Genomic DNA, 44284 nt, shown 5'->3' on the forward strand with positions numbered 1-44284 from the left:
CGCTCGCGCGCTGGAGGCGTACCCGATGATCACCAAGCCGGGACTGGAGATCACTTGGGGAGAACTCCACGTCGGCAGCCGCAATGTATTCGCCGACGCGGGGTTCGCCGAGGTGAACAGGCCCACACTCAGGCGGGTCGTCATGCGGATCGGCTTCTGACCGTCACCCTCCCGCCTGCTCCTCCCTCTACTCCTCCGGTGGGAAGACGACCTCCCCCGAGTCGATCAGCGTGATCGTGATCGCCTCGACCGGGCATCCCTCGGCCGCGGCGAGGACTTTCTCGTTGGCGTCGGTCTCCGGGGCTGCCGGGTGGGACTGCCGGGCGGAATCCAGCGCGAATCCGCCCGGGGCGTGGTGCACGCACATCCCGGAGCCGATGCAGACCCCGCGGTCGATCTCCACGGCCCAACGGTCCCCCATCACGCCCCCTCGTATCCGGCCGGCAGATGGATCATCTTGTGCTCGAAGTACTCGGCGTATCCCTCGGGGCCGAACTCCCGCCCCAGACCGGAGTTCTTGTAGCCGCCGAACGGGCCGAGCATGTCGAGGCTGAAGGTGTTCACGCTGTACGTGCCCGTCCTGACCCGGCGGGCGATGTCGATGCCGCGTTCGGTGTCGGCGGTCCAGACGCTGCCGCTGAGGCCGTAGTCGGAGTCGTTGGCGATCCGTACGGCCTCGGCCTCGTCGCCGTACGGCAGGAGGCAGATGACGGGGCCGAAGATCTCCTCGCGGGCGATGCGCATGGAGTTGTCGACGTCGCCGAAGAGGGTCGGCTCGACGTACCAGCCCCGCTCCTGGGACGCCGGACGGCCGCCGCCGGTAAGGATCTTGGCGCCCTCGTCCTGGCCGATCCGGATGTAGTCGAGTGAGCGCCGCTGCTGGCGCTGCGCGACGAGGGGGCCGAGTTCGGTGGCGGGATCGAGCGGGTCGCCGACCTTCAGCGCACCCGCTGCGGCGGCGAACGCCTCGGCCATCTCGTCGTAGCGGGAGCGCGGGAGGAGGATGCGGGTCTGGGCGACGCACGCCTGGCCGTTGATCATCCAGGCGAAGGGGACGATGCCCGCGACGGCCGCGTCCAGATCGGCGTCGGGGAGGATCACGGCGGCGGACTTCCCGCCCAGCTCCAGCGTGACCCGGGTGAGGTTGCGGGAGGCGACCTCCATCACCCGGCGCCCCGCGGCCACGGACCCGGTGAACGACACCTTGTCGACGCCCGGATGCCCGACCAGGTACTCGCTGACCTCACGGTCGGCCGGAAGGATCGACAGCACCCCCTCCGGCAACCCGGCCCCGGCGGCGATCTCGGCCAGGATGTAGGCGTCCAGCGGGGATTCGGGTGAGACCTTGAGCACGGCGGAGCAGCCGGCCAGCAGCGCGGGCGCGAGCTTGGCGGCGGCGGTGAACTGCGGAACGTTCCACGGCACCACGGCCGCGACCACCCCCACCGGCTCCCGGCGCACCAGCAACGGCCCGAGAACCCCGTCCCGCCGCTCTTCGTACGGGAAGGTGCGGGCGACGGTGATCGCCGCGTCCCACACCATCATCGCGGCGAGCGCCTGCACCATGATGCTGGACGTGTACGGGGTGCCGTTCTCCGAGCTGATGACCCGGGCGATCTCCTCGTACCGTACGGCGAACGCGTCCTTGATCCGGCTGATCACCGCGATCCGCTCGTCCACGGCCATCCGCGCCCAGGGCCCCTCGTCGAACGCCCGCCGAGCGGCGGCGACGGCCCGGTCCACATCCCCCTCGCAGGCGTGCGGCACCCGGCCGATGACCTGTTCGGTGTGCGGAGAGATGACCTCGATGACATCCCGGCCCAGCGGATCGACCAACTCCCCGCCGATGAACAGTTTTCCGTGTTCGACAAGCTCGGTCATGGCTGCTGCCTCCCGCGACCCGGCACGATACCTGACTCTGTGTCAGAACTGATACCAGTTCCAGTTCCAGGAGTCCACGGCTGCGACAGCGTCCGCCCGGGTCACCAGCGGATCGGTTCCCCATCGCCTCCAGCACACGCAGGGCAGGGACGCCGCCCAGAGCGGTCGCATCGCGAACAGCCGCCATACCCACGGCAGTCGCCACACCAGATCGAACGGTGCCCCGAGCACAGACCGCAGTACAACGCGATCGGGCGCTCCTGCGACGACCCGAACGCACCGGAGCCCAGCAGCCTGGTCGTGGCCGCTTCCGCCGTGGTGACGGACGAGGCGGGACGGATCCTGTTGCAGCGACGGCGGGACAACGGCCTCCGGGCCCTGCCGGGTGGGGGCATGGACCTGACCGACTCGCTGCCCGGCACTGCCGTTCGGGAGGTCAAGGAGGAGACCGGGCTCGATGTGGAGATCACCGGCCTCGCCGGTACCTGCACGGGCCCGAAACACGTCATCGCCTACAGCGACGGGGAGGTGCGCCGTCAGTTCGCCGTGGTGTTCACGGCGCACATCGTGGGCGGCGAACCGGGCATCTCCGACGAGTCGACGGACCCCCGCTTCGCCGGCCCCGAGGAATTGGACGCGCTGCCCATGCATCACACCCAGCGGCTGAGGCTCGAACACTTCCGGGAGCGCCGGGCGACGCAGTATCCGGGGTGAGCTCCCAACTCCTCAGGCGCACTTGATAGATAGTCGACTGGGGCTACTACTGAAACAAGTTCTCGTTACAGTGGGCGCGGTGCACCGCACAGTCGTACGTCCGGTGCGCCGACCAGGCCGCGGAGAGAGATGGGGAGCCCATGACGCAGGTGACCGACCACGGCGGGGGCGTACACAGCATCAAGGTCCCCATCCCGGACAATCCGCTCGGCCACACCCTTGTGCATGTCCTCGACACCGATCGCGGGCCGGTCCTGATCGACACGGGCTGGGACGATCCGGAGGCGTGGGACACGCTCACCGCCGGGCTCGCCGCCGTCGGTGTGGGTGTCGGCGACATCCACGGTGTGGTCATCACCCACCATCACCCCGATCACCACGGTCTCTCCGGGCAGGTGCGCGAGGCGTCCGGGGCCTGGATCGCCATGCATGCGGCGGACACCGCGATCGTGCGCCGGACCCGTGAGTCCCGGCCGGGCACCTGGCTGACGTATCTCTCGGCGAAGCTCACCGCGGTCGGTGCGCCCGAGGAGCATCTCGCGCCGTTGCGGGCCGCCGCGGCCAAGGGGGGCCGGATGCGCACCCTGCCCGGACTGCGGGCCGCGCTTCCGGACCGGGAGATCGTTCCCGGCGAACTCCTCGGTCTGGCGGGCCGCAGACTGCGGGCCATCTGGACGCCGGGGCACACGCCCGGCCATGTCTGCCTGCATCTGGAGGAGGAGCATCCGGGGAATCTGCCCGGTCGGGGCCGGCTCTTCTCCGGGGATCATCTGCTGCCGGGGATCAGCCCTCACATCGGGCTGTACGAGGACCCGGACGACGCCACGGTCACCGACCCCCTCGGCGACTACCTCGACTCGCTGGAGCGCATCGGCAGGCTCGGGGTCGCGGAAGTGCTGCCCGCCCATCAGTACGCGTTCGCGGATGCCGCCGGGCGCGTACGGGAGCTCCTGGACCATCACGAGGAGCGGCTGACCGGGCTGCTCGGGCTGCTGGCCACCCCGCTGACGCCGTGGGAGCTGGCCGAGCGGATGGAGTGGAACCGGCCCTGGGAGCAGATCCCGCACAGCTCGCGGAACATCGCCGTCTCGGAGGCCGAGGCCCATCTGCGGCGCCTGGTGAAGCTGGGGCGCGCGGAGGCGGTGGCGGGGAGCGAGCCGGTGACGTACGTCGCAGTGTGACGGGGGCTCTCGCCCCGGTGGGCGGGAGAATGGGGGCCGGCGCTCCTCCCCACCCCGGTCCGGGAAAACCGCGTCCCGGTAGAGTGGGCGAGTCGTCATCATGCCCGTTCAGGGGGAAGCCGGTGCAAATCCGGCACTGACCACGCAGCCGTGAACCGTCGGGAGACGGTGAGTCGGAATGCCCTGTCCGCGGTCGTGACCGGCTCGCACCACCGGAACCCCGGTGGTCGGCACCGTCGAGGTATACGGAGCCGGAGCCTGGTGCGTGAGCGTGCCTGTGCCCGGATCCCCCGCAGGAGAGGCCCCGCCCGCCATGACCGTACGCCGCAGCGCAGCAACGCTCGCCGCCACCGCCACCATGCTCTGTGCGGCCGCTGCCCCGGTCGCGGTCGCAGCGCCGTCCCCGTCGCCCTCACCGTCCGTCGCACTGCCTTCCGGGCTGTACGGCACGAAGGACCCCACGTACGACGGTGTCTGGCGGCAGTCGCTGGCCTTCCTCGCCCAGCGGCTCGAGGGTGTCACGCCCGCCACGAAGTCGGTGGACTGGCTGATCGCCCAGCAGTGCGCCAACGGCGCCTACGCTTTGTACCGGCCCGACGTCTCCCAGCCGTGCACCGGGAAGACCATGCTGGACACCAACGCCACCGCGGCCGCCGCCCAGGCACTCGTCGAGGTGGGCGGGCACCGGGACATCGTGAACAACTCGGTGCGCTGGCTGAAGTCCGTGCAGAACGAGGACGGCGGCTGGGGCTACACCGCGGGCGGGGCCAGTGACGCCAACTCCACCTCGCTGGTGATCGGCGCCCTCGCCCGGCAGGGCCAGCGGATGGCGGACATCACGACCCCGGGCGGCAAGACCCCCTACGACGCGCTGCTGGGGCTCGCGATCCCGTGCGGCGGCAAGGACGGCGGCGCCTTCGCCTACCAGCCCGACAAGGCCGGCAAGCTCGCCGCCAACGCGGACGCCACCGCGGCCGCCGTGCTCGGCACGATGGGCAAGGCCCTGGCCGTCGGGGACAACGCCGCGGTCAAGGCGCCCAGCTGCCACCCGGGGTCCGGGCTCACGCCCGAGCAGACCGCACAGAACGGCGCCCACTTCCTCGCGGACACCCTCGCGACCAGCGGTCATCTCGACCTGGCGCCGATGCCCGGCGCCACCGACTCCACCCCGCAGCCCGACTTCGGCAACACCGCGGACGCGGCCGTCGCGCTGTCCGCCGCGGGCCACCAGGACAAGGCTGCCAAGGCCGTGGCCTGGCTGAAGAAGAATTCCGGGGCCTGGGCCGAGCAGAACGGTCCCGCCGCCTACGCGCAGCTGGTCCTGGCCGCGCACGCGGCCGGCGCCGACGCCCGCGACTTCGGCGGCGTCAACCTGGTCGACAAACTGAACGCGACCGGTCCCGCCCCCGCGGCCATCATGACGCCCGACCCGTCCGCCGACACCGGGTACGTGGCCACGGAGAAGGACCAGGTCCACAGCGGGGACGACGTGATCGGCGGCGTGTGGTGGTACGTCGGCATCGGCCTCGTCGTCGGTGCGGGCGCCGGCTTCCTGATCAGCGGCCGCCGGAAGAACCAGCAGCTGTGAGGCGGGCCAAAAGGGCCGCCGCTCTGCTGGTGGTCCTGGGCGCCGTCCTGGCCGTGCTCGGCGCGGGGACGGCCCAGGCGGCCGGGTACCGGTACTGGTCGTTCTGGGAGGGCTCCGCCACCGGCTGGACGTACGCCACCCAGGGCCCGTCCCTGGTCCGGCCGGACGACGGCGCGGTGCAGGGCTTCCGGTTCTCGGTGAGCGAGGACTCCCAGGACTCGGCGCAGCCACGCCGCTCCCCCGGCTTCGCGAAGATCTGCGCGGACACCCCGGCCGAGGCCGGCACCAAGCGGGTCGCGCTGGTCATCGACCCGGGCACGGCCGGGGACGCCCCGGCCGGTGAGACTCCGCCCACGCTGCGCACCGCGTGCGCGCAGGTCGCCCCGGACGCGAGCGCCGCGGAGGCGCTCGCCTCGGTGGCCAAGCCGCTGCGCTACAGCAGTGACGCGCTGCTCTGTGCCATATCCGGCTATCCGGGCTCGGGCTGCGGCGAACAGGTTTCGGGCAACGGGCACAAGGCGCCCGAGCCGTCCGCGTCCCCGGCCGCCTCCGACGGCTCGGGCGGCTCCGTCGGCGGACCGTCCGCCGGGGTGCTGGTCGGGGTCGGTGCCGTTCTCCTCCTCGGCATCGCCGCAGTCGTGCAGGCCCGCCGCCGCCGCGGATGACCGCCCCGACCACCGCCTCGGCCACCGGCCCGGTCCGGCCGCGCCGCCCGCTGCGCGCCCCCGAGGCGACCCGGAGCAACGCCCTGCCCGCCGGGGCCTGGTGGCTGTGGGCGCTCGGCCTCGCCACCGCCGCGTCCCGGAGCACCAATCCGCTGCTGCTCGGGCTGCTGGTGGGGGTGGCGGGCTATGTGGTCGCGGCGCGCCGGACGGATGCGCCGTGGGCCCGTTCGTACGGGGCGTTCATCAAGATCGGGCTGTTCGTCGTCGGTGTGCGGCTGGTCTTCTCCGTCTTTCTCGGTTCGCCGATCCCCGGTACGCATCCGGTGTTCACACTCCCCGAGGTGCCGCTGCCCGACTGGGCGAAGGGCGTCAGGATCGGTGGCCGGGTCACCGCCGAGCAGCTGCTCTTCGCGCTGTACGACGGGGCGAAGCTGGCCACCCTGCTGATCTGCCTCGGTGCGGCGAACTCGCTCGCCAACCCGGCCCGGCTGCTGAAGTCGCTGCCGGGTGCGCTGTACGAGGCGGGGGTCGCCGTCGTCGTCGCGATGACGTTCGCGCCGAACATGGTCGCCGATGTGGTGCGGCTGCGCACCGCACGACGGCTGCGGGGCCGTCCGACCGGCGGCATCAAGGCGGTCCTCCAGATCGGACTGCCGGTCCTGGAGGGCGCGTTGGAGCGGTCGGTCGCCGTGGCGGCCTCGATGGACGCGCGCGGATACGGGCGCACCGCCCAGGTCCCGCGCGCCGTCCGGCACACCACGAACGTCCTCACGCTCGGCGGGCTGCTCGGGGTGTGCGCGGGTACGTACGGTCTGCTGGCCGCGCAGGGTGCGGTGTACGGGTTGCCGCTGCTGATCGCCGGGCTCGTCGCCGCGATGGCCGGGCTGCGGCTCGGCGGGGCCCGCTCGGTCCGTACCCGCTACCGGCCCGACCGGTGGGGTGTGCGGGCCTGGCTGGTGGCGGGTTCGGGGGTCGCGGTGGCGGTCGCGATGATCTGGGCGGGCGGCGCCGATGCGGAGGCGCTGCACCCCGGAGTCGTGCCGCTTGCCGCACCGGTGCTTCCGCTGTGGCCCGCGGCGGCGGTGCTGATCGGGCTGCTGCCCGCGGTGGTGGCGCCCGTGCCGCCCCCGGTGGGCGCCCCGAATTCCAAGGAGAGCCAGTGATCCGGTTCGAGCATGTCTCGGTGCAGTACGAGGGGACGGAGCGCCCCACCCTCTCCGGGGTCGATCTGACCGTCCCCGAGGGCGAGTTGGTGCTGCTCGTCGGCCCGTCCGGGGTCGGCAAGTCGACGCTGCTGGGCGCCGTTTCCGGTCTCGTACCGCACTTCACCGGCGGCACGCTGAGCGGCCGGGTCACGGTCGACGGGCGCGACACCCGTACCCACAAACCACGCGAACTCGCCGATCTGGTCGGCACGGTGGGCCAGGACCCGCTCTCCCACTTCGTCACCGACACGGTCGAGGACGAGCTGGCGTACGGGATGGAGTCACTGGGCCTCGCCCCCGATGTGATGCGGCGGCGGGTCGAGGAGACCCTCGATCTGCTGGGTCTGGCCGGGCTGCGCGACCGGCCGATCGCCACGCTCTCCGGCGGCCAGCAGCAGCGGGTCGCGATCGGCTCGGTCCTCACCCCGCACCCGAAGGTCCTGGTCCTCGACGAGCCGACGTCCGCGCTGGACCCGGCGGCGGCCGAGGAGGTACTCGCCGTGCTGCAGCGGCTGGTGCACGACCTGGGTACGACGGTCCTGATGGCGGAGCACCGCCTCGAAAGGGTGGTCCAGTACGCGGACCAGGTCGTCCTGCTGCCGTCGCCGGGCGCCGCTGCGGTCATGGGCGCGCCCGCGGACATCATGGCCGTCTCCCCGGTCCACCCGCCGGTCGTCGCGCTCGGCCGGCTGGCCGGGTGGGAGCCGCTGCCGCTCTCGGTCCGCGATGCCCGGCGCCGGGCGGCGGGCCTGCGCGCGCGGCTGGCGCAGGCCCAGCCACCCGCTCCGTCGCCCGTGCCGGCCGGGGCGGCCGTGGCCGCGCTGCCCACCGCCCCCGCCCCGGCGCGGCGCGGCGCCCTCGCCCGGCTGCTGGGCCGCGGCGCGCCGACCACCGCCAACGCTCCCGGGCCCGTCGACGATGCCACGGCCCGGGTCGAGCGTCTCGGCGTACGGCGCGGGCGCGTCGAGGCGCTGTGCCGGGTGACGCTCACCGTCTCCCCCGGCGAGACCGTCGCTCTGATGGGCCGCAACGGGGCGGGCAAGTCGACCCTGCTGGCCGCGCTCGTCGGCATGGTCGAGCCCACCACGGGCACCGTCCTCGTCGGCGGCCGGACCCCGCACCGTACGCAGCCGCGCGAGATGGTGCGCCGGGTCGGGCTCGTACCGCAGGAACCACGCGATCTGCTGTACGCGGACACGGTCGCCGCCGAGTGCGCCGCGGCCGACGCCGATGCGGGCGCCGCCGCGGGCAGCTGCCGGGCCCTGGTCTCCGAGCTGTTGCCCGGCGTGCCGGACGACACCCACCCCCGCGATCTCTCCGAGGGCCAGCGCCTGGCGCTCGCCCTGGCCGTCGTGCTCACCGCGAGGCCCCCGCTGCTGCTCCTGGACGAGCCGACCCGTGGCCTGGACTACGCGGCGAAGGCCCGGCTGGTCGGGGTGCTGCGCGGCCTCGCGGCCGAGGGCCATGCGATCGTCCTGGCCACGCACGATGTGGAACTCGCCGCCGAGCTGGCGCACCGGGTGGTGATCCTCGCCGACGGGGAGATCGTCGCGGACGGGGAGACCCGGCAGGTGGTGGTCTCCTCCCCGGCGTTCGCCCCGCAGACCGCGAAGATCCTCGCCCCGCAGGAATGGCTGACCGTGACGCAGGTGCGCGGCGCGCTGGGAGCCACGTCATGAGTGGGCGCCGGACCCGGCCGGTACGTCTCGGGCCGCGCGCGATCGCCGCGCTCGTCCTCATCAGTGCGATCGGTGTGGTCGCGTTCGGCTGGCCGCTGCTGGCCGGTGCGGACTCCGGTCTGGCGCACTCCCAGGACGCGCCGTGGCTGTTCGCCGCGCTGCTGCCGCTGCTGGTCGGCGTGGTCGTCGCGATGATCGCGGACTGTGGCCTCGACGCGAAGGCGGTGGCGATGCTGGGGGTGCTGGCCGCGGTCGGCGCCGCGCTGCGCCCGCTGGGCGCAGGCACGGCGGGGCTGGAACCGATGTTCTTCCTGATGGTGCTGAGCGGCCGGGTGCTCGGGCCCGGCTTCGGCTTCGTGCTCGGCTCGGTGACGATGTTCGCGTCGGCGCTGCTCACCGGTGGAGTGGGGCCGTGGATGCCGTTCCAGATGCTGTCGATGGGCTGGTTCACGATGGGCGCGGGCCTGCTGCCGGGCCCGGACCGGCTGCGCGGGCGGGCCGAGCTGCTGATGCTGGCGGTGTACGGGTTCGTGGCGGCGTTCGCGTACGGCACGGTGATGAACCTGTACGGCTGGACGATCGTGCCCGGGCTCGGCTCGGGGATCTCCTTCCACCCGGGTGACCCCCTGTCGGAGAACCTGGTCCGCTTCCTCGCGTACTGCACGGCCACGTCGCTCGGCTGGGATCTGGGCCGGGCCGTGCTCACCCTGGTGCTGACCCTGACCATCGGCGCGACGCTGCTGAAGGCGCTGCGCCGGGCCACGCGCCGCGCCGCCTTCGAGGCCCAGGTCACATTCGACGTCCCCGGCGAGTGAGGACTCCCACAGGGCCTTGGTCCTCCACGGCCCGGGGTAGTAGCCGCCCCGGCCCCGTACAGACCACCCCATATCCCCTCCGACCTGCTGTGACGCCTTTGGGGTGATTCGACTGGTTCGGGACCTTCGACTCCGGGTGCGATGCGGGGTCGTATCAGGGGTCATTGCCACGGCTGAACGTCGCCGCTAACACTGGAGCACGTCGCCGAGCACCGCTTGGTCCACCGAAACGGACCGCGGTCGGACGAGACCGATCCACCCGCACCACCGCACCATCCGGATCGGCCCGCGACTCCCCCGTACCCGACGTCAGGACTCCCGTGTCGTTCGCCCGTAACATCCTCGCCCTGCCCCGCACCGCCCGCCGCAAGTCCACCGTCGCCGGCACCGCCGTACTCCTCGGCGCCACCGGCCTGGGCCTCGGCGTCACCCCGGCCATGGCCGCACCGGCCTCCGCGCCGACCGGCGTCGCGGCGAGCGCACAGGACACGGCGAAGTCGATGATCGGCAGCGCCGCGCAGTTCCAGTGCTTCAGCAACATCGTCCAGCACGAGAGCGGTTGGAACCCCAGCGCGACCAACGCCTCGTCCGGCGCCTACGGCCTCGTCCAGGCCCTGCCCGGCTCGAAGATGGCCTCCGCCGGCTCCGACTGGAAGACCAACCCCACGACCCAGATCAAGTGGGGCATGGACTACATGAACTCCCGCTACGGCAGCCCGTGCGCCGCCTGGTCGTTCTGGCAGACCAACCACTGGTACTGAGCCGACACACCTTGAGCTCACACGAAGGCCCCGACCACCGGTCGGGGCCTTCGCCACACCCTGGCACGGTCAACAACTAATTCATGGCCTACTTCATATAACTTGGCCAGCTTAATAACCCGTTGGTCCATTTAGGTGCATTTTGGTTAGGCATCCGTTCCCGTGAGCCGCCGGAGCGTTGTCACGTACGTGGAACCTCGAGATTTCTGGGATCGGAACGCCATACTGGCGGAAGCATTCTGCGCCAGCGACGAACGCATGCGTCACGCACAGGCGTTGCTGGACGAGGCGCAGGCGGAGCGGAGCAGAACGCTTGCGGCGTTCGCCGTCACGGTCGGCGACGACGGCTCGATCGCGGACATGATGGGCCTGAACGAACGCGAAGTGCGACTGGCGCGACGCACGGTGGGCCGCAGTGACGCACGGTCCCTCGCCGAGGAACTCCTGAGCCGGCCCCCGCAATCGGCGCGGGAAACGCCGGCCGAACCCCCTTCAGCACCCGAGATCCCCTTGCCGCACCCGCGCGAAGAGATGATCGCTCCGCCACTGGACACGCCACCGCCGGCCCCCGCCCCGCCCCCGCCTCCGATGCCGCCCGTCGAGGTGGAGAACACGGCCATCTGGTCACCCAGCATGGACTCCGTACTGCTGTGGAGCTGGGAGTCCGGCCTCGACGTACAGACGGTCGCCGCCGAACTCGGTCTGGATGTGAGGGCGCTGCTGATGCGCGTGCAGGAACTCGCCAACGACGGACTGCTCACGCTCGCGACCCCGATCACCGAGGTGAGCCGGTCCGGGCGGCACCGCCGCCAGCACGAGGAGGGGTACGCCGCGCTGTTCAGCCCCACCGCCACCTTCCCCACCCACGTGCCGTACTGAGCGGGCACGTCCGTCCGTCGCCCGGGCGGCATGGATCCGGCCGGGAGACCGGCCGGATCCACCCCCGGTGGTACCGGGTTCAGCGCCGCGCGGCGACCGTGTCGAACCAGTGCACGATCTGCGGTCCCGACTTCATGTACGTGGCGTTGTGGCCGGTCGAACCCTGGTCGATCACCGGGGCCCCGACGCCGTGTGCGGCCAGATCGGCGGCGCAGTTGCGGGCGTTGGCGATCGGTACGTCGGTGTCGCCGGACGAGGAGTAGAGGCGCACGGGAACGTCCGGCTTCCAGGCGCAGCTGCCGTCCTGGGCGCGCACCGCGGCCAGCAGGGCGCCGGTGGGGTGCTGGACCTGCCGGTAGTAGTCGTCGGTGAGCGGCTCCTTCAGCGTCGCGGGCAGCGCCGGGATGATCTGCTCCTCGGTGTGGTTGCTGTCGAAGAGGTCGTCGACGATTCCCGCGTACGGCTTCCGGAACGCTTCGGAGGCGTCCCTGTAGAGCGGGTGGAGCCTGTTCTGCGCGGTGAGGAAGTACGTCATGTAGAAGATGCCGCTGGTGTCGTTGACGCTGCCGTCGAACAGGCCGGGTGTCTCGACGTGCTCGATGTCGTACGGCCCCGAGACGGGGGCGAGGGCCCGGAGCCTGAAGTGCCGGTCGACGCCGTTGCCGATGGCCCTGCCCAGGGCCATCGCGACCTGGCCGCCCTGGGAGAAGCCGCTTGCGTACACATCGCCGGTGAGCGGGCGGTCCAGGCGCAGCGCTGCGGTGCGGGAGGCCCGCAGCATGTCGGCGGAGGCCGTGACGGAGGACTTGGTGTCCATGTACGGGTGGCGGCCCGGGCCCTTGCCGAGGCCCAGGTAGTCGGGGGCGGCGACGGCGCGGCCCGCCGAAGCGTGGAGGTAGGGGGCGAAGCGGCCGAAGTCCTCGCCGACGGAGGGCGCGTAGTCGCGGTGGGCCATCGTGCCGTGAGTGTCGGAGACCAGGTCCAGGCGGTGCGGGCCGCCCCCGGGGAGGGCAAGGAGGCCGGTGGCGGTGGTGGGTGTGCCCTGCGGGGTGAGGGTGCGGTAGGTGAGGCGGTAGGCCCGCAGGCCGTGGCGGACGGTGCCGGTGTCCATCCCTCCGGAGGCGAGGAAGCGGGCGACGTCGGCACGGCTGAGGTCGGCCACGGGAGTGATGTCCAGGAGGGCCCCTCTGCCGTGCGCCGCGGCCGAGTGGGGTGACCCGGGCACGCCGGTGGGCTGTCGGGCCGCGGCCGGTGCGGTGCCGAGTGCGGCGAGGACCACCACGGTGGCGGCCGCAAGACCGCGGCGGGCGGCGCGGCGTCGCGTGTTCCAACTCGTTTGGGCCGTAGGGATGTTGTCGTCCATGACCACGACGCCATGCAGCCGCGCGCGGCGCCGGTATCGGCGTGGCCCCCGGCCGGAGGTACATCTGACAACACCCCCGGCCGGGGGTCTTCCTCCACGGCGCCGCGTTACAGCCGCTGGATGATCGTGCCCGTCGCCAGCGCGCCGCCCGCGCACATCGTGATCAGCGCGAACTCCTTGTCCCGGCGCTCCAGTTCGTGCAGGGCCGTGGTGATCAGCCGGGCCCCGGTGGCACCCACCGGGTGGCCGAGCGCGATGGCTCCGCCGTTGACGTTGACCTTTTCGAGGTCCTGCCCGAAGACCTGGGCCCAGCTCAACACCACTGATGCGAAAGCCTCGTTGAGCTCGACGATGTCGATGTCCTTGAGCGACATCCCGGCCTTGCCGAGCACCGCGCGGGTGGCGTCGATCGGTCCGTCGAGGTGGAAGTGCGGGTCGGCGCCGACCAGCGCCTGCGCGACGATCCGGGCGCGCGGCTTGAGCTTGAGCGCGCGCGCCATCCGCTTGGACGCCCACATGATCGCGCAGGCGCCGTCGGATATCTGCGAGGAGTTGCCCGCGGTGTGGATCGCGGTGGGCATGACCGGCTTGAGCCGGCCGAGCCCCTCCATCGTGGTGTCCCGCAGCCCTTCGTCCCGGTCGACCAGACGCCACATGCCCTGCCCGGCCGCCTGCTCCTCCTCGGTGGTCGGCACCTGGACCGCGTACGTCTCCCGTTTGAACCGTTCCTCGGCCCAGGCGACGGCGGCCCGCTCCTGCGAGATGAGGCCGAGCGAGTCGACGTTCTCCCGGGTGAGGCCCCGGTTGCGGGCGATGCGCTCGGCGGCCTCGAACTGGTTGGGCAGGTCGACGTTCCACTCGTCGGGCCAGGGCTTGCCCGGTCCGTGCTTGGAGCCGCTGCCCAGCGGCACCCGCGACATGGCCTCGACACCGCAGCTGATGCCGATGTCGATCACTCCGGCCGCGACCATGTTGGCGACCATGTGGGAGGCCTGCTGCGAGGAGCCGCACTGACAGTCCACGGTGGTGGCGGCGGTCTCGTACGGAAGTCCCACGGTGAGCCAGGCGTTGCGGGCCGGGTTCATGGACTGTTCGCCGGCGTGGGTGACCGTACCGCCGACGATCTGTTCTACGCAGTCGGCGTGGATGCCGGTGCGGCCGAGGAGTTCTCGGTAGGTCTCGCCCAGCAGATAGGCGGGATGCAGATTGGCGAGCGCGCCTCCGCGCTTGCCGATGGGGGTGCGTACGGCTTCGACGATGACGGGTTCCGCGGCCATGAGCTCGTCCTCTCCTCGCACTCCGCAGGGGCGTCCCGGCGCCCGCGGAGGGAACTAGTACGCGTTCTAGTTCTGCAAGCAGTCTTATGAGGCTTACCCCCGGTACGCAAGGGTCTTGCACGCACCTTGCGCCCGCTTCATACCTGCCTCACCCAGTCTTCACGCAACAGATCGGGCCACCCCTCTTGCCAGTTGTAGAACTCGTTACTACCTTTCGGGCAACTTCTGATGGGTCGTCAGACATCGTTCGGGCGACTCTCGGCCCGACCTGGAGTTGCCGATGCCCTGCCCCCATCTGCCCGAAGGGTTCGACTTCACCGACCCCGATCTGCTCCAAGCCCGCATTCCGCACCCGGAGTTCACACAGATGCGGCAGACCGCACCGGTCTGGTGGTGCACCCAACCGGCCGGTATCTCCGGTTTCGACGACGAGGGCTACTGGGTCGTCACCCGGCACGCGGACGTCAAGCACGTCTCCACCCACCCCGAACTGTTCTCCTCGAACACCAACACCGCGGTCATCCGGTTCAACGAGTCGATCAGCCGCGACCAGATCGAGGTCCAGAAGCTGATCATGCTGAACATGGACCCGCCCGAGCACACCCGGGTCCGCCAGATCGTCCAGCGGGGCTTCACGCCCCGGGCCGTACGCTCCCTGGAGCAGGCCCTTCGCAGCCGCGCCCGCTCGATCGTCGAGACCGCTCTCGCCGGTGCGGACGACGACGGTTCGTTCGACTTCGTCACCAATGTCGCCGTCGAACTGCCGCTCCAGGCCATCGCCGAACTCATCGGCGTACCGCAGGAGGACCGGTCCAGGATCTTCGACTGGTCCAACAAGATGGCCGCGTACGACGATCCCGAGTACGCGATCACCGAGGAGGTCGGCACCGAGGCTGCCATGGAGATCGTCTCGTACTCGATGAATCTCGCGGCCGCCCGCAAGGAGTGCCCGGCCAAGGACATCGTCTCCCAGCTGGTCGCCGCGGAGGGCGAAGGGAACCTCTCCTCCGACGAGTTCGGATTCTTCGTGATCCTGCTCGCCGTCGCCGGGAACGAGACCACCCGTAACGCCATCAGCCACGGCATGCACGCCTTCCTCACCCACCCCGGTCAGTGGGAGCTCTACAAGCGCGAGCGGCCGGATACGACCGCCGAGGAGATCGTCCGCTGGGCCACCCCCGTGGTCTCCTTCCAGCGGACCGCCACCCAGGACCTCGAACTGGGCGGGCAGCAGATCAAGAAGGGCGACAGGGTCGGGCTGTTCTACTCCTCGGCCAATAACGACCCCGAGGTCTTCGAGAACCCGGAGACCTTCGACATCTCCCGCGATCCCAACCCCCACCTCGGCTTCGGCGGGGGCGGTCCGCACTTCTGCCTCGGCAAGTCCCTTGCCGTGATGGAGATCAACCTGATCTTCAACGCGATCGCGGATGTGCTGCCGGACCTGCGGCTGGTCGGCGACCCGCGGCGGCTGCGCTCGGCATGGCTCAACGGGATCAAGCAGCTTCAGGTCAGTACCACCGCAAGCACCGCGAGCGCCGCGGGTGTCGGTACCGCCGGGAGCTGACCGCTTCCGGAAGTTCCGGACGGCGGGGGCCACCCCCTCACGCCCCGGCCCCCGCCGTCCGTACCGGCAGAACCCCGCATCCCCGTCCGCCGCGTCCGAACCCCCGCGCGGGACACACACAGCAGCGCGAGGATCATGGCGGTCATGCACGCCCTGCTCTCCGCCTTCGCCCCCATCTGGACGCTCACCGCCATCGGTTACGCGGTCGGCCGCAGCGGTCTCCTCGGCGAACAGGCGGAAGCCGTGCTCGGCCGGTTCGTCTTCCATGTGGCCATGCCCGCCGCCCTGTTCACCATGGTCTCCGGGGCCCGGTTGGACGCCTTCGCCAACTCCTCGATGGTGGCGTTCGCGGCGGGTACGGCGCTGGTCTGCGGGCTCGGCTTCGTGGCGGCCGGACGGCTCTTCGGCCGGGGCACCGCCGACCGGGCGATCGGCAGCATGGCGTCCGGCTACGTCAACTCCGCCAATCTCGGTATTCCGGTGGCGGTCCAGGTGCTCGGTGACGCGTCGTTCGTCGCCCAGATCATCCTGTTCCAGGTGCTGTTGGTCTCCCCGGTGATCCTGACGCTGCTGGACACGGGGACGGGGACGGGTTCCGGAAAGGGCGTCGTGGTCCGGCGGATGCTGACCATGCCGGTCCGCAACCCCATCATCATGGCCTCGTTGCTGGGTGTCGTCGTCTCCGCGCTCGGACTGCGGCTGCCGCACGCCCTCGCCCACTCCTGCGACCTGCTCGGGGCCGCCGCCGTGCCGACGGCCCTGATCACGCTGGGCCTTTCCCTGAACGGCCGCCCGGCGGCCGACAGTCCGACGACGAAGCATGCGCAGGGCAGTGAACGCGCGGGGCGGGCGGAGGTCGTTGTGGCCGTCGCTCTCAAGACGTTGGTCCAGCCCCTGATCGCCTTCGTCGTCGGCGGCCCGCTGCTGCATCTGCCGGACCACCAGTTGCTGGCCGTCGTGCTCTGTTCCGCGCTGCCGACCGCTCAGAACGCCTTCATCTACGCCCAGCAGTACGGCCTGGACACCCGCGTGGCCCGCAACTCCGTGGTGGCCTCGACAGTGGTGTCCATGGCCACGCTGTCCCTCGCCACCTGGGTCCTCGGGACGACCGGCCCCTGAGCCGTTCGAGTGGCGGACCCGGGCCGATGGGCGGATGCTGGTCAGGCGGCGATCCACGCCGAAGGGGTGCCGGGACGATGTGCTCGTCCCGGCACCCCTTCGGCCCCTCACGGGCTCCGCGCGACGGACTGACCCTAGTGCTGCTTGCTGCCCACCGCATCGTCGGCAGGCCTCGGGACCGGCACCGGCACCGCGATCCCGTCCTTCGGCTTCGCCGCCGCGGGCACGGCCGGCAGCTGCAGCCTCCGCGGCCCCGACAGTACGTACGTCAGCCCGAAGCCCAGCGCGACGACGGCCGCGCCGCCCACCGCGTCCAGCACCCAGTGATTGGCCGTGGCCACGATCGCGGAGACCGTGAACAGCGGGTGCAGCAGCCCCAGCGCCTTCATCCACATCTTCGGGGCCAGCATGACGATGACCACACCGCACCAGAGCGACCAGCCGAAGTGCAACGAGGGCATCGCCGCGTACTGATTGGTCATCGAGGTCAGCGTTCCGTAGTCCGGCTTCGCGAAGTCCTGGACGCCATGGACCGTGTCGATGAAGCCGAGCCCCGGCATCAAACGCGGCGGGGCCAGCGGGTAGAGCCAGAACCCGACCAGCGCGAGGAGCGTGGCGAAGCCGATGGAGCTGCGGACCCAGCGGTAGTCCGCGGGGCGTCGTACGTACAGCACACCGAGGATCGTCAGCGGCACGATGAAGTGGAACGTCGAGTAGTAGTAGTCGAAGAAGTCCCTCAGCCAGGCGACCTCGACAACCGCGTGATTGGCCCAGTGCTCGATGTCGATGTGCAGCCACTGTTCGAGGGAGTGGACCTGGCGGCCGTGGTGTTCGGCGGTGGCACGGCCGGCCGTCGCCGCGAGCCTGACATGTGCGTACGCGGAGTACACGACCCTGATCAGGAGCAGTTCCAGCAGCAGATTGGGACGGCTGAGCACCCGCCGCCAGAACGGCAGCAGGGGGATGCGGCTCCAGCGGGCCGCGACCGGTGCCGCGCGGTCCGTGGGGATCGGCTGTTGCCAGTACGGCGAGGTGCGCGGCAGGAACGGTGCGACGCAGGCCGCGCCGAGCGCCGCGATCAGCAGCACGTTGTCGCGTACGGGGAAGACCACCGCCATGTTCGGCAGCAGCGTCTTCCCCGGCAGCGTGAGCACGAGCACCACGACCGCCGGCCACACCAGCCGGTCGGAGGCCCGCTTGCCGACCCGGCCGACCACGGCGAGCAGCACCCACAGCAGTTGGTGCTGCCAGGCGGTCGGTGAGACCGCGACGGCGACGCAGCCGGTCACGGCGACGGCGAGCAGCAGCTGCCCGTCGCGCGCGTACCGTACGGCGCGGCGCAGTCCGAGATAGCAGACGGCGGCCGCCAGGACCACGAACAGCGCGATCTCGAGCGGGCCCTCCAGGCCGAATCGGAGCAGCGCGCCGTGCAGGGACTGGTTGGCCAGGCTGTCCGCGTTGTCGCCGAGCCCGGAGCCCGCGACATGGTGCACCCAGTAGGTCCACGAGTCGTGCGGCATCGCGGCCCAGGCCAGTGCGGTGCAGGCGGCGAACGCGGCACCGCCGGTCACCGCCGCCTGCCGGCGGCCGGTGAGCCAGAGCAGGACCGCGAAGAGCAGCACCGTCGGCTGGAGCGCGGCCGCGAGCCCGATCAGGAGGCCCGAGACGCGTTCCCCGCGGACCGCGAAACAGGCCAGCAGCACCAGCAGGACCGGAAGGATGCTGGTCTGTCCCAGGTGGAGTGCGTTACGGACCGGCAGGGAGAGCATCAGCAGGCTGATCGCGACGGGGGCGGCCAGCAGTGAGGTGCGGCGGGTGACCGGGCTCGGCAGCGCGCGGGCGGCGACGATGCCGAGGGCGGCGACGAGCAGCAGCGAGCCGAAGGTCCAGGCGACGCCCAGGCTCTGTTCCGCGGTCCGGGTCAGTGGCTTCAGCACCAGGCCGGCGAACGGGGTGCCGGTGAACCGGTCGCTGTCGTACAGCGAGCCCGTCACATGCAGGACACCGTTCTCACCGATCCAGGTCTCCAGATCGGTGAGCCGTTCGCCCGGCGGCTGCCGCAGCACCACCGCCATCTGCCGTACGGCCAGTGCGGCCACAACCAGCCAGAGCAGAGCCCGGGCAGCCTCGGTCCTCGCCCCCGTCGCCGCATTTCCGCGCACACTGTGCTCCGCATTCGCCACGCTGCGCCGACCCTCCCGCCGTTTCTGTGCCCGTCCCTCGACCTGGGCGTGCTGTGAAACCTTCGCATTGCGCTATGAGATAGACACAATCAACCCCTTCTTCACCTGACTGTCAGCCGCCTTTTTTCCGAAAGGATGACCGAAGGACCGATCGGACCGGGCCACGGAACCGGAACCGGACCGGTGGTTCCCACGTCCTCTCCCGTGTTCATCGATCGCGGGGAAGGAAGACGGGACATGCGGTGCGCAGGGGGGAAGCCGAGTGTGCGAGCTGAGGGGCGTGCGTGGGTGGTGCGTGCGCTGTCACTGCTGCTGATGCTGGTGTCGCTGCAGCTGGGATCGCTGATCAGCCCGGCGTACGCCTGTGGCTGCGGGGCGATGGTCCCGAGCAGGGCGACCCAGGTCTCGGTCGACCGGGAGACGTCGGTGGTGGACTGGGACGGCCGTACCGAGCAGATCGTCATGCGGCTCACGGTCCGCGGGAACGCCCCCGAGGCGGCCTGGATCATGCCGGTGCCGCACCGGGCGACGGTGGAGCTCGGTGATCCGTCGCTCTTCTCCGAGCTCGCCACCCTCACCGCGCCGGTGCAGGCGACCAGGCACTACTTCTGGCCGCGCTCCGACGACTGGCCGTTCGCCGGTTCGGGCGACGGCGCGGGCCGGGTCGGCGATCCTTTGCCCGGTGCCCCGCCGGTCCAGGTGGTCGGCCGGGAGCGGCTCGGCCCGTTCGATGTGGCGCGACTGGCCGCGACCGACCCCGAGGCGCTGCAGAAATGGCTGCGGGACAACGGCTTCGAGCTGCCCGGCCGGCTGGCGACGGCGCTGAAGCCCTATGTCGACCAGAAGTGGGAGTACGTCGCGATCCGCCTCGCTCCCCGGGACAGGAACAGTCCGCTCGGCGGCGACCTCGATCCGCTGCGACTGCGCTTCGCCAGCGACCGGCTGGTCTACCCGATGCGGCTGTCGAAGCTCGCCTCGACGCCGCAGCAACTGGGCCTGTACGTCCTGGCGGCGCACCGGATGGAGCCGCGCGACGCGATCGGCGGCAATGCTCCGCACGTGACGTACGCGGGCAGGGTCGACCCCCGGTCGGCAGGGGACGACACCGGGGCGCTGGAGGCGGTGACGGGCGGGAAGCCGGTGTTCGTCACCGCGATCGAGCAGTCGTTCCCGCACCCGGAGCAGATCGACGGCGATCATGAACTGCGCGCGGCCGGGGCCGACACCCCGTACCGGACCATGGTGTACACGGACCGGCTGCTGACCGTGGGCGGCGTCCCCGCCTGGGTGCTGTCGCTGCTCGGGGCCGTGCTGTTGGCGGCTGCGGTGGTGCTGCTGGTGCTGCGGGCCCGACGGCGCCGGCCGGTGGTGCCTCCGCCGCCGGTCACGGTTCCGCCACCGCTGAGGTGAGCGCCGGGGCGCTTGCCATAATCCGAACGCTTGCATGTGGAGTGAAGCGCCGTCTCCACCGATCCGTTCGTTCCTCCTGACCGAGCCGGCCAATCCGTTTGCTCCTGCGATCATGACCAAGTCAAAATGACCGCCATGACCTGGACCATGGCCCCCGAACCCGTCGACTCCCCCGACGCCGCGCTGCTGCGTCGCAACTATTACGACGAGGTCGCCAGCCGCTACTGGGGACGGCCCGCGACCGCCGGGGAGATCGACGAGGGGCTCACCGACGACGGCGCCGACCGCCTCCTCCCGCCCACCGGTGAGTTCGTCGTCGGCCGGTTCGAGGGGAAGCCGGCGGCCTGCGCCGGGCTGATGGTGGTGGACGCGGACATCGCGGAGCTGACCCGGGTGTACGTACGCCCCGAATACCGCGGTACGGGCGGCGGCGGGCTGCTCCTGGCGGCCGTCGAGAGCGCGGCGCGCGCCTTCGGTATACGCACGGTCAGGCTCGACACCCGCAATGACCTGGTCGAGGCACGGGGGCTGTACGCCAAGTACGGCTATCGGGAGGTTCCGGCATTCCACCGGCGGCAGTACGCGGAGCACTGGTTCGCCAAGGAGCTCTAGCATTCACCAAGGAGCTCCGGGAGGTGTCCGCGAGGCGGCTCCCCCGGGTCCGGCCGCGTGGTCCCGCCTCGGCTCGGGGCTGTGCGGCCGTTCCTTGCTCGAACCGTTCGTCTCGGCGGTCAGCTCCGCCACGAGTCTGACCAGGTCCGTCGGCCGTTCCGGCCCCCACCAGTCGCCCAGCAGCTCGGCCATCGACTCCTCACGGGCCCGCGCGAGCTTCACCACCACTTCCGAACCGGCCTCGGTGAGCACCAGCTGTACGCCCTCGCGCCGGACGAGTCCGCGCTCCTCCAGCTGCCGCGCCGCCTCGCTGACCACCCGCAGCGGCACCGGGGCGGCCTCGGCGAGCATGGCCGGTTCGACCGTGCCGTGCCGTGCTATGCGCAGCACCATCCAGCTCGCCGCGGGCAGCAGGTCGTACCCCGCCCTCTTGGTGATCTTCTCGTAGACCTCGCGGCGCCCCGCGCGGGTGGCGAGCACCGAGAGGGCCCGGGCGCATTCGTCGTACGACGACCGCTCGACCGGGTTCGACGCCAGGGTCTCGCTGGGCTCCGGGGCGGTCACCGAGCCGCGCAGCCTGTCCTCCTTGAGGAACCAGGCGAAGACGAAGGCGACCAGGACGACGGGTGCCGCGTACAGGAACACATCGGTGATCGAGGTCGAGTACGCGTGGAGCACCGAGGGCCGCAGCGCGGGCGGCAGCTGGCCGATGGCACGCGGGTCGGCGGCCAGCCCCTCGGCACTGACCCCGGGGGGCATGGGGCGGCCGGTGAGTGCCGCGGCCAGCTTGTCGGTGAGCCGGTTCGTGAAGATCGTGCCGAAGACCGCGACACCGAACGAGGCGCCGATGGAGCGGAAGAAGGTGGCTCCGGACGTGGCGACACCGAGATCCTCGTACGTGACGGCGTTCTGCACGACCAGCACCAGGACCTGCATCACCAGGCCGAGCCCGGCACCGAAGACGAAGAAGTAGATGCTCATCTCCCAGGTGCTGCTGGTCTCCGTGAGCCGGTGCAGGAGCTGCAGTCCGATCGCGGTGATGCCGGTGCCCGCGATCGGGAAGACCTTCCAGCGGCCGGTGCGGCTGACGATCTGCCCGGACACGGTCGAGGTGATGAGCAGACCGAGCACCATCGGGAGCATGTGCACACCGGACATCGTCGGCGTGATGTTGTGCACCACCTGCAGGAAGGTCGGCAGATAGGTCATCGCGCCGAACATCGCGAAACCGACGACAAAGCTGATGACGGCGACGAGGGTGAACGTCCTGATCCGGAACAGCTTCAGCGGAATGACGGGCTCCGCGGCCCGGCTCTCCACGTGCACGAAGGCGATCAGCAGCAGCACGCTCAGGACGGCGAGACCGATGATCTGTGCCGAGTCCCAGGCCCAGGTGGTGCCGCCGAGCGAGGCGACGAGGACCAGACAGGTGGCGACGGAGGCGATGAGGAAGGTGCCGAGGTAGTCGATGGCGTGCTGCGTCCGGCGGACCGGGATGTGCAGCACGGCGGCGATCACGAGGAGAGCGACGACGCCGATCGGCAGGTTGATGTAGAAGACCCAGCGCCAGCTGAGGTGCTCGGTGAAGAGACCGCCGAGGAGCGGCCCGAGGACGCTCGTCGCACCGAAGACCGCACCGAACAGGCCCTGGTACTTGCCTCGTTCGCGCGGCGCGACGAGATCGCCGACGATCGCCATCGAGAGCACGATGAGGCCGCCGCCGCCGAGACCCTGAAGGGCCCGGAAGCCGATGAGCTGCGGCATGTTCTGGGCGAAGCCGCAGAGCGCCGAGCCGATGAGGAAGATGACGATGGCGGCCTGGAAGAGCTTCTTGCGTCCGTACTGGTCGCCGAGCTTGCCCCAGAGCGGGGTCGCGGCGGTCGACGCCAGCAGATAGGCCGTGACCACCCAGGAGAGATGTTCCAGACCGCCGAGGTCGCTGACGATGGTCGGCAGCGCCGTGGAGACGATGGTCTGGTCGAGTGCGGCCAGAAGCATGCCGAGAAGCAGCGCACCGATGGCCACCATGACCGACCGCGTGGAGCGGTACTCACCGGGGGCCGGGGCCGGGGCCGGGGGGCTCAGGTGCTGGGCCATAGAACATCTCCTCGGGTCCGCTACATCCCCATCCTGGCCGTTCCGCACGGTTATGGCCTGCCGAGCGGGACCGGCCGGCACCTGCGGGGACGGGCGCCGCACGCGAGCCGCCCCGCGTCGGCCGCACCGCCCGCCTCGCTGACCGGTCCCACGCTGCGCCGCGGCGACCAGGGGCCCGCGGTGGCCGAGCCGCAACGCCGACTGGAGGAGATCTGGCTGTTCCACGGGCGGGACGACGGCGACTTCACGGGCCAGGTCGAGCACGCCGTAAGCGTCTACCAGTCGTACAAGTCCATCGAGGGCGACCCATCGGGGGTGTACGGACCCAACACGCGCCGCGCGCTGGAGGCGGAGACGACGGGCCGGGAACGCTCCTGACCACCCGGCCCGACAGCCCCGCCCGGGACGGGATTGGCTTTCCCGGACATGTTTTTGTATCGTGATGGAACAAAGTAGCCTCCGCCCGCCACCCCCTGACCGGCGGGCGAGGCTGCTTGTTCTCTTTCCTGCGTCATCGCCTCTTCCCGCGCTCTGGAGCCCGCCCATGCCGGCCACCGTCCTCACAGCCCGCGCCCTCCTCCTGGACATGGACGGCACCCTCGTGAACTCCGACGCCGTCGTGGAGCGCTGCTGGCGGCGCTGGGCACTGCGGGAGGGACTCGACCCGGAGGCCGCGCTCAAGGTGGTTCACGGACGGCAGGGGTACGCCACCATGGCGGTGCTCCTCCCGGACCGTCCGATGGAGCAGAACTACGCGGACAACCGGGTGATGCTCGCCGAGGAGACCGCCGACACCGACGGCGTCGTCCCGATCGCCGGTGCACCCGCCTTCATGGACGCGATCGCCGGGCTCCCGCACGCCCTGGTCACCTCGGCCGACGAGGCGCTGGCCCGGACCCGGATGACCGCGTCCGGCCTGCGGATGCCGGTCACCCGCGTCACCGCCGAGAGCGTCGGCGCCAGCAAGCCGGACCCCGAGGGCTTCCTCAAGGGAGCGGCCGAGCTGGGCTTCGCCCCGGCGGACTGTGTCGTCTTCGAGGACTCGGAGGCTGGCATCGCGGCGGGCCGGGCGGCGGGCATGCGCGTGGTGGGCATCGGCCCGCGGGCCGCAGCGCTCTCCCCCGACGCGCACGTCGAGGACCTGACGCAGCTCCGGGTGGAGGCGGCGGCCGACGGTTCGATCCGGCTGCACATCAGCGCGCGATAGCCGGCTCCCGACGGGCCTCGGTCCCCACGCGATCGCGCCTGCACCGCGCCCCGGCGGGCCTCAGTCCCGGTGCAGCCGCCCCCGTGCCACCAGTTCGAGCACGGTCGTGACGGCCACCGCCTGTACGGCCATCAGCGCCACCAGTACGAACAGCTGCACGGCCCCCGCCTGGACCGGTGAGGCGCCGCCCAGCAGCATGCCCACAAAGGCACCCGGCAGCGTGACGAGCCCCACCGTCCGCGTCTGATCCAGCCCCGGCAGCAGCGCGTCCGCCGCCGCGGGCCGGGCGATCTCCAGCCTCGCGTCACGGTCGAGCAGCCCGAGCGCCATACCCGCCTCCACCTCCCCGCGCCGGGTCGTCAACTCGTCCAGGGCCCGCCGCCCACCGAGCACGGTCGCGGTCAGCGCACCCCCGATGAGGATGCCGGTCACCGGGATCAGCGCGATGCCCCGGACCGGGACGAGTCCGGTGAGCAGCAGCAGGGCGACCACCGGAGCAACCCCCGCCCCGATCGGCAGAGCCGTCCACCACCAGGTGCGATTGCGGGTGATCCGGCGGCCCGCGGTCCGTACCGCCACGGCGTACATCAGCGCCAGGAACGCGAGCAGCGGCGGCAGCGAACGGACCACCCAGCCGATGAGCAGGGAAACGGCGGCGAGTTGGACCGCGGCCCGCAGCCCGGCCAGCAGGATCTCGCGCGACCGGCCGAGCGAGGCCAGGGCGGCGACGGTGGCCGCCGCCGCGAGCAGCAGGGCGAGGACGACCCCGAGCGTGATGTTGACCGGTAGCAGCACGCCGTAACCCTACGACCGGCCCGGATCGGACCACCTGCGCGAATCGGCCCACGGTGCTGTCTGATTGCCGGTGCGTCAGCACGTACGCCCGCGCAGATGCGGACGTACGCCCCACACTCCAGGCCTGTTCGTCAGAACTCTTGATGTGACGTGCCCATGTCGCCACTCTGTTACCTGGCGCCCACCCCACGGAAACCTGGCGCCGCCACGATGGCCGGGCCCCACGGGTCACCCGTCCAAGGTCCCCCCACATCAAGGGAGTTCGCATGTCAGGTGTCTACGCGCGTCGCATCGCTGTCGTCGCCGCATCCGCCGCCCTCGCCGCAACCACCGGACTGCTCACCGCCCCCACCGCCCAGGCGGCCATGCCCACCCCGGTCTCGGCATCGACCGCCCGTACCTATCTGAGCGAGCTGACCGTTTCCGCGGAGGGCTCGTCGACCGGCTACAGCCGCGACAAGTTCCCGCACTGGATCACCCAGTCGGGCGCCTGCAACACCCGCGAGGTCGTCCTCGAGCGGGACGGCACCAATGTGACGCAGGACTCCAGCTGCGCTGCCGTCAGCGGCAGTTGGTACTCGGAGTACGACGGCGCCACCTGGACCGCCGCATCCGATCTGGACATCGACCACATGGTCCCGCTCGCCGAGGCCTGGCGCTCGGGCGCCAGCAGCTGGACGACCGCCCAACGGCAGGCGTACGCCAACGATCTGACGCGCCCGCAGCTCATCGCGGTCACCGACAATGTCAACCAGTCCAAGGGCGACCAGGACCCGGCCACTTGGCTGCCCTCGCGCACCGCGTACCAGTGCACGTACGTGCGCGCCTGGGTGCATGTGAAGCACTACTACAACCTGAGCGTCGACTCGGCCGAGAAGAGCGCCCTGCAGTCCGTCCTGAACGGCTGCTGAATGACTGCCGAATGACTGCTGGACGACACGGCGAAGACCGCGCCGGACACCGCGTCCCGGCCCCTCGCCGAAGAGCCGGGGGCCGCTGAGCGGAACCGCCCCGCCCTCCCCCGTCGTTCCGTACCGTACGGAGCCGTGCACGCCGCACGGCTCCGTACCCGTACACCGGGACGACGCGAGGAGGCACACCATGGCCGGGCTCCGGCTGGGACCACTGCTGCGGTACGTCGACTGGGAGGCCGCCTCGACCGCGACCGTCTGGGTCGAGGCCGACCGTCCGTGCACGGCCGAAGTCCGGTGCGCGGACGGCGCGTCGGGCTCCTCCCGTACGTTCGCGGTCGCCGGTCACCACTACGCGCTGGTCGTGGTGACGGGCCTGACGCCGGGCTCGACGACGGCGTACGAGGTGCTGCTCGACGAGCGACAGGTGTGGCCGCCCGAGAACTCCCGCTTCCCTCCGAGCACCATCGCCACCCCGCCCCTGGCCGAGAAGACGGACCACCGGACCGTACGGGCCACCTTCGGCTCCTGCCGCTGGGCGGCTCCCCCCGGCGGCGATCGGCACCTCTCCCCCACCCCCGGACACCACACGCACAGACCTGACCCGGCCGGCCCGGACGCCCTCGACACCCTTGCCGCCCATCTCGCCGGCGACCCCGACGCGGAACGCCCCGACGTACTGCTGCTCCTGGGCGACCAGGTCTACGCGGACGAGACATCGCAGGCGACCCGCCGCCGCCTCGCCGCACGCCGCGATCTGCGCGAGCCGCCCGGCCCTCAGGTGGCGGACTACGAGGACTACACCTGCCTCTACGACGAGTCGTGGCGCGACCCCGAGGTGCGCTGGCTGCTCTCCACCGTCCCCAGCTGCATGATCTTCGACGACCACGACGTGATAGATGACTGGAACACCAGTGAGGCCTGGCTCACCGCCATCCGGGCCACCCCCTGGTGGCACGAGCGGATCGTCAGCGGACTGATGTCGTACTGGGTCTATCAGCATCTCGGCAATCTCTCCCCCGCCGAACTGGCCGCCGACCCGCTCTACGCCGCGATCCGCGCCACCCCGGACGGCACCGAGACGCTGCGCCGCTTCGCCGCCGAATCGGACGCCGAACCGACCCGTACGCGCTGGAGCTACCGGCGTGTTTTCGGCCGAGTACGGCTGCTGATGGTGGACACCCGCGCGGCCCGCGAGCTCGACGAGCGGCAGCGGTCGATGCTCGACGCCGATGAGGCTCGCTGGGTGCGCGAGGAGGCCCTTGCCGACCCCGGTTCGTACGACCATCTCCTGATCGGCACCTCACTGCCGTGGCTCCTGCCGCCGCTCGTCCACGACGCGGAGCAGTGGAACGCCGCACTGTGCCGCGGCGAGCGCGGCGGGCCCGAGGGGCGCTGGGCGCGCTTCGGCGAGAAGCTGCGCCAACGCTCCGACCTGGAACATTGGGCGGCCTTCCCCGAATCCTTCCGGGAGCTGACCGAGCTGATCCGGCAGGCGGGCCGGGGTCCGGACGCCCCGGCGACGGTATGCGTACTGTCGGGCGATGTGCACCATGCGTACATCGCGGAGCCCGCATGGCCCGCCGGGGTGCCCGGCGGCGCCCCCGAGGCACGCGTCCTTCAGCTGACCTGCTCCCCTGTGCACAACTCGATACCCGGCCCGCTCAGGGCCGGCTTCCGCTTCGGCTGGAGCCGGGCGGGGCGGCGGCTCGGCCGGCTGCTGGCGCGGCACGGGCGGACGGGCACACCTCCGGTCGACTGGCGCAGGACCGGCGGACCGTGGTTCGGCAATCAGCTCATGACACTCACCCTGAGTGGCCGGAAAGCTGCGCTGACATTGGTTCAGGCCAAGGCGACGAAGAAAGGTGCGCAGCTGGAGACGGTGCTGGACCGCCCCCTGACCGACAACCGCAGGACGGCTTTCAGCCAGTCGACCAAATGTTGAACTTGCAAGCATTGGTGAGGTTTCCCTAATCTGGGCCACTCAATCGGTTCACGTCCCCACCAGACCGAAGGAGCCCTCCCCCCCATGCATACACGTCTGAACCAGGCTCAGCCCTATGCCCTCGCCCTGTTCCGGGTCGTCGTAGGCCTGCTCTTCGCCTGCCACGGCGCCGCCTCTCTCTTCGGCGTCCTCGGCGGCGCGATGGGCGGCGGTTCCATACCCGCCGGAACCTGGCCCGGGTGGTACGCGGCGGTCATACAGCTCGTCGGCGGCACCCTGGTGGCGCTCGGCCTGGGCACCCGTATCGCCGCCCTGATCTCCTCCGGCTCCATGGCGTACGCGTACTTCAAGGTTCACCAGCCCGAGGCGCTCTTCCCGCTGCAGAACGGCGGCGAGCCGTCGGCCGTCTTCTGCTGGGTGTTCCTCCTGCTGGTCTTCACCGGCCCCGGCGCACTGGCCCTGGACCGGCTGTTCAGCCGGGGCGGCGCGGAGAGCAGCGAGGACCGCGCACGCGAGCAGGCACCGGCCGTAGCGGTCTGACGGCCGCACTGACGGCTGCAGTGACAGCCGCAGCGATGGCCATAACGGCCTGATCCGCACGGGAACGGCCCTTCCGCTCGCGGGCCGTTCCTCACGTACACCCGGAACCTGGGCTTCCCATTTCCGGGTGTACGTGAGCTTCCCAACATCGCTCGCAATTTGTCGATCACCGGATGAACGTCAGGCGTACGCTGTACAGCTGGCCCTGCCGCTCCTGCCGCTCCCCTGCGACGTCGCGGCGTTGTTCCGAATCGGGGAGTAGTAGGTGCTTGAGAGTGTGGGTGCACTGACCGGCAGCCCATGGATCTACGCCGTGGTCGCCCTCTCGGTGCTCCTGGACGTCTTTCTGCCCGTGCTGCCCAGCGGAGTCCTGGTGATCGCCGCTGCCACGGCAGCCGCCGCCGGTTCGACGACCGTCGCAGGTGCGGCCTCCGCCACGGGCGCCGCCGAGCGGGTGCCCCAGGTCCCGTCCCTCCTCGCCCTGATCCTGTGCGCGGCCACCGCCTCGGTGCTCGGCGACCTCGTCGCGTACCGGCTGGCCTGGCGCGGCGGCGAGCGCCTGGACCGGGCCATCGCCCGCTCCCGCCGCCTCACCTCCGCGCAGGAACGCCTCGGCGCCGCCCTCGCCCGGGGCGGCGGCATCCTCGTCGTCATTGCCCGCTTCGCCCCGGCCGGCCGCTCGGTCGTCTCCCTGGGCGCGGGCGCCGCGCATCGCGAGGCGAAGGAATTCCTGCCCTGGTCGGCCCTGGCGGGCGTGGCCTGGGCCGGTTACAGCGTCGGCCTCGGCTACTTCGGCGCCCAGTGGCTCGGCGCGACCTGGGTGGGCACGGCCGTCTCGGTCCTCGCCCTGTTCGTGGCCGGCGCCCTGGCCGCATACGTCATGCGCCGCCCGGCGGCGGTGGCGGCCGCCCAGGCACCGGCGACCGCGACGGCCACTACGGCGTCCTGACGGCGCCCCGTATCTCCAGACCGTCCAGCAGCCTGGCGGTCGCCTCGGCGATCTCGTCGACGGCCCGGTCGAACACCTCCTGATTGTGCGCGGCCGGAGCCCGGAAGCCGGACACCTTGCGTACGAACTGCAGGGCGGCGGCCCGGATCTCCTCCTCGGTGGCCTCTTCGGGGAGGGCGGGCGGGCGAAGGGTCTTGATGCTGCGGCACATGCCTCCAGTGTGGCCCGGGCCACTGACAACGGCCGGGGCGAGCATCTGCCCGCCTCACCTCACCGCTCACCGCTGCGTTCGACTGCGGGGATCTCGTACGTACCGTCGAGGATCTCGGGCCCCGGCTCATAAAGCCTGAGCACCGGCCGGAAGTCCCCGCCGGGCGCGGGCAGCCAGTTCGCCGCCGCGGCCGGGCCGGCCGGCCGCTCCTTCTGGATGTGGATCGTCAGCGAACCGTCCTCGCCGTATACGAGACCAGGCGTACGGTCACCGACCGAGTACCGCGCGGCCGGGTTCTCGACGAGGCGGTGGTCCGGCGTGTCGTACATGGTCACGGACCAGAACGCCCCGACCGGCGGCTGCCGCTCGAAGCGCAGCACATAGGAACGGGCGCCGTTCAGCTGCTCACCGTCGGCATCGCGGAAGGTGTAGGCATACACCGCCTCGTAGCCGTGGTTCCCCCACAGCCCGCTCCGTGCCGCCACCGCCCTGGCCGGATAGGAGGCCTCCCGGTCCGCGATCCGCCACTCCGGGGAGTCGATGGTCCCGACGCCGTGCCAGTCGAGGTTGTAGTCGAAGAGGTGCGGATCCATCTCCCAGCCCCCGCCCGCCTCCACGGGCCGGCTCGCCTCCTCCACCCGCGCCCTGCCCCGCGCCAGGCCCTCGGTCAGTGCGTGTACGAGGGCGGGGCCGGCGGACACGTACGGCGACGGCCCCTCCTCCAGCAGCCCCAGTGGCTGGAACCGGTCCTGATACGCCTGGTCGGCCGCGGACGGCGGAAAATCGGCCATCCAGACCCTGAGCTGCTCGAAGAACCGCAGCGACTCCGGTACGTCGGGGTCGGGCGCGGGCAGCCCCGTCCGATGGGTACCCGGTTCGAGATGCGTGAGGGCAAGCTGTGCCTGAAGCTCGCGGACCCGCCCCATGTCGTCCGGGCCGTTGAAGGCGTTGCGGCCGATGACGGAGACGACGGGGGTCGGTGCGTCGATCACCCCGCGCACCCCGTCGGGCACGCTGCCCGACCAGCCGGGCGGCGCAACGAGCCAGTCCCCGGCCTCCGTACCGGTGGCGCGGCGGCCGACGTACGCGAAGTTGTTGGTCCAGACGTCCACGAACTGCAGCACGTAGTACGCGCCGTCCGTGTCGGGGACATGGAGCAGGACCGGCCCGCCCGAGAGGTCGAGTTGGGCGATCGAGTAGACCGTGTCGTCGCCGACGGACACGAAGTGCATTTCGGGGGACGCCGGTTGACCGGCGTGCGCGAAGTGGTTGAAGGGGGCGGGCGGCAGCGAGCCGAAGCCCGTGTGCATGAAGTTCTCGACCATCGACAGGTCGTGGACCAGCGGATAGCCATAGACATACGCCTCGGTGGCAAGAGCGACGAGCTCTTCCGTGTTCTCCTCCGGCACCGCAGTCCTTTCGCTCGCTCGCTCACTCACTCACGGCAAGGGCCGGCATGGCCGTACGCACCCTGGCGGCTCAGATGACCGCCTTCGAGCTCTCCGTGCACAGGGCCCAGATCACGAATGCGTCGATGGCGATGGAGATGATCGCCCAGACCGGCTGGTACGGCAGCCAGATGAAGTTGACGATCAGGTTGATGGCGGCAAGCAGCACACCCGTGGCACGGGCCCAGCCGGCGCCCTTGAGAATGCCCCAGCCGACACATACGAGCACGACGCCGAGAACGAGGTGGATCCATCCCCATGCGCTCACGTCGAACTTGAACGTGTAGTTCCTGACGCGCCTGTAGACCTCGTCGGAGGCGATACCGGTGATGCCCTTGATCACTCCGAGGACGCCGTCGATGAGAAGCAGCACGCCGGCGAACGTGATCCCACCGGCCGCCCAGGGGTTGATGCCCCCGGGTTCGGCGGAACGGGCCGGGCCGGGCGTGGGCGCTGTGTGTGCCATGAAAACTCCTTGGCCGGAGCGGGACTGCACGACAGAACCGACCCTGCGCGGGACGCTCCCGGGCGACCACCCGGACGCGCCCATACGGGTGGCGCCCCGAGAAGCGCACCCCTCCCCCTTCCACGACAATATGGAGACAATGAGGCTGCCCGTTCTGATTCACCGCCCCCGGCTGGGCCCCGATGAGTTCAGGGTCATCCGGCCGTCCCGGCCCTTGCCGCGCGCCGTACTCATCGACTTCGACAGGTACTTGGGCTTCTACCTGGACCAGCACGCCGCGCGAACGATCGGCGGACTCTGGGCACTGGCCGCCCGCTCGCCCCGTTCCCTGATCCACGTGCCGATACGGACGAGCCCCTCACCGAACCTGGAGATGCCGATCCACGAGGGCACCCGGCTCGATCTCGTGCTCCTGCACCACTCGCTCCAGTTCGCCCCCTCCCGCTGGAAGCGGATACGCGGACACCTGGGCCCCGGCCGCCCGCAGACGACGGACCTGCCCGGGCCGGGACACTCCGATGTTCCTGCGAGCGACCACGAAGCGCGCCACTACAAAGAGAACCGGGACCTGTTCCGCCAACACCTGCATGCCGACACCCTGTTCATGACCGGCAGCGCCAAGGTGTTCGAGGAGACCGCCCACCGCTTCCTCGACATCGCGAACCAGGGACCCGGCTACGCCCCCATCAACCGGGACCACCAGCATTTCTGCACGGAGTTCCACTGGAACGAGGGGGTCCTCGGCAAGGCACGTGAGATCCACATCGAGTACTGCGACCGGTGGGCCGCGTCGGCCGTGCGTCAGACGGATACCCAGTCTGCGAAATCCCGGTCCGCGAAAGGTCGGAGCTGAACGGCCCGGGCTAGGACGCCGGGAAGCGAGACACCTCCGCGACCCTGCACGTGAGCTTGCCCGTAAATTTCCCCAGCCCCTGGGCCTTCCCCACGGACTTCTGCCCGGCATCCAGGTTGGCCGACGACGCCAGCCCCTCACCATGGCGCGTGCCGTCCCCGTCCACGAACTCCACGTTCACGATGTAGGAGGCCCGTGCCCCGGAGTGGTTCACGATCTCCACATCCGCCGCGGGCCACTGCGTCACCGAGTCCACCTCACAACCGGTGATCCTCACATCGTCCTCGGCGCCCGCGTCCTCCACGGGAGGCGGCTCGGTCTCGGTGGGCGCGTCGGACGCACCACCCTCCACAGGAGCACCGCCCTCCGTGGCCTCCGCCGACGGCGGCTTCGACTTGCTCGACGACGAGTTGCTGCCGACCGAGGTGGCGATCAGCACGCCGAGGGCAAGCAGGACGGCCACCCCACCCACCACGGACAGCGTGACGATCAGCCCGGTACGGGACTTCTTCGGCGGCTGCGGAAAACCACCGGCTCCCGGGCCCGGCTGCGGGTAGCCGTACGACATGGATTCCCCCCATGAATGGTGCAGATGATGAAGAGGACACGTTACGACGTGCCGGGACTTGAGTCTCCCGTAGGGGGAGGCGTGAGAGTGGGGGCATGGACGGCGACGCGCTCCACTCGATCGGTGATCTGGCCAGGCGGACCGGGCTGACGGTCAAGACCATCCGGTTCTACTCCGACCGCGGGATCGTGCCACCGACCGACCGCAGCCCGGCCGGCTACCGCCTCTACGACATCGACGCCGTCGCACGCCTCGACCTGGTGCGTACGCTGCGCGACCTGGGACTGGACCTTCCCACGATCCGGAAGGTCGTGGACCGGGAGCTCTCGCTCCCCGAGGTCGCCGCAGCGCACGCCGAGGCCCTGGCGGTGCAGATCCGCACTCTGCGCATGCGGCGCGCGGTGCTGACGACGGTGGCCAGGCGCCGGTCCACGCCTGAGGAGATGGATCTCATGCACAAGCTGGCCAAGCTCTCGGAAGACGAACGCCGATGCCTGATCGACGATTTCCTCGACACCGCATTCGGCGGCCTGGACACCGCCACCGGGTCCACCGGGTCCACCGGGTCCACCGGGTCCACCGGGTCCACCGGGTCCACCGGGTCCACCGGGTCCACCGGGTCCACCGGGTTCACCGGGTTCACCGGAATCATGCGCTCAATGACCCCGGAGCTGCCCGACTCCCCCGACGCCGAACAGATCGAGGCATGGGTCGAGTTGGCCGAACTGTCCCAGGACCCGGATTTCCGCGCCGCCGTACGCAGCATGGCCGAGCACCACGCGGCCGAGCGCGCCCGGGGCGATACGGCCGGCCTGCGCCGCGACCCCGCAGCAACAGTCCGCGACCACGTCACCCCGGCCCTGACAGCGGGCATCACCCCGACCTCGCCACGGGCAGATCCGACCGTCGAAGCGGTCATGACCGAGTACGCACACGACATCGGCCACCCCGACGACGTCGCCCTCCGCCACCGCCTGCTGACCCTGCTGGAGACGGCGAACGACCCTCGCAGGCAGCGGTACCTGGAGCTGCTCGCGGTAATCAACGCCTGGCCGCCCCCGGACAACCCGGCACCAACCTTCATGTGGTTCACCGAGGCGCTGCGCACCCGGCTGCGCGGCACCTCTGATGCGGCTGCAACGGGTCGAACCTAGACTGACGAAGGTCCGAAAAGTCCCGAATGAGGGAGGTGTGCACCATGGCCAAGCGAGGAAACAAGCGACGCGCCCGCAAGAAGAAGAACGCCAATCACGGCAAGCGTCCCAACGCCTGAGCCGACCGAACAGGCAGCCGGGGGGACGCCGTCTCCACGCTCAAGAGGCGTCCCACCCACACAACTGACCGTCATCGACGTGATGGTGACAGGCGGTACGGTCCACGAGCTCATGACCCACCGGAGCCGGGGTGACAGGGGCACCGCTCGCGCAGGGGTGACTTTCGGCAGTGCCGGGACGCCCCTCGGCTGCGTACCGTCGTCCGGGTGTACAGAGCAATGACCAGCGGTGCGGCCGCCCGGCGGGCCGTCGAACCGGGGAGCCTTCTGACCGTTGCCGCGGCGGTCTGCGTCGGGCTGAGCGCCATCAGTTTGTGGTGGGCCCTGCCCGCGGCCGCGGCGGCCTTCTTCGCCGGCCGGGAGCCGGGTAGGACCGGACCCACGGTTCTCGTGCTCGTCGCCGTCGTCGCGGGCGGAGTCGTGGCGGTGGCCCTGGTGCCCTCCTGGCTGCTGATGGCGGGGCGGTTCGTCGCCGTCGTGGCGGTGGCCGCGATGCTGCCCTGGTTCGCCGGGCGCTTCTGGCGCCAGTACCAGGAGCTCGTGCGGGCGTGCTGGGAGCGGGCCGGCCGGCTGGAGCGCGAACAGCAGCTCGTCGCCGAGCAGGCGCGGTCCCGGGAGCGGGCCCGGATCGCCCAGGACATGCATGACGTCCTCGGGCACGACCTCAGTCTCATCGCCCTGTCGGCGGGCGCCCTCAAGCTCGCCTCCGGTCTCGACGAGGCCCAGCGGACCGCGGCCGGGGAGATCCGGGCCCGGGCGGCCGCGTCGGTGGAGCGGCTCGGCGAGGTGATCGGCATCCTGCGCGAGGAGGCGGACGACGAGCCGCCGCGGCCGCCCGGCACCGGCATTCCCCGGCTGGTCGAGGAGGCCGTGGCCGCCGGTCTCGCGGTCGGCCTGTGGATCGACGGCGACGCCGACGGGGTGCCACCACCGGCCGCGCGGGCCGCCCACCGGGTCGTCCAGGAGTCCCTGACCAATGCGGCCAAGCACGCGCCGCACGCACGGGTGAGCGTGCGGGTGACGCACACGGCCGAGGAGACGACGGTCCGGGTGCAGAACGGACCTTCGCCCGCGCGGAGCGGCCCGGAGTGCGTACCGGGCACGGGGCGAGGTCTGATCGGGCTCGATGAACGGGTGCGGCTGGCGGGCGGAACGTTCGAACACGGTCCGTACGAGGGCGGTTTCGCGGTCACCGCGCGAATACCCCACATCCCGCCCGCCCACCGCCCGGCTGCGGCACCCCGGGCGTCGGCCCCGGCACTGCCCCCGGAACACCGGCACGCCCGCAGCCGTGCCCGCCGGGCGCTGGCCACCGCGGTCGTGCTGCCCCTGGTGGCGTGGGCGGTGCTGAGTGCCGTCCTCATGGGCTGGGACATCCGCTCGGCCCGGCAGTCCGTGCTGGACCCGGGCGACTACGCCCGGCTGCGGATGGGACAGGATCGGGACGCGGTGCAACGGCTGCTGCCCGAGCGCCAGACCACCCAGCGGCCGGTGGCCGGGGAACCGAAGGGAGAAGGCACCACGTGCGAGTACTACGCGATGACGGCGGACCGCTTCGACGACCGGTCCGGGGACGCCTACCGGCTCTGCTTCCGCAGCGGCAGGCTGATGTCCAAGGAGTCCCTGACCCCATGAGTGCGCCGTACAGGGCAGGGACGGTGAGCGACCGATGATCCGGGTGCTGATCGCCGATGACGAGCCGATGATCCGCAAGGGGGTGGGCGCCGTTCTGTCGACCGATCCGGAGATCGACGTCGTCGCCGAGGCCGCCGACGGGCACGACGCCGTGGAGCTGGTCCGCCGCCACCGCCCGTCCGTCGCCGTGCTCGACATCCGGATGCCCGGGATGAGCGGCATCGAGGCGGCGGCCGAGATCCGGCGCACCGTGCCGGAGACGGGGGTCGTGATGCTCACGACCTTCGGTGAGGACGACTACATCCTCCAGGCGCTCGGAGGCGGCGCCGCGGGCTTCCTGATCAAGTCGGGCGAGCCCGAGGAGCTCATCGCGGGGGTCCGCGCGGTGGCCGACGGCGCCGCCTATCTGTCACCGAAGGTCGCGGCGCGGGTCGTCGCCCATCTCTCGGCGACGGGCGCGGGCGCTCTGGCCGGCCGCCGCGCCGCCGCCCGGGAACGGGTCCACGCGCTGACCGGCCGGGAACGCGACGTGCTGGCCTTCCTCGGCAGCGGGCTGTCCAACGGACAGATCGCCCGGCGGCTCCATGTGGTGGAAGGGACGGTCAAGGCCCATGTGAGCTCCATCCTGGCCAGGCTGGGTGTGGACAACCGTGCCGCCGCGGCGGTCGTCGCCCACGAGGCCGGGATCGTCGCGCCTGCGGAGCCGCCTCCCGAGCGCTGATGCCGCGGTCCGGGCGAGCGGCAGGAAGGTGAGCAGCACGGCCGCCGCCACCGAGCCCCCGAGGACCGCACCGGCCAGCACGTCGTGCGGATAGTGCACCCCCACCAGGACCCGCAGCAGCGCCGCCGCCCCGGCCAGCGGCAGGGTGATGGCGGCGAGTCGCGGCCGCATCATGGCCAGGCCCACCGCGAGGCCGGCGGCCAGGGTGGCGTGGTTGCTCGGGAAGGACCAGTCTCCAGGGGGCGGGCATTCGGCAACGGCCTCCGCGCCACTGTGCAGGACCCGGCAGGGGCGCGCCTCGTCCACCACCTGCTTCACGGCCTCGCTCACCGCGTAGGCCAGTACGGTGCCGATGCCGGTGAGCACGGTACTGGCGGACATCCGGGTGTCCCCACGCCGTACGGCACCCCACCAGGCCCACACCAACAGCAGCCCGAGAGCCACCAGGGTGCCCTCGGTGGCCGTCTCCAGCAACGGCCCCGTCCATGAGGGGCCATCAGCCACCACCCCGGTCACCGACCGGTACGCGGACGCGGATGCGCCACCCGTCACCTCCACGGCTCCGGCCCTGCCCAACCCGCCCGGAGCAAGCCCCACGACAGCGGCCGCCCCCGCCCCAGAACGACACAGGCAGCCAACGGCCGCCCGTTCCGGGTCCTGTTTCTTCCGGTCTCTCGCTTCATGGGAAATGAACCTAGAAGCGGGGAGGGCGGAAAACCCGGGCCGAAGGGCAAGGGCCTCCCCCTGACGATCGTCAGGGGTGCCCGTGCCTGCGGGGCGGGTTCAGCGGCCCTGCTGTGTGCGATCGAGGTCGCGGGCGTAAATGCGGCCGGGGGAAGGAAATCCGTCGCGTCGGGCGAGCACGGCCGTCAACACGGAGGCCGCCAGCAGAGCGGAGGCCGTCCACGGCAGTGCCCCCGTCCCTGCGCCGTCCAGGACGACGCCGCCGAGCAGGGAGCCGCCGGCCATGCCGATGTTCCAGCCGGTGACCCAGAGGGAGTTGGCCGTGTCGGGATCGAGCGGGGCCGCCTTCACCCCCGCGGTCTGCGTCAGCGTCGGAATGCCGCCGTGCGTCACACCCCAGAACACCGCACCGAGCACTACGGCCACGGTGCTGTGCCCGACCGCGCCGAATGCCGCCAGGCACACGGTCGCCAACGCCAGCAGGCCGATCGTGGCGGCGCGCAGCCGGCGGTCGGCGGTGGCTCCGGCGATCCAGACACCGCCCATGGAGCCCAGGCCGAACAGGAACAGCACGGTGCCGGTGCCGACACCCAGCCCCGCCTGTTCCACGAAGGGGGCGATGTAGGTGTAGAGCACATAGAAACCGAGGACCATCAGGAGCGACGCGATGTTGATGGCGGGGATTCCGGGCGTACGGATGGTGCGCATCAGTCCCGCACCGCGGCTCGCCGTCTCGCCGGGCAGTTGCGGAAGATGCCACAGCGCGGTGGCGGCCAGGGCCACGGCCAGCGCGGTGAGCAGCCCGAAAGTGGCGCGCCAGCCGATGAGTCCGCCGAGCGCGGTGCCTGCCGGGATGCCGAGCGACAGCCCGACCGTCATGCCGGCCAGCGCGGTGGCGATCGCCTTGCCGCTGCGCTGCGGGGCCAGCCGCGCGGCGTAGGCCGGGACCATGGCCCACAGCAGGCCGGCGAACACCCCGGAGACGACCCGGGCGGCAAGTGTCAGGGCGAAGCCGGTGGACACCGCCGTCACCACGTTGGTGGCGGCGAAGCCGAGGAGCAGCGCCAGCAGCAGGGTGCGGCGGGGCAGGATCAGGGTCCAGGCGGTCATCGGGATCGCGGTGAGGGCCGCGGCGAGTGCGTAGACGGTGATCAGCAGCCCCGCACGCGCCTCGCTCACGCCCAGGTCGGCGCTCATCGCGGGCAGCACTCCGGCCGGCAGAGCCTCGGTGAGGATGGTGACGAACGCGGATCCGGCCAGCACCAGGAGCCCGCCGAGCGGCCAACTCGCGGCGGTGGACGGTGGATTCACAGAACGCGGAGAGTGAGTGGCAGAGGTCATGCCCGGAGGCTAAAACCCTCACGTCTACGTGAGGGTCAAACCCGGGACCCACCGCCCCGGCCTCACACCTCCACGGTCACACGGGCGGCCTTCCGGGCGGCCCGCAGATAGGCGTCGACGGCGTCGCGATTGCGGGTCAGGCACCGGATACGGCTGTCGAGGTGCTCCCGCTCGGCGGCCACCTGGTCGAGCATCTGCGCGCAGGGGACCTCCGGCAGCAGATCCGACGGGCCGTCGAGATACGGCAGGATGTCGCGGATGATCCGGGTGGGCAGCCCGCACTCGATCAGCCCGCGGATCTGCCGGACCACCTCGTCGGCGCCGTCACAGAAGTCGCGATAGCCGTTGCTGCTCCGGGCGGGCCGGATCAGCCCCTCCTCCTCGTAATAACGCAGCGCACGCACGCTGACACCGGTCATCCGCGAGAGCTCGCCGATCTTCATGTAACCCACCTCACAACGCCTCGGATTGACCCTCACGTCCACGTGAGGGTTTTACGTTACTGCACCTCAGCCCCGGCCACGAAGGAAAGGCGCACGCACATGTCCGACCCGAGCATGACCGACCGCATCGACCCCCAGGTCCACCAGGGCCTGCAGGGCCTCCACGCACTGACCGGGCCCGGCGGTCTCATCAATTTCGACATCCCGCGCCAGCGCGAGCTGTACGAGGAGATGAACCGGGCGGCCCTCGCGGCACTGCCGCCCAATGACCGAGTGCAGTACGAAGACCGCACCGTGCCCGGCCCGGCCGACGGCCCGGAGGTGAACGTACGGATCTACCGCCCCACAACCAGCACGGACACCGGCACCGGCACCAACGCTCTCCCGGGCATCCTGTACATCCACGGCGGCGGCATGATCACCGGCAGCATCCGGACCGACCACCGGCAGGTGCTGCCCCTCGTCGAAGCGGTCAACGCGGTCGTCGTCTCCGTCGAATACCGCCTGGCACCCGAACACCCCGACCCCGCCCCCGTCGAGGACTGCTACGCCGCACTGCTGTGGATGTCCCGCAACGCCTCCGAACTAGGCGTCGACCCCGGCAGGCTGGCCCTCTACGGCGGCAGCGCGGGCGGCGGCCTGGCCGCCGGCGTCGCCCTGCTCGCCCGCGACCGCGGCGGCCCTCACCTGGCCTTCCAGATGCTGCCCTACCCGATGCTCGACGACCGCAACACAACACCCTCCAGCCACGAGATCACCGACATCGGCATCTGGGACCGCGCCGCCAACCTCCAGGGCTGGCAGTCCCTCCTGGGCAACAGGCTCGGCACCGACCACGTCAGCCCGTACGCCGCGCCCGCCCGAGCCGAGGACCTCAGCGGACTGCCGCCCACATACCTGGACGTCGGCGACCTCGACCTCTTCCGCGACGAAGACATCACCTACGCCAACCGGCTCATGCAGTCAGGCGTCCCCGTAGAGCTCCACGTCTACCCAGGGGGCATCCACGCGAGCGAACTACTCGCCCCCGACGCCGAACTCAGCACCCGCATCACCCACTACCGCACAACCGCACTCAACCGGGCCCTGAACCGTTCCTAGCCAGTGCGCATGAGTGAGTCCTGGACCCACCGATGTGTACTGAACGCATCCCGAACGGTTTTGGATGCGCTGGGTTCCCGCTTTCTCGTCCCGTTCGGCGGCACGCCTCCAGGGGCGTGATCCGTTGCGGGTGGGCGGGTTCCCTCACGCCCCCGGTCACCTGGCCCGGCCTGGACGGTCCGATGCCCCGCACGATCACTCCGGTCGTGTGGGGGCGGTGCCGTCCTTCCCCAAGCTCTCAACTCCGTTCGAGCAGGGGATACCCCATCCCGGACCGGGTGCCCGAGGGCGCGTCGTCCGATCGCGATACCGGCGGCATCATGACGGGACATCCTTCGCTTGGGGGTGGCCAGCGGCTTCTGCCAGTGCTGGGCACCCCCCAGGGAGGTGTAGGCGGGGTCGACCGCGAACATGCTCAGGCCTGATGGGGATCTCTGGAATCGGCCAGGGCTGCTCGTCGCCCCGCTCGCTCCATTCCTGAACCGAGTGGGGAGCGGAAGTGAGCGCCTTGCAGGTGGCGAGCCGGGGCCGCCACCTTGGCCGACCCGTCGTCTGCGCATGTGGACCGGCCACACCGAGCTCAGCGAGCTCGGTGTCAGTCGTCGGTGGCCTGGTAGAGCGTGGTCCAGAAGTCGTGGATAAGCCGCGCCGAGTCCGGGGTGGACATCCCGACCTGGGTGAGCAGGATTCCGGTGAGCTGGTTGTCCGGGTCGGCGTAGGCCGTGGTGCCGGTACCGCCGTCCCAGCCGAACTGGCCGATGGGCGCGTGGTCGCCACGATAGGTGCGCACTGCCATCCCGAAGCCCCAGCCGCCCTGCTGCCCTTGGCCGACCGCGATGTGGGCGATGTTCCTGTACATGGTGTCCCGGGCAGCTTGTTGCTCGGGCGTGAGGCGATTGGTGGTCATCAGCTCGACGGCGGGCCGGGACAAGATCCGTTCGCTGCCGTGCATGCCGTGGTTCAGCAGCATCTGGAAGTAGGCGTGGTAGTCGTCGGCGGTGGAGACCAGCCCGCCGCCGGCGCCCTGGAACGCCGGAGGCCGGCTGGTCCTTCCGCCTTCCGCCTCGTCCCACACGAGGAATTCTCCGGTCTGCGGGTCGGGCCCGTAAAGGGGCGGCAGCCGGTCGATCTTGCCGACGGGCACGTGGAAACCGGTGTCCTTCATCCCCAGCGGATCGAGGATGCGTTCGCGCAGGAACGTCTCCAACAGCTGGCCCGTGACCCTGGCGACAAGCACGCCAAGTACTTCGTTGCTGAGGTCGTACTGCCACCGCTCTCCAGGCTGGTACGACAGCGGCAGCTCGCCAAGGCGGCGCATCCACTCGTCCGGCTCGGGCGCCGGCCCGGACGCCACGCTGTAGTCGGTCCGCTCGAACGTCGCGGCCCTGATCGGGGAGTCCAGCAGATCGAAATCCACTCCGAGCCCGAACGTGGAGGTCATCAGGTCCCGAACGGTGATCGGCCGCTGGGCCGGCACGGTGTCCTCCAGCGGGCCGTCGGGCCGCTTCAGCACCCGGCGGTCGGCGAGTTCGGGCAGCCACGGGTCCACCGGCTCGTCCAGCCGCAGCCTGCACTCGTCGAGCAGGACCATCGCCGCCGCCATCGTGACCGGCTTGGAAGTGGACGCCATCCGGAAGATCGTGTCCCGGCGCATCGGCGCGCCACCGTCATGACGCATCGTCCCGATCGCTTCGACGTGCGTCCGGCCGCCGCGGCCGACCAGGGCGACCAGCCCGGGAATCCTCTTGGACTCGACATGCCGCGCCAGCACCTCGCGCAGTCTGCGGAGCCCTGCTTCGGAGAAGTCGCTGTTGCTTTCACTCATCATGAATGTCCTTGTCTACGTGCATTCGATCCCCTGGAACCCTCCGCCGGGAGGAGGGGACCGATCCCCCTTCGAGGCGGCCATGCGATGAGCGTGCACCCTGACCCAAGGTCAAGGTCAACCTCTATCGCGGCCATGGGCTGACCGGCACCGATCGCAGGCTTTCCCGGCCTGGAACCGGAGTTGGCCGCCGGTCCGCGCCGGTCGGCACGCCGAGATCGCCACCGAGTCCCACGCACTCCACGCCGCCCTCGGCCCGGTCCTCGACACGTTGACCGTCCCGGTGCCGTACCTGGTCGCTCGGGTGCCAGCCTCGGCGACAAGGGTGATGAGCGGGAACAGATACGCGCTAACCTCACCCCTGTGATCGCCCGCAGCCCCTACCTCAAAGTGAGCGCGAAGGTCGCCTGCGGCCACCGCTCGATCCTGCCCAAGGACTTCTGTGCCACCGCCGACGCGGTTCGCGAGACTGCAGCCGCCCACGATCTGGAGGTGCGTTGAGCCGATGGCAGACGGGCTCACGATCGGTCAGGCAGCGGCGTTCGTCGGCGTCACGATCAAGACCGTGCGGCACTATCACCGGCTCGGCCTGGTCGCCGAGCCGGGACGTGATGGTTCCGGCTACCGGCGTTACGGGTCGGCCGACCTCCTCCGGCTGGTTCAGGTCCGGACCTTGGCCGGAGCCGGCGTGCCGCTGGCCGAGATCGGTGACCTGCTCGACGCCGATCCCGAGCGGTTCGCCGCCGCCCTGGACGACGTCCATCGTCGGCTCACCGAACAGGTCGAGGACCTGATCGCGCGACGCGACACGCTGCACCGGCTCGCCCATGGCGACCGGGCCCTGCTGCCCGACCGGGCCTGCGCGGTCTTGGACCGACTCACCGATCTCGGCTTCAGCCCCGACTACGTGGCCACTCAACGGGAGGCCCTGGTGCTGGCCCGGGCGCTGGTCCCGGAGGTCTTCGACACCTTCCTGACCAGGCTTGAACACGGGCTTGACGATCCCGAGTTCGTCGAGCTGACCAAGCGCGGCTTGGATGCGACGTCATGGGATCCCGACGACCCGCGGATCGAGGAGCTGGCGTCCACGCTGGCCGACAAGCTGCTGGCCAACCGCGCGCTGCTGGCGATGCCGACCGGGTCTCAGAACCAGTCCGACGCCTCCGCCCGGTACGGACTGGTCAACCACCACCGGGAAGACCAGGAGCCGTCCATCGCCCGGTTGAACACGCTGGTCGAGGCGAACCTGCGCGCAGCCGGCATCGGCATCCCGCATCAGTGACGGCCGCCCAGCAGAACCGATGCTGCGGCGGGACGCCCGCCTTACCCCGCCGCGTCCGGACCGGGCCGGCTATCGGGCGACCCCTGCGCTGTGGCGCCCGACCGCAAGTCAGCGCGCCGTCGATGGGGAGCCAAGGTGAGCAGGTCTGGAGAGACCCTGAGCACGAGGTGGGGAGATTCAAAGAGCGCCATCAGGCCCTGTTCGGCGGCCATGGAGACCAGCCGGGCCTTGAGCCTGCCGTCGGTATGCCGGAGATCAGCTGCCGGAACCGCTTCCTGCGGCCGTGCTTCTCCCGGGTCTTCTCAGTGGTGAAGTCGAGGTCCTCGATGCCGATCACGGTGACGCCGGCCTGCTTGGCCCAGTTGATCAGCCGGGTCAGTGCGTGGCGGATCTGGGCGTCGCGGTGTGTGGTGGTGCCCGACAGGTCGCAGGGGAAGCGGTGCGGGTCGAGTCGGTAGGCGGCGAAGTGGTCGGCGTTGGTGCGATCGAGTGCCCGGCCCGCATAACCGCACGCCGCTTCCGGTTTTCCGGCCGCCGCCTCCACCAGGGGCATTGCGTGATTGGGATTGGTCCGGTTCGCCGGTCTCGTGAGTGACGTGGCGTCATGTCCGTTGTGCGGTAAGGGGCCTGGGAGAGCAGAGCAGGCACGGTGCTGGTGATCATGTGGTTGTCGAGACCCATGAGAACCGAGCGAGACCGTGCCTGCCCGAACATCATCGCCCATCCCTTCCGCACTGGAGCAACTGGGCTCCCCGACTGATCCCCTCACCTCAAGCGATGTCGCTGACCTGCGGCGTTTCCTGGTCCTGGTTGCCGATCCCCGCGATGCGCGAGGGCTGCGGTATCCGGCCCTCGCGTTGCTGTGCGCAGCCGTCTCGGCGGTGCTGACCGGGGCTCGCTCGCTCATCGCGATCAGCGAGTGGATCACGGATGCCCCGCAGCATGTGCTGGGTGTCCTCGGCTTCGCTGCCGATCCACTTACCGGTCTGCGGCCGGTGCCGCACGCCGCAACCGTGCGCCGCCTGCTGCAGCGCGTGGACGGTGACGCGCTGGACGCGGCGATCAGCGCGTATCTGCAGGGCAGAACGCC

The 44284-nt window shown here is 70.9% G+C and carries 43 protein-coding genes, 2 pseudogenes and 1 riboswitch (1 of these 46 only partly in view); of the genes and pseudogenes, 29 read left to right on the forward strand and 16 right to left on the reverse strand.

From position 1 onward, the window contains the following. Nucleotides 1-160, forward strand: the end of a protein-coding gene (locus ACGFU7_RS03130) for a GNAT family N-acetyltransferase (RefSeq protein ID WP_393691716.1). It extends 467 nt beyond the left edge of the window; the window shows 160 of its 627 coding nt (coding positions 468-627); the start codon falls outside the window, past its left edge; it ends in the stop codon at nucleotides 158-160. A gap of 27 nt (nucleotides 161-187) precedes the next feature. Here the strand turns inward: ACGFU7_RS03130 and ACGFU7_RS03135 are convergent, their stop codons facing one another. Next, nucleotides 188-421, reverse strand: coding sequence for a ferredoxin (locus tag ACGFU7_RS03135; RefSeq protein ID WP_393691718.1), 234 nt, complete (start codon nucleotides 419-421; stop codon nucleotides 188-190). After that, nucleotides 421-1881: an aldehyde dehydrogenase gene (locus tag ACGFU7_RS03140; protein WP_393691720.1), complete on the reverse strand. Its 1461-nt coding sequence runs from the start codon at nucleotides 1879-1881 to the stop codon at nucleotides 421-423. Before ACGFU7_RS03140 ends, ACGFU7_RS03135 begins: the two co-directional genes overlap by 1 nt. A 249-nt stretch (nucleotides 1882-2130) precedes the next feature. Between ACGFU7_RS03140 and ACGFU7_RS03145 the strand changes: the two genes are divergently transcribed. The 9 genes from ACGFU7_RS03145 (at nucleotide 2131) to ACGFU7_RS03185 (ending at nucleotide 11368) form a co-directional block, all read left to right on the forward strand. After that, nucleotides 2131-2595, forward strand: coding sequence for an NUDIX domain-containing protein (locus ACGFU7_RS03145; protein ID WP_393691858.1), 465 nt, complete (start codon nucleotides 2131-2133; stop codon nucleotides 2593-2595). Between the two features lie 140 nt (nucleotides 2596-2735). Beyond that, on the forward strand, nucleotides 2736-3776 hold the full coding sequence (locus ACGFU7_RS03150; RefSeq protein WP_393691722.1) for an MBL fold metallo-hydrolase: 1041 nt from the start codon (nucleotides 2736-2738) through the stop codon (nucleotides 3774-3776). 72 nt (nucleotides 3777-3848) lie between these two features. Beyond that, nucleotides 3849-3982, forward strand: a riboswitch (cobalamin riboswitch). Nucleotides 3983-4089: 107 nt separating this feature from the next. Beyond that, on the forward strand, nucleotides 4090-5364 hold the full coding sequence (locus tag ACGFU7_RS03155) for a prenyltransferase/squalene oxidase repeat-containing protein (protein WP_393691724.1): 1275 nt from the start codon (nucleotides 4090-4092) through the stop codon (nucleotides 5362-5364). After that, on the forward strand, nucleotides 5361-6029 hold the full coding sequence (locus tag ACGFU7_RS03160; protein ID WP_393691726.1) for an SCO2322 family protein: 669 nt from the start codon (nucleotides 5361-5363) through the stop codon (nucleotides 6027-6029). Before ACGFU7_RS03155 ends, ACGFU7_RS03160 begins: the two co-directional genes overlap by 4 nt. Beyond that, on the forward strand, nucleotides 6026-7192 hold the full coding sequence (locus ACGFU7_RS03165; RefSeq protein ID WP_393691728.1) for an energy-coupling factor transporter transmembrane protein EcfT: 1167 nt from the start codon (nucleotides 6026-6028) through the stop codon (nucleotides 7190-7192). Before ACGFU7_RS03160 ends, ACGFU7_RS03165 begins: the two co-directional genes overlap by 4 nt. Beyond that, complete coding sequence (locus ACGFU7_RS03170) at nucleotides 7189-8913, forward strand: ABC transporter ATP-binding protein (RefSeq protein WP_393691730.1); 1725 nt, start codon at nucleotides 7189-7191, stop codon at nucleotides 8911-8913. Before ACGFU7_RS03165 ends, ACGFU7_RS03170 begins: the two co-directional genes overlap by 4 nt. Continuing rightward, nucleotides 8910-9728: an ECF transporter S component gene (locus tag ACGFU7_RS03175; protein ID WP_393691732.1), complete on the forward strand. Its 819-nt coding sequence runs from the start codon at nucleotides 8910-8912 to the stop codon at nucleotides 9726-9728. The genes ACGFU7_RS03170 and ACGFU7_RS03175 overlap by 4 nt, the downstream gene beginning before the upstream one ends. A 320-nt stretch (nucleotides 9729-10048) precedes the next feature. Beyond that, nucleotides 10049-10489: a transglycosylase SLT domain-containing protein gene (locus ACGFU7_RS03180; protein WP_393691734.1), complete on the forward strand. Its 441-nt coding sequence runs from the start codon at nucleotides 10049-10051 to the stop codon at nucleotides 10487-10489. Between the two features lie 258 nt (nucleotides 10490-10747). Continuing rightward, a complete protein-coding gene (locus ACGFU7_RS03185; RefSeq protein WP_393691736.1) occupies nucleotides 10748-11368 on the forward strand; it encodes a hypothetical protein in 621 nt (206 codons plus the stop codon). Nucleotides 11369-11447: 79 nt separating this feature from the next. Here the strand turns inward: ACGFU7_RS03185 and ACGFU7_RS03190 are convergent, their stop codons facing one another. Continuing rightward, the gene (locus ACGFU7_RS03190) at nucleotides 11448-12731 is read right to left on the reverse strand and encodes an alpha/beta hydrolase (RefSeq protein WP_393691738.1); all 1284 of its coding nucleotides are present in this window, start codon (nucleotides 12729-12731) and stop codon (nucleotides 11448-11450) included. Nucleotides 12732-12838: 107 nt separating this feature from the next. Continuing rightward, the gene (locus tag ACGFU7_RS03195) at nucleotides 12839-14008 is read right to left on the reverse strand and encodes a steroid 3-ketoacyl-CoA thiolase (protein WP_393691739.1); all 1170 of its coding nucleotides are present in this window, start codon (nucleotides 14006-14008) and stop codon (nucleotides 12839-12841) included. Nucleotides 14009-14288: 280 nt separating this feature from the next. On the opposite strand from ACGFU7_RS03195, the gene ACGFU7_RS03200 reads away from it, so the two are divergent. After that, nucleotides 14289-15575, forward strand: a complete 1287-nt coding sequence (locus ACGFU7_RS03200; protein ID WP_393691741.1) for a cytochrome P450 — start codon at nucleotides 14289-14291, stop codon at nucleotides 15573-15575. Between the two features lie 144 nt (nucleotides 15576-15719). Beyond that, nucleotides 15720-16694: an AEC family transporter gene (locus tag ACGFU7_RS03205; protein WP_393691743.1), complete on the forward strand. Its 975-nt coding sequence runs from the start codon at nucleotides 15720-15722 to the stop codon at nucleotides 16692-16694. Between the two features lie 134 nt (nucleotides 16695-16828). Here ACGFU7_RS03205 and ACGFU7_RS03210 read toward each other — a convergent pair whose 3' ends face one another. Next, nucleotides 16829-18856 carry a bifunctional glycosyltransferase 87/phosphatase PAP2 family protein gene (locus tag ACGFU7_RS03210; RefSeq protein ID WP_393691744.1) on the reverse strand — a complete coding sequence of 676 codons (2028 nt, stop codon included), beginning with the start codon at nucleotides 18854-18856 and terminating at the stop codon, nucleotides 16829-16831. Between the two features lie 336 nt (nucleotides 18857-19192). Here ACGFU7_RS03210 and ACGFU7_RS03215 point away from each other — a divergent pair, with 336 nt between their 5' ends. Together ACGFU7_RS03215 and ACGFU7_RS03220 are read left to right on the forward strand one after the other, a co-directional pair. Continuing rightward, nucleotides 19193-20287 (forward strand): DUF2330 domain-containing protein, encoded by a 1095-nt coding sequence (locus ACGFU7_RS03215; protein WP_393691860.1) that lies wholly within the window; start codon nucleotides 19193-19195, stop codon nucleotides 20285-20287. A 135-nt stretch (nucleotides 20288-20422) separates the two neighbouring features. After that, the gene (locus ACGFU7_RS03220; protein ID WP_393691746.1) at nucleotides 20423-20899 is read left to right on the forward strand and encodes a GNAT family N-acetyltransferase; all 477 of its coding nucleotides are present in this window, start codon (nucleotides 20423-20425) and stop codon (nucleotides 20897-20899) included. Nucleotides 20900-20902: 3 nt separating this feature from the next. Here the strand turns inward: ACGFU7_RS03220 and ACGFU7_RS03225 are convergent, their stop codons facing one another. Then, a complete protein-coding gene (locus ACGFU7_RS03225; protein ID WP_393691748.1) occupies nucleotides 20903-22996 on the reverse strand; it encodes an MFS transporter in 2094 nt (697 codons plus the stop codon). Here ACGFU7_RS03225 and ACGFU7_RS03230 point away from each other — a divergent pair. Beyond that, on the forward strand, nucleotides 22985-23374 hold the full coding sequence (locus ACGFU7_RS03230; RefSeq protein ID WP_393691750.1) for a peptidoglycan-binding protein: 390 nt from the start codon (nucleotides 22985-22987) through the stop codon (nucleotides 23372-23374). The two genes, ACGFU7_RS03225 and ACGFU7_RS03230, sit on opposite strands and share 12 nt — an antisense overlap. A gap of 166 nt (nucleotides 23375-23540) precedes the next feature. Continuing rightward, nucleotides 23541-24203, forward strand: a complete 663-nt coding sequence (locus tag ACGFU7_RS03235; RefSeq protein ID WP_393691752.1) for an HAD-IA family hydrolase — start codon at nucleotides 23541-23543, stop codon at nucleotides 24201-24203. Nucleotides 24204-24263: 60 nt separating this feature from the next. On the opposite strand, the gene ACGFU7_RS03240 is transcribed toward ACGFU7_RS03235, so the two are convergent. After that, entirely contained in the window at nucleotides 24264-24998 is a 735-nt protein-coding gene (locus ACGFU7_RS03240) for an ABC transporter permease (RefSeq protein ID WP_393691754.1), read from the reverse strand. Between the two features lie 266 nt (nucleotides 24999-25264). On the opposite strand from ACGFU7_RS03240, the gene ACGFU7_RS03245 reads away from it, so the two are divergent. The 4 genes from ACGFU7_RS03245 (at nucleotide 25265) to ACGFU7_RS03260 (ending at nucleotide 29343) form a co-directional block, all read left to right on the forward strand. Continuing rightward, nucleotides 25265-25909 carry an HNH endonuclease family protein gene (locus ACGFU7_RS03245; RefSeq protein WP_393691756.1) on the forward strand — a complete coding sequence of 215 codons (645 nt, stop codon included), beginning with the start codon at nucleotides 25265-25267 and terminating at the stop codon, nucleotides 25907-25909. A 190-nt stretch (nucleotides 25910-26099) separates the two neighbouring features. Continuing rightward, a complete protein-coding gene (locus tag ACGFU7_RS03250; RefSeq protein WP_393691758.1) occupies nucleotides 26100-27854 on the forward strand; it encodes an alkaline phosphatase D family protein in 1755 nt (584 codons plus the stop codon). Nucleotides 27855-27938: 84 nt separating this feature from the next. Beyond that, the gene (locus tag ACGFU7_RS03255) at nucleotides 27939-28394 is read left to right on the forward strand and encodes a DoxX family protein (RefSeq protein WP_393691760.1); all 456 of its coding nucleotides are present in this window, start codon (nucleotides 27939-27941) and stop codon (nucleotides 28392-28394) included. 265 nt (nucleotides 28395-28659) lie between these two features. Continuing rightward, the gene (locus ACGFU7_RS03260) at nucleotides 28660-29343 is read left to right on the forward strand and encodes a DedA family protein (protein WP_393691762.1); all 684 of its coding nucleotides are present in this window, start codon (nucleotides 28660-28662) and stop codon (nucleotides 29341-29343) included. On the opposite strand, the gene ACGFU7_RS03265 is transcribed toward ACGFU7_RS03260, so the two are convergent. From ACGFU7_RS03265 to ACGFU7_RS03275, 3 genes are all read right to left on the reverse strand, one after another. Further along, entirely contained in the window at nucleotides 29330-29554 is a 225-nt protein-coding gene (locus tag ACGFU7_RS03265; protein ID WP_384446434.1) for a DUF2277 domain-containing protein, read from the reverse strand. The two genes, ACGFU7_RS03260 and ACGFU7_RS03265, sit on opposite strands and share 14 nt — an antisense overlap. A gap of 59 nt (nucleotides 29555-29613) precedes the next feature. After that, nucleotides 29614-30963 (reverse strand): DUF1254 domain-containing protein, encoded by a 1350-nt coding sequence (locus tag ACGFU7_RS03270; RefSeq protein ID WP_393691764.1) that lies wholly within the window; start codon nucleotides 30961-30963, stop codon nucleotides 29614-29616. Between the two features lie 70 nt (nucleotides 30964-31033). Further along, complete coding sequence (locus ACGFU7_RS03275; RefSeq protein ID WP_393691766.1) at nucleotides 31034-31468, reverse strand: hypothetical protein; 435 nt, start codon at nucleotides 31466-31468, stop codon at nucleotides 31034-31036. A 139-nt stretch (nucleotides 31469-31607) separates the two neighbouring features. On the opposite strand from ACGFU7_RS03275, the gene ACGFU7_RS03280 reads away from it, so the two are divergent. Beyond that, nucleotides 31608-32321: a hypothetical protein gene (locus tag ACGFU7_RS03280; RefSeq protein WP_393691768.1), complete on the forward strand. Its 714-nt coding sequence runs from the start codon at nucleotides 31608-31610 to the stop codon at nucleotides 32319-32321. 10 nt (nucleotides 32322-32331) lie between these two features. Here the strand turns inward: ACGFU7_RS03280 and ACGFU7_RS03285 are convergent, their stop codons facing one another. Continuing rightward, nucleotides 32332-32889 (reverse strand): hypothetical protein, encoded by a 558-nt coding sequence (locus tag ACGFU7_RS03285; RefSeq protein ID WP_393691770.1) that lies wholly within the window; start codon nucleotides 32887-32889, stop codon nucleotides 32332-32334. A 95-nt stretch (nucleotides 32890-32984) separates the two neighbouring features. Here ACGFU7_RS03285 and ACGFU7_RS03290 point away from each other — a divergent pair, with 95 nt between their 5' ends. From ACGFU7_RS03290 to ACGFU7_RS03305, 4 genes are all read left to right on the forward strand, one after another. After that, nucleotides 32985-34043 (forward strand): MerR family transcriptional regulator, encoded by a 1059-nt coding sequence (locus ACGFU7_RS03290; RefSeq protein ID WP_393691772.1) that lies wholly within the window; start codon nucleotides 32985-32987, stop codon nucleotides 34041-34043. Nucleotides 34044-34087: 44 nt separating this feature from the next. After that, nucleotides 34088-34162, forward strand: coding sequence for a 50S ribosomal protein bL37 (locus tag ACGFU7_RS03295; protein ID WP_015034725.1), 75 nt, complete (start codon nucleotides 34088-34090; stop codon nucleotides 34160-34162). Nucleotides 34163-34369: 207 nt separating this feature from the next. Continuing rightward, entirely contained in the window at nucleotides 34370-35797 is a 1428-nt protein-coding gene (locus ACGFU7_RS03300; RefSeq protein ID WP_393691774.1) for a sensor histidine kinase, read from the forward strand. Nucleotides 35798-35831: 34 nt separating this feature from the next. Beyond that, nucleotides 35832-36518 (forward strand): response regulator, encoded by a 687-nt coding sequence (locus tag ACGFU7_RS03305; protein WP_393691776.1) that lies wholly within the window; start codon nucleotides 35832-35834, stop codon nucleotides 36516-36518. Between the two features lie 87 nt (nucleotides 36519-36605). Here ACGFU7_RS03305 and ACGFU7_RS03310 read toward each other — a convergent pair. The 3 genes and pseudogenes from ACGFU7_RS03310 to ACGFU7_RS03320 form a co-directional block, all read right to left on the reverse strand. Further along, a pseudogene (locus tag ACGFU7_RS03310) lies at nucleotides 36606-37115 on the reverse strand (phosphatase PAP2 family protein); the annotation flags it as partial. 186 nt (nucleotides 37116-37301) lie between these two features. Next, a complete protein-coding gene (locus ACGFU7_RS03315; RefSeq protein WP_393691778.1) occupies nucleotides 37302-38543 on the reverse strand; it encodes an MFS transporter in 1242 nt (413 codons plus the stop codon). Nucleotides 38544-38605: 62 nt separating this feature from the next. After that, nucleotides 38606-38986 (reverse strand): MerR family transcriptional regulator, encoded by a 381-nt coding sequence (locus ACGFU7_RS03320; RefSeq protein ID WP_393691780.1) that lies wholly within the window; start codon nucleotides 38984-38986, stop codon nucleotides 38606-38608. A 99-nt stretch (nucleotides 38987-39085) separates the two neighbouring features. Here ACGFU7_RS03320 and ACGFU7_RS03325 point away from each other — a divergent pair, with 99 nt between their 5' ends. Then, on the forward strand, nucleotides 39086-40087 hold the full coding sequence (locus tag ACGFU7_RS03325) for an alpha/beta hydrolase (protein WP_393691782.1): 1002 nt from the start codon (nucleotides 39086-39088) through the stop codon (nucleotides 40085-40087). Nucleotides 40088-40682: 595 nt separating this feature from the next. On the opposite strand, the gene ACGFU7_RS03330 is transcribed toward ACGFU7_RS03325, so the two are convergent. Then, a complete protein-coding gene (locus ACGFU7_RS03330; RefSeq protein ID WP_393691862.1) occupies nucleotides 40683-41912 on the reverse strand; it encodes a serine hydrolase domain-containing protein in 1230 nt (409 codons plus the stop codon). 363 nt (nucleotides 41913-42275) lie between these two features. Here ACGFU7_RS03330 and ACGFU7_RS03335 point away from each other — a divergent pair, with 363 nt between their 5' ends. Both ACGFU7_RS03335 and ACGFU7_RS03340 read left to right on the forward strand, forming a co-directional pair. Then, nucleotides 42276-42413 (forward strand): hypothetical protein, encoded by a 138-nt coding sequence (locus ACGFU7_RS03335; protein WP_393691783.1) that lies wholly within the window; start codon nucleotides 42276-42278, stop codon nucleotides 42411-42413. A gap of 4 nt (nucleotides 42414-42417) precedes the next feature. Further along, a complete protein-coding gene (locus ACGFU7_RS03340) occupies nucleotides 42418-43194 on the forward strand; it encodes a MerR family transcriptional regulator (RefSeq protein WP_393691785.1) in 777 nt (258 codons plus the stop codon). A gap of 170 nt (nucleotides 43195-43364) precedes the next feature. Here ACGFU7_RS03340 and ACGFU7_RS03345 read toward each other — a convergent pair. Next, a pseudogene (locus ACGFU7_RS03345) lies at nucleotides 43365-43714 on the reverse strand (IS200/IS605 family accessory protein TnpB-related protein); the annotation flags it as partial. A 178-nt stretch (nucleotides 43715-43892) separates the two neighbouring features. Here ACGFU7_RS03345 and ACGFU7_RS03350 point away from each other — a divergent pair. Continuing rightward, a partial coding sequence (locus ACGFU7_RS03350; RefSeq protein WP_393691787.1) for a transposase family protein occupies nucleotides 43893-44284 on the forward strand: 392 nt, incomplete at its 3' end.

Source organism: Streptomyces sp. NPDC048473, from assembly GCF_043200155.1.
Taxonomy (GTDB): domain Bacteria; phylum Actinomycetota; class Actinomycetes; order Streptomycetales; family Streptomycetaceae; genus Streptomyces.

Coding starts and splice junctions, on each gene's coding strand:
- ACGFU7_RS03135 (WP_393691718.1), bottom strand. CDS start 421: ATGGGGGACCGTTGGGCCGTGGAGATCGACCGCGGGGTCTGCATCGGC.
- ACGFU7_RS03140 (WP_393691720.1), bottom strand. CDS start 1,881: ATGACCGAGCTTGTCGAACACGGAAAACTGTTCATCGGCGGGGAGTTG.
- ACGFU7_RS03150 (WP_393691722.1), top strand. CDS start 2,736: ATGACGCAGGTGACCGACCACGGCGGGGGCGTACACAGCATCAAGGTC.
- ACGFU7_RS03155 (WP_393691724.1), top strand. CDS start 4,090: ATGACCGTACGCCGCAGCGCAGCAACGCTCGCCGCCACCGCCACCATG.
- ACGFU7_RS03165 (WP_393691728.1), top strand. CDS start 6,026: ATGACCGCCCCGACCACCGCCTCGGCCACCGGCCCGGTCCGGCCGCGC.
- ACGFU7_RS03175 (WP_393691732.1), top strand. CDS start 8,910: ATGAGTGGGCGCCGGACCCGGCCGGTACGTCTCGGGCCGCGCGCGATC.
- ACGFU7_RS03185 (WP_393691736.1), top strand. CDS start 10,748: ATGCGTCACGCACAGGCGTTGCTGGACGAGGCGCAGGCGGAGCGGAGC.
- ACGFU7_RS03190 (WP_393691738.1), bottom strand. CDS start 12,731: ATGGACGACAACATCCCTACGGCCCAAACGAGTTGGAACACGCGACGC.
- ACGFU7_RS03195 (WP_393691739.1), bottom strand. CDS start 14,008: ATGGCCGCGGAACCCGTCATCGTCGAAGCCGTACGCACCCCCATCGGC.
- ACGFU7_RS03200 (WP_393691741.1), top strand. CDS start 14,289: ATGCCCTGCCCCCATCTGCCCGAAGGGTTCGACTTCACCGACCCCGAT.
- ACGFU7_RS03205 (WP_393691743.1), top strand. CDS start 15,720: ATGCACGCCCTGCTCTCCGCCTTCGCCCCCATCTGGACGCTCACCGCC.
- ACGFU7_RS03215 (WP_393691860.1), top strand. CDS start 19,193: ATGCTGGTGTCGCTGCAGCTGGGATCGCTGATCAGCCCGGCGTACGCC.
- ACGFU7_RS03220 (WP_393691746.1), top strand. CDS start 20,423: ATGACCTGGACCATGGCCCCCGAACCCGTCGACTCCCCCGACGCCGCG.
- ACGFU7_RS03225 (WP_393691748.1), bottom strand. CDS start 22,996: ATGGCCCAGCACCTGAGCCCCCCGGCCCCGGCCCCGGCCCCCGGTGAG.
- ACGFU7_RS03235 (WP_393691752.1), top strand. CDS start 23,541: ATGCCGGCCACCGTCCTCACAGCCCGCGCCCTCCTCCTGGACATGGAC.
- ACGFU7_RS03245 (WP_393691756.1), top strand. CDS start 25,265: ATGTCAGGTGTCTACGCGCGTCGCATCGCTGTCGTCGCCGCATCCGCC.
- ACGFU7_RS03250 (WP_393691758.1), top strand. CDS start 26,100: ATGGCCGGGCTCCGGCTGGGACCACTGCTGCGGTACGTCGACTGGGAG.
- ACGFU7_RS03255 (WP_393691760.1), top strand. CDS start 27,939: ATGCATACACGTCTGAACCAGGCTCAGCCCTATGCCCTCGCCCTGTTC.
- ACGFU7_RS03265 (WP_384446434.1), bottom strand. CDS start 29,554: ATGTGCCGCAGCATCAAGACCCTTCGCCCGCCCGCCCTCCCCGAAGAG.
- ACGFU7_RS03275 (WP_393691766.1), bottom strand. CDS start 31,468: ATGGCACACACAGCGCCCACGCCCGGCCCGGCCCGTTCCGCCGAACCC.
- ACGFU7_RS03280 (WP_393691768.1), top strand. CDS start 31,608: ATGAGGCTGCCCGTTCTGATTCACCGCCCCCGGCTGGGCCCCGATGAG.
- ACGFU7_RS03285 (WP_393691770.1), bottom strand. CDS start 32,889: ATGTCGTACGGCTACCCGCAGCCGGGCCCGGGAGCCGGTGGTTTTCCG.
- ACGFU7_RS03290 (WP_393691772.1), top strand. CDS start 32,985: ATGGACGGCGACGCGCTCCACTCGATCGGTGATCTGGCCAGGCGGACC.
- ACGFU7_RS03305 (WP_393691776.1), top strand. CDS start 35,832: ATGATCCGGGTGCTGATCGCCGATGACGAGCCGATGATCCGCAAGGGG.
- ACGFU7_RS03315 (WP_393691778.1), bottom strand. CDS start 38,543: ATGACCTCTGCCACTCACTCTCCGCGTTCTGTGAATCCACCGTCCACC.
- ACGFU7_RS03320 (WP_393691780.1), bottom strand. CDS start 38,986: ATGAAGATCGGCGAGCTCTCGCGGATGACCGGTGTCAGCGTGCGTGCG.
- ACGFU7_RS03325 (WP_393691782.1), top strand. CDS start 39,086: ATGTCCGACCCGAGCATGACCGACCGCATCGACCCCCAGGTCCACCAG.
- ACGFU7_RS03330 (WP_393691862.1), bottom strand. CDS start 41,912: ATGAGTGAAAGCAACAGCGACTTCTCCGAAGCAGGGCTCCGCAGACTG.
- ACGFU7_RS03340 (WP_393691785.1), top strand. CDS start 42,418: ATGGCAGACGGGCTCACGATCGGTCAGGCAGCGGCGTTCGTCGGCGTC.